Consider the following 56,942-nt stretch of genomic DNA (forward strand, 5'->3'; position numbering starts at 1 on the left):
CCGACGGTATGGGCGCTCAGATCGCGCCCACCCCCACCCGCTGGTTCACCCCCGAGTCCGCCCCCGGACCCCCGCTCCTCAATCGCCGGAGGGGCTTGACTGGGCGCCCGGAGGGGCTCAAGGAGCCCCGCCCGGAGGGGGTCAAGGAGCCCGGAGCTGGTCCGGGAGGTCTGCGGAGTGCACCACGATCAGGCCCGACACCGCTCGGGTCAGGGCCACGTACAGGCGGCGCAGGCCCGTTCGTTCGTCGGGCTCGCCGTCGACCAGCGCCGCCGGTTCGTCCAGCACCACGTAGTCGTACTCAAGGCCCTTCGCCAGGGACGCCGGGACCAGGGTCAGCCGGGACTCGGCGGTCGTCTCCTGGCCGGGGGAGAGGTAGGCGCGGCCCGCCGCCGACAGGGCGGCCGCCAGCGCGGGGATGCGGGCGTCGGCGGCGATCAGGCCGGTCGAGCCCTCCTGCTCCAGCGACTCCTCGCAGGCCGCGACCACCGCCGCGTCCAGCGCGCCGGTGGTCGCGGCCCCCACCTCCCGTACGGACAGCGAGCCGGGCGACTCACGCACCGACTCGACCGGGGTCAGGTCCGGCGAGATCACCGGCAGCAGCCGGGACGCGTACGCGATCACCTCGCGCGGCACGCGGAAGCCCGCCGTCAGCTCCTCCACCACCGCGTCCGACTTGCCCAGGTGGTGCAGCGCCTGGGCCCAGCTCTGCGTCGACCACGGCGTCGTGCCCTGCGCCAGATCGCCGAGGACCGTGGCCGAACCGGTCGAGCAGCGCCGGCCCACCGCCCGGTACTGCATGGGGGAGAGGTCCTGCGCCTCGTCGATCACGACATGGCCCAGCGAGTGGGTGCGCGCCACCAGGTCCATCGCCTCGTCGATCAGCACCGCGTCCGCCGCCGACCACTTCGCGGACTTCACACTGCGGGGCGGCTTGGTCCACAGGATCGTCTTCTGCTCGTCCTCGGTCAGCAGCCCGTCCGCCTGGGCGGCCAGGAACTCCGGGTCGGACAGCAGTCGCAGCACCAGCTTCGACGGCTCGACCGCGGGCCAGACCGCCTTCACCGCCGCCTTCACCGCAGGGGTGCGCGCCACCGCGTTCTGCACCCGGTCGTCCGGCGCCTCGCCCGCCTCCTCCATCCGTACGAGCACGGCATGGGCGATGCGCTGCGGAAGGGCCTCGTGCGCCGCGCCGTACCGCATGTCGCGGGCCAGCAGCTCGTCGACCATCTCCTCGATCTCGTACGCGGGCACCCGCCAGCGCCGGGAACCGCGCACCACCATCACCGGCTCCGTCGGCGGCGTCACGTGCGAACGGATCGCCCGCCGCAGCACCTCCGCCATCCGGGCATCGCCCTTCACGACGGCGGCCCGCGCCTCGTCCGTGCCCCGGACCTCGACGTGCGCCGTCACCAGGTCGTCGACGGTCGCCTGCTTCACCTCCAGCTCGCCGAGGGCCGGCAGCACCTGCTCGATGTAGTGCAGGAAGGACCGGTTCGGCCCGATGACCAGCGTCCCGGTGCGGGCCAGCCGGTCCCGGTGCGCGTACAGCAGATACGCGACCCGGTGCAGGCCGACCGCGGTCTTCCCGGTGCCGGGACCGCCCTGCACACAGACCGAGCCGCCCAGCTCGCTGCGGACGATCTCGTCCTGCTCCGGCTGGATCGTCGCGACGATGTCCCGCATCGGGCCGACACGCGGCCGCTCGATCTCCGCCTGGAGCAGCCTGCTGGTCCGCGCGGTCTCGGTCCGGTCGGTGAGGTGCTCGTCCTCGTACGCGGTCAGCTCGCCGCCGGTGTAGCCGAAGCGGCGCCGCCGGCCGACGTCGAGCGGGTCGTTGCGGGACGCCCGGTAGAACGGCTGGGAGACCGGCGCCCGCCAGTCGATCACCATCGGATCGCCGCCGGCGTCGTGGACGTGGCGGCGCCCGATGTAGAACTGCTCGCCCTCCGCGCCCTCGGCCTTCTCCGCGCCGACCACGTGGAGGTAGTCCAGCCGTCCGAAGAAGAGCGGGGTGTGGGCGAGGTCGGCGAGCGACTTGATGCGGTCGGTGATCTGAGCCTGCAGCACTGCGGCGTTCACCCAGTTCGCCGTGACATCGCGGATGTTCAGGGCCTGGGCGTCCTCCCGCATGGCGCGCAGCGCGGCGCGCGAGGCGGCGAGATGGGCGCGCTCATGAGCGAGGGGGTCGGTGGTGGTGTCGCTTTCGTGTACGTGCGCGGGCACGGTGTTGCCTCCGGCATTCAACGCAGGACGGCGGACCACACCCCGTCCCCGGCCGGTGGACCGGGGGCGATGCGGTCCGCTCGGGGATCGATCACTGGTACGCACGACGGCGTACGTACGATGTCGGCCGGTTTCCGTCCGGTCGGCGGCGCTCCCCCGGCTGCCGGCGCGAGCCCTTCCGGGCTGCCGGTACCACGGTGCGGGAGGCGGGCAGACCGGCGATTGTATCGACGGGCCGGGCCGGGCGCGAACGAATACCGGAGTACGACCGCGGGGTCCACCCCGTAGGGGACGGCATGAGACCACAGGGGTAGACGCGGCGCCGTCCCCTTCCCCCTGCGGGCCGACGCCGATACCGGCCGGGCGGAGCACCATGGAATACATGAGCACCGTCACCCTGAACCCGCGAAAGACCGGCCCCGCGCACGGCGCGACCGCGGCCACCGGTCACCACTACAGTCACCGCGCCGGTGACATCCTGCGCGCCGCCGGGATCTTCGTACGGACCGCGTTCGGCGTCGTCGTCCTCGGCGAGTACGCGGAGGAGGCGGGCGTCCGCCGCACGCGCTGACCGCCCGTTGCCTCAGTTGTCCGTCAGCAGCTCGTCGGCGTCCACGATCCGGTACGCGTACCCCTGCTCGGCCAGGAACCGCTGGCGGTGGGCCGCGAAGTCCTGGTCGATCGTGTCGCGGGCGACCACCGAGTAGAACCGCGCCTCGTGCCCGTCCGCCTTCGGCCGCAGCACCCGGCCCAGCCGCTGGGCCTCCTCCTGACGCGAACCGAACGTGCCGGACACCTGGATCGCGACGGTGGCCTCCGGCAGGTCGATGGAGAAGTTCGCCACCTTCGACACGACCAGAACGCTCAGCTCGCCCTGACGGAAGGCCTCGAAGAGCTTCTCCCGCTGGGCGTTGCTCGTCTCGCCCTTGATCACCGGGGCGTCCAGATGCTCACCCAGCTCGTCGAGCTGGTCGATGTACTGCCCGATGACCAGGGTCTGCTCGCCCTTGTGCTTGCGCACCAGCGCCTCGGTGACCTTCCGCTTGGTCGCGGTCGTGGCGCAGTACCGGTACTTCTCCTCGGCCTCGGCGGTCGCGTACGCGAGCCGCTCGCTGTCCGTCAGATTGACCCGTACCTCGACACAGTCGGCGGGCGCGATGTAGCCCTGCGCCTCGATCTCCTTCCACGGGGCGTCGAACCGCTTGGGCCCGATCAGCGAGAAGACGTCCGACTCGCGCCCGTCCTCCCTGACCAGCGTGGCCGTGAGCCCCAGCCGGCGCCGCGCCTGAAGATCGGCGGTGAACTTGAAGACCGGCGCGGGCAGCAGGTGCACCTCGTCGTAGATCACCAGACCCCAGTCGCGGGAGTCGAACAGCTCCAGGTGCGCGTAGACGCCCTTCCTGCGGGTCGTGAGCACCTGGTACGTGGCGATGGTGACCGGCCGGATCTCCTTGCGGGTACCGCTGTACTCGCCGATCTCCTCCTCGGTCAGCGAGGTCCGCTTCACCAGCTCGTGCTTCCACTGCCGGGCGGAGACGGTGTTGGTGACCAGGATCAGCGTGGTCGCCTTGGCCTGCGCCATGGCACCGGCGCCGACCAGCGTCTTGCCCGCGCCGCAGGGCAGCACCACGACTCCCGAGCCGCCGTGCCAGAACCCCTCGACGGCCTGCTGCTGGTAGGGCCGCAGCGCCCAGCCGCTCTCGTCCAGCTCGATCGGGTGCGCCTCGCCGTCCACGTAACCGGCGAGGTCCTCGGCGGGCCAGCCCAGCTTCAGCAGCGTCTGCTTGACCTGCCCGCGCTCGGAGGGGTGCACGGCCACCGTGTCGGGGTCGATCCTGGCGCCGACCAGCGGCTGGACCTTCTTCGACCGGAGGATCTCCTCCAGGACGGGCCGGTCGGTGGAGGTCAGCACCAGTCCGTGGACCGGGTGCTTGGAGAGCGTGAGGCGGCCGTACCGGCCCATCGTCTCGGCGATGTCGACGAGCAGCGCGTGCGGTACGGGGTAGCGCGAGTACTTCACGAGCGCGTCGACGACCTGCTCGGCGTCGTGTCCCGCGGCCCGCGCGTTCCACAGCCCGAGCGGGGTCAGGCGGTAGGTGTGGATGTGCTCGGGCGCGCGCTCCAGTTCCGCGAAGGGCGCGATCACACGGCGGCAGGCGTCGGCCTGCTCGTGGTCGACTTCCAGGAGCAGCGTCTTGTCGCTCTGGACGATGAGGGGTCCGGTCACGCGCTTCGGCCCTTTCTACTGCGGGGTGGCCGTGTACCGGCCAAACGTCCAGTGTGCCGCATGCGGTGCGGGTCCGGTGTGCGGCTGTTCGGTGCGGGGTTCCTTGGTGCGGGGTTCCGTCCTCAAGCGCCGGACGGGCTTGGGTGGCGTCGGGTGCCCCGCCGGGTGTGCCTGCCCGGTGGGTGGGGGGTGGTGCCCCTCCGGGGCGTCTCCTCAGAAATGGCGTGTTCACCCGGGTCCGCGGGGGACCCGGGTCGTACGCCACTTCCTGCGGGGACTCCCCTGCACGTCCCCACCCCTGCATCACACGCGTCTGCACACCGGTATTACGACTGCCGCAGACGCGGGACGGCCGGGTCCGGGGCCGTGCAGGGGAGTCCCCGCAGGACGACGAACAGATACCCGGGCGCCTGTCCGTTCCTGCCGCACGTTCGCCGTTTGAGGAGACGCCCCGGAGGGGCACCGGACCCCCACCCACCGGGCGGAGCGCCGCCTCGCGGGGCACCCGCACAAACCCAGCCCGTCCGGCGCTTGAGGACGGAACCCCGCACCAAGGAACCCGCGCCCCGGGACCCCGGACCGTCAGGGCCCCTCGTCCGCCAGTTCCGCCACTCCCGTGATGCGGTGCAGGGGGTACGTGCGGACCTCGTCCGCCGTGTGGTCGTACGCCGTGACGTAGCCGCCCTCGACGCGGACCGGGGCGATCACGCGCTGGCTGGCGGCGCCCTCCGCGTTCACGTAGCCGATCCAGATCGCGGAGCCCGTCATCGCCGCGGCCTGGACGGTGACCAGGGTCTCGGCCGAGGTCGTACGGGGCAGCGCGTCCCCGGGCGCCGAGGGGCCGGTGTCCTTGTGGACGACCGTGGCGGCCGTGTCACCGGCCCGGATCGCCCGGACCGCCGCGCCCAGCAGGGTGGGGTCGGGGAGCGGTGGGCCCTCGGGTACGGGGACGGGGGCCGAGCGGGGCGGGGTGCGGCGGGCGCCCGCGCGGGTGATCAGGACGTCGCCGTCGGCGGATTCCGCGGCGGGCGCGTAGCCCATCTCGCGCAGGCCGTCGAGCAGGGACGCCGGGTCGATCTGGGCGGCCAGGGCCGTGGGGGCGAGCCGGCGCAGCCGCAGGGTCGCCGAGCGCTTGTCGGCGAGGATCTCGTTGAGGACGGCCTCGTCGTCGCAGCGCACGTACGCGGACGCGGCGCCGATCCGCAGATGGCCGTGGCGGCGGGCGACGTCGTCGATGAGGTAGCTCAGCGGCTGCGGCACCGGCGTACGGCTGTGTGCGGCGAGGAAGGCGTGCAGGTCGGCGGCGGACTGTCCGGCGTCCAGGGCGCGCCGTACGGACCCGGGCGTGAACCGGTAGACCGTCGCGCCGCCCTTCGACTCGATGTCCGCGACCGCGGCGAGCATGTCCGCGAGCGGGCGTTCCAGCGGGCCGGGCGCGACGGCGGTCAGGTCGGCCTGGAGCAGGACGTGGTCCAGCGGCTCCGGGATGAGCGGGGCCAGCCGGGCGGCGGCCTCGGCGGGGCCGGTGGTCAGCAGGGCGCGGGACTGCGAGGCGAGGGCGCCGCGGCCGGTGATGCCGAGGAGCTCGGACTCGTTCAGCGTCCACAGGGCGATCCGGGACCGCAGGTCGGTGGTGTCCCCGGCGGACGCGGAGGCGCCGCGCAGCGGGCGCTCCCAGCGGAGCCGGGCGAGCAGGGTCTCCGGGTCCGGGGCGGTGCCCGGGGGCAGCGCGGCGAGCAGGGCCAGCACGCGGTGGCGGACCTCGGGGGCGGCGGAGCGGTCCAGGTCGGGGCCGAGGGCTGACAGGGCGCGGCCCTTGGCGTCCTGGCCGCCCACCAGTCCCGGGGTGCGGGTGGCGGCGAGCCAGGCGGCGGCGAGGCGCACCCAGCGGTCCTCGGCGGGGAGTTCGGTCCAGTCGTCGTACGCGGGGGTCGGCGCGTACCGCTCGTCGGTCTCGCCGTCGGAGGCCAGCAGCCCCGCCGCGTGGGCGAGTTCGATCCAGAACGCGGCGACGGGCTCCGACACGTCGAGGACCGCCGCGGTCTTCCTCAGTTCGCGGACGCTGAGGCCGCCGGCCCGCAGTATGGCGGGGCCGCCGCCGTTCCAGTTCTTCAGGAGCTCCTCGACGGTGGACACCGACAGGAACGCCTGGCCGGCCGCCGCACTGTCCACAGCCTGTGGATCGCGTTCGGCGGCCGCGGTCACGGCGGGCGGCCGCGGTTCGGGCACCCGGTGGGCACGCCCGGCCCGCAGGTGCAGCGCGGCCTCGCGCGGCAGCACGACGGTGCGGGTCGACACGGGCAGCAGCAGCCCGCGGTCGCGCAGCCACTTCACGGGCGGGGTGGGATTCGGGGTGACCTCGCCGTACGGCGGGCCCCAGACCAGCCGGTCGAGCACCGACAGCGCCTCCACGGGGGCGGTGTCGAGGAGTTCGCCCATCCGGGCCCGGTCGGTGAAGAGCGCGGCCAGCGCGGTCACCGCGGAGACCGGGTCGTAGGTGGCGGGCAGCCCGGCCGCGGTGAGGATCTCCTGGAGCCGGCCGGGCGACATGCCGGCGGTGGCCTCCGCGACGGTCGGGCCCAGGCCGGTGGGGGAGGGGTGCTGCGGCGACGGCGCGAGGAGTTCGCGGGCGGTCCGCACCAGGTGCAGCCGTTCGTCCTCGCCCCAGACGAGGGCCTGTTCGCGCAGGGTGGTGAGGGCCCCGGGCAGCGCGTCGACGATGGCGGCGCCCGCGTCGCCGTGATGTTCGCCGTCGTCCCGGCCGTCGCCGGTGAGCAGGGCGAGGAGGGTGTCGTAAGGAGCGGGATCGGGTGCGACCGCGAGTGCTTCGGCGGTCTGCAGGGCGAACCGGTCGAGGTGTTCCAGCGCGCGGACGACGGAGGCACGGGTGCCGGCCCGCGTCGCGAGCTGGGTGATGTCGTTCGGCACGGGGTTGAGGAGATCGGGCCGGGCGCGCAGCAGCCCGGCCAACGACTCGTCGTCCCGGGCGCGCAGAGCCTCGGCCAGCGTCCGCGGTGGTGTGGTCATCCCCATCCGTCCCACGGTAGTCGCTCCGGACGGGCCCGAGGGCGCTACCGTCGGTGCAGGGCGGTAGAGGGGAACCATCGCGTGGGGATCGAGAGCGATCAGCTGGTCTACGACTACTTGAGCCGGGTCGGGGACATGGCACAGCAGCAACAGCTGTCCTCGGGCGCCCGGATGAGGCTCGTTTCGGCGCTGCGGGGCGAGATCGACCGGCAGCGTGTGAAGCAGGCCGCGGACACGCCCGCGGCGGTGCGCCGCATCATCGGGAAGCTCGGCACCCCCGACGAACTGGTCGCGGCGGCGGCCTCGTCGGCCGACGGATCGGTGCCGCTGCCGCAGCCGCCGGAGCCGGATCCGGGCCCCGCGAAGCCGCCCGGGGTCCCCCGGCCGCGCAGGACGAAGCTCCGTAAGGGCAGCCGCGGGGAAGGCCGCAAGGACGGCCGGAAAGACAGTTCGGGCCAGGGCGCGTCGGAGGCGCCGGCCGCGGCTCCGTTCGACGGCGGGGCGTCCTCGCCGCACCGGGCGGGCACGGACGAGCTCGGGCCGTCCGGGAGCGAGACGGACTGGTGGCGCGTCGAACCGGGCCCGTTCGGCGAGTTCGGCGAGGGAACCGCGGTGGCCGGGTTCCGGGGCGGCGTGGAGATCCCCGCGGTGCTGCGGCCACCGGTGCCGGAGGAGGACGAGGAGTCCGGGGAGCCGGAGGAGGAGTGGGAGGACGGCGACGGCGAGGAGGAGTACGAGGAGACGGCGGCCCCCCGGCGGCGGTGGCGGCCCAGGCTGCGCCGCGCCCGGGACGGCGAGGGCGGGGCGCCCCGCGGCTTCTCGCACCCCGCGCTGCTGTTCGCCGCCGCCCTGCTGGTGGCCGGCGCGGTGATGGACTCCCCGCAGGCCCTGCTGGCCCTGGCGGGCGGCTGGGCCCTCGCGTACAGCTCCCGCAAGCTGTCCCGCGCGGAGGCGAAATGGGTGGTGATGGGGCTGCCCGGGATGGTCGCGGCGGGCGCCCTCGTCTGGCTGTGGGGCCGGATGGACGGCCGGTGGGGGACGCCCATCGGGGACGGCCGGATGGCCCCCGAGATCGGCCAGACCTGGCCGTGGGTGCTGCGCGGTGCGGCCGTGGCCTCCGCGCTCTACCTGGTGTGGCGGGCGCGGAAGCCGCGTGCGTGACGGCCGGGTCGTGTCGTGTCGGCCGGGCTGTCACGGCCGGGCCGGGCCCGGTCCGTAAGGCCTCGTCAGCCGGTCATCTTCGTCCGGAACTCGTCGAGGATCAGGTCCGCGGCGGTGTAGCCGATGCCCGCGATCCACAGCCGGTCGTCGACCTTGAAGACCTTGCCGTTCCTGGAGGCCTTCAGCCCCTTCCACAGCCCGCTCCTCATCGTGCGGGTCGTGCCGGCCTTGTCCGGGTCGCCGTACGTCGAGGTGAAGACGGCGTCCGCGTCCGCGAGGTCGATCTTCTCGGGCGACACGTCGTACGAGAAGCCGTCCTTGGCCTTGTCCGTGATGGCGGGGCGGCCCATGCCGAGGTCGGCGAGGATCGAGCCGATGTAGTTCTGCTTGCCGTAGATGCGGATGTCCGCGCCCTCGACGAAGCGTACGAAGTTGACGTCGGTGGCCGCCGCCTTCTTCCTGCCGCCGATCGCCTCGGTCACCTTCGCGACGTGGGCGTCGTACGCGGCGATGACCTTCTCGGCCTCGGCCTGCTTGCCGAGCGCCTCCGCGTGGACCTGGAAGTTCTCCTTCCAGGCCGATCCGGTGGACTCCGTCATCACGGTCGGGGCGATCGCGCTGAGCTGCTCGTAGCGGTCGCCGTCGCGGACCTTGCTGGTGAGGATCAGGTCCGGCTTCAGGGAGGCGACGGTCTCCATGCTGGGGTTGGCGATCTCACCGACCTCCTTGATGTTCTTCGTCTTCTCCGCCGGCAGATAGGCGGGGAAGCCGTCCTCGGTCGCCGAGTGCGTCCCGCCGACGGGCTGCACGCCGAGGGTGAGCGCGGAGTCCAGCTCGCCGGTGTCCAGGACCACGACGCGCTTCGGGTGCACGGGGACCTTCACGTCACCCATCGCCGTCCTGACGGTGTGGGTGCCGCCGGCCGGTGAGGCGCCGCCGCTCTTGCCGCCGGAGTCCGAGGAGCCGCAGGCGGAGAGTGCGAGCGCACCGGTCAGGGCGAGCGCGCCGAGGGTGAGGCCACGGCGGCGGACGGAGGTGGCCATGGATTGCCTTTCGTAGGTGGGGTGCGGAATCCGGGGTCAGGAAGCCCGTGCGGGCTGCCAGGGCGCCCCCGGCACGACGAGCGGCGAACCCGTCACCGGGTCGGGGACGATCACCGCCTCCAGGCCGAAGACCTCACGGACGAGTTCGGCGGTGACGACGTCCTCGGGGCGGCCCTCGGCGACGATCCGGCCCGCCTTCATGGCGACCAGGTGGTCGGCGTACCGGGCGGCCTGGTTGAGGTCGTGGAGCACTGTCACCACGGTCCGGCCGCGGCTGCCGTCGGCCGCCGGGGCGGCGAGCCGGCGCACCAGGTCGAGGACCTCCACCTGGTGGGCGATGTCGAGGTAGGTGGTCGGCTCGTCGAGGAGCAGCAGATCGGTCTCCTGGGCGAGTGCCATCGCGATCCACACCCGCTGGCGCTGCCCGCCGGAGAGCTCGTCCACCGACCGGGTGCCGAGCGCGGTGATGTCGGTGCGCTCCATGGCGTCCGTCACCGCCCGCTCGTCCTCCTGGGACCACTGCTGCCACCAGTGCTGGTGGGGCTGGCGGCCGCGGGCCACCAGGTCGGAGACGGTGATCGCCTCGGGGGCCACCGGGGTCTGCGGGAGCAGCCCGATCGACTGGGCGATCTTCTTCGTGGGGATCTTCGACAGCTCGGTGCCGTCCAGCAGCACCGCCCCGCCGCGCGGCTTGAGGAGGCGGCCCAGCGCGCGCAGGGTCGTCGACTTGCCGCAGGCGTTCGGCCCGACGATGACCGTCACCCGGCCGTCGGGGACGGCGAGGTCCAGCTCGTGGACGACGGTGCGGTCCTCGTACGCGAGGGTCAGCTCGCGCACCGTCAGCCGGCTGGTCACGGCGTCCTGCTGCCGGGTCTCGGTCATGCGTTGCCTCCTCGGCGGCCACCGTGACCGCGGATGATCAGCCAGATCAGGTACGGGGCGCCGACCGCCGCCGTCAGGACGCCCACCGGGAGTTCGGTGGGTGAGAAGAGCCTGCGGGCCAGCAGGTCCGCGAAGACGACGATCACCGCGCCGAGCAGCGCCGAACAGAGCAGCGGGATCTGCGCGGTCCGGGTCATCCGGCGGGCGATCTGCGGGGCCAGCAGGGCGACGAAGTCGACCGGTCCGGCCGTCCCCGTGGCCACCGACGCCAGGATCACGCCGAGTGCGACGAGCCCCAGCCGTACCCGGCCCAGCCGGACCCCGAGCGCGGTCGCCGTGTCGTCGTCCATGGTCACGGTGCGCTGGGCGCGGGCGGCCCACAGGACGGCGGGCAGCAGGACCAGCAGGGTCAGGCCGATGGGCGCGGCCTCGTCGTAGCCGCGGCCGTTGAGCGAGCCGGTCATCCAGATCTGCGCCTGCTGGGCGACGAGGTAGTCGCCCTTGGTCAGGAACAGGGTGGTGACCGAGCGCAGGGCGATGGCGAAGCCGATGCCGATCAGGACGAAGCGGGTGGCGTGCAGCCCGCCGCGCCAGGCGAAGAGGTAGACGAGCGCGGCGGCCGCGACCCCGCCGATCACCGACAGGTACGGCAGGACGGTGTACGAGGTGACGCCGAACGTCATCGCCCCGACCGTGAGCGCGCTCGCGCCCTGGCTGATGCCGATGATGTCCGGGCTGGCGAGCGGGTTGCGGGCCACGGTCTGGATCAGCGCGCCGGCGACGCCGAAGGCGAGGCCGACGAGCAGCCCGACGACCATGCGCGGCAGCCGCAGCGTGCCGACGACGAGTTCGTCGGCGGACGGCCGGCCCAGGACCACCTTCAGCACCTCGCCGGGCGCGACGAAGCTCTCGCCGACGCAGAGGTACGCGACGCAGACGACGGCCAGTACCGCGACGAGCACGGTGGCGGCGACCGCGGCCCGGCGGTGCAGCAGGAACCGGCCGCGTGCCCCGATCCGTATGACGCTGTACCCGGCGGGCCGCACAGCGGCCGTGGTGGCGCTCATGCGGGCACCGCCTTCCGGCGTACCAGCGTGACCAGGAACGGCACGCCGATCAGTGCCGTCATCACCCCGGCCGGGATCTCGCTCGGCGGGAAGACGATCCGGCCGATCACATCGGAGACGAGCAGCATCACGGGTCCGATCAGGGCGGCCATCGGGAGCACCCAGCGGTGGTCGCTGCCGACGATCGCGCGGGCGATGTGCGGGACGGCGAGGCCGATGAACGCGATCGGCCCGGCCGCCGCGACACCGACGCCGGTGAGCACGGTGGCGCCGATACCGCCGACGATCCGTACCGTCGCGATCTTCTGCCCGAGCCCCTTGGCCATGTCCTCGCCGAGCGCCAGCGCATCGAGCCCGCGGGCGACCGAGAGCACCAGCACCGTCCCCACCAGCAGGAACGGCCAGATCTGCTGGGCGACCTCGGCCTCGCGTCCGGCGATCGAGCCGACCTGCCAGAACCGGAACTCGTCCAGCGCGGACGCCTTCGTCGTCAGTACGGCCATGGTCACCGACACCAGCAGCGCGTTGATCGCGGCGCCGCCGAGGGCGAGTTTCACCGGGGTGGCGCCGCCGCGTCCGCTGGAGGCGATGGCGTACACCGCGACGGAGGCGATCGCCGCCCCCGCGAAGGCGAACCAGACGTAGCCGGTGAGCGTGTGGACGCCCGCGTAGGCGATGGCCAGCACCACCCCGACCGAGGCGCCCTGGCTGATGCCGAGGATGCCGGGGTCGGCGATGGGGTTACGGGTGATGCCCTGGAGCACCGTGCCGGCGAGGGCGAGGGCGGCGCCGACCATCAGCCCGATCAGCGTGCGGGGGACCCGCATGTTCCGGATGACCTCGGCGGCGTCGGAGTGACCGCCGTGCAGCAGGGCGTCCAGGACGGCCGACGGGGCGATGGAGCGTGCTCCCACGGCGAGGCTGAGCAGTACGGCCAGCAGCAGCGCCAGGACGGCCGCCGCCGTCATGAGAGCGCGTCTGGAGCGGCGTGGTGCGGCGGCTGACATCGGACCCAATCGAAAAGCGAAGCAAAGTAAGGCTTGGCTAAGTCTAAGCACCGCCCGGGTACGGCCTCACGGGGGTGTGCCGGGGTCCGTGAGCGCTCGGCGCACCGGCAGCCGTGGGCTTCGCACACAATGGCAGTCATGGCTTCGCACACACTGACGGTCGGCTTCGACCTGGACATGACGCTCATCGACTCCCGGCCCGGCATCAGGGCCGCCTACGTGGTGCTCGCCGCCGAGACGGGGGCCGCGATCGACATCGACCTGGTGGTGAGCCGGCTGGGCCCGCCGCTGGAGGACGAGCTGGCGAACTGGTTCCCGGCCGCGGAGGTGGCCGCGGTGGCCGGCCGCTACCGCGAGATCTATCCCACACACGCGATCGGCCCGTCGCTCGCCATGCCCGGCGCACGGGAGTCGGTCGAGGCGATCCGCGAGCTGGGCGGCCGGACGATGGTGGTCACCGCCAAGTACGAGCCGAGCGCGAAGCTGCACCTCGCGCACCTGGGGATCGAGCCCGACGTGCTCGTCGGCGGCCTGTGGGCCGAGGCGAAGGCGCAGGCGCTGCGGGAGCACGGAGCAGGGGTGTACGTGGGCGACCACACCGGTGACGTACGCGGCGCACGGGCCGCGGACGCGGTGTCGGTGGGCGTGACGACGGGCCCGTGCGACGAGGCCGAGCTGCGGGACGCGGGAGCGGACGTGGTGCTGTCGTCGCTGACGGAGTTCCCCGTCTGGCTGAACGGGTACGCGGCGTAGAACCCCGTGTCCTACTGCTTCGGCGCGGCTGCCAGGGCCGACCGGACGACGCCCGCCGCGGCGATCAGGAACCCCACGCCCATCAGCATGCACACCGCGTACGCGAGGGACGGGAACGGCTCGGTGCCGAGGAACAACGGGGCCATGGTGACCAGCGTCGCCACCGCGCCGACGAAGAAGACGATCGCGCCGAGCCGGACCAGCAGGTCGCCTGCGCCAGAAGGAGAAGTACTCACACGGTCAGAGTAGTTCTTTCAGGACACCAGTCCGGATGACCATGCTTGACGAGGGGTACTTCACCTGTGGAGGCTTCTGCCAGCAGGGGAGCACGACCACTGGACGGCCTGACCTGCTGAGGCTTTGTTCCGGCATACGGGTTGAGATGGGGTGCGTGCTTTGCCGACTGGCAAGGTCAAGTGGTTCAACAGCGAGAAGGGCTTCGGCTTCCTCTCCCGCGACGACGGCAGCGACGTCTTCGTGCACTCGTCCGTGCTCCCCACCGGAGTCGACGTACTCAAGCCCGGCCAGCGCGTGGAGTTCGGCGTGGTCGCCGGACAACGTGGTGACCAGGCGCTGTCCGTGGAGGTCCTCGACCCGACCCCGTCCGTCGCGGCCGCCCAGCGCCGCAAGCCGGACGAGCTGGCGTCGATCGTGCAGGATCTGACGACCGTGCTGGAGAACATCACCCCGCTGCTGGAGCGCGGCCGCTACCCCGACAAGGCGGCGGGCGCCAAGATCGCCGGCCTGCTGCGCGCGGTCGCGGACCAGCTCGACGTGTAGCCCGACGTGCGGGACGTCCCCGCCCGGGTGTCCCGCACGGGCGGGACACCCGGTCAGGGCAGGATCTCGATGTACCCGTCGGTTCCGTGCACGCGGATCCGCTGCCCGTCCCGGATCAGCCGGGTGGCCCGCTCCACGCCCACGACGGCCGGCAGCCCGTACTCACGGGCGATCACCGCGCCATGGGTCATCAGGCCGCCCACCTCCGTCACCAGACCCGCGATCCCGACGAACAGCGGCGACCAGCTGGGGTCCGTGAAGGTCGTGACCAGGATGTCGCCCGCTTCGAGGTCCGCCTCCGCCATGTCGAGGATGACGCGGGCCCGGCCCTCGACGGTCCCGGCGGAGACCGGCAGCCCGACCAGGGCGCCGGCCGGCACGTCGTCGCGCCGGTACGCCCCGGTGAGGGCCTCACCGTCCGACGTCAGCACCCGGGGCGGTGTCAGCGCGTGGTACGAGCGGAACGCGTCCTTGCGCCGCCTGACGAGCCGGTCATCCACCCGGTTCGAGCGCACGGCGTCGTGGAACTCCTGGAACGTGAGGTAGAAGACGTCCTCCTCCTCAGGAAGCACTCCGGCCCGCACGAGGCGCCCGGCCTCCGCCAGCAGAGCCCGTTTGTAGACGGAGTAGCGGCTGACGATGCCGTACTTCGGGTACTCCCGGTAGCCGATGAAGGCTCTGACCCGGTCGGTCATCCGCTTGGTCTCGTCGGCCTTCCGGTCCCCGTCCGGCAGGGCCCGCAAGCGGGACAGCACGTCCTGTTCCTTCTCCCGCGCCTTTTGCCGCCCCTGCTCGAAGCGCCGCTCGGCCGCGCCCGGCCCGAAGATCCTGACGTTGTCGAGGATCACGGGCACGAGCGTGCCGGGACGCTCGCGCCAACGCGGCCTCGTGATGTCGATCTCCCCGACGCAGCGCATGCCGTACCGGTCGAGGTAGGACTCGATGGCGTCGCGCGCCCCGGTCCCGCCCGCGAGCTTCGCCAGCTCGTCGAGGAAGTCCTCGTCCCCGGTGTGCTCGACGCCCCGGAGGAACGCCACCACCTCCGGATGCGGGCGGATCACGTCCGCGACGTCGAGCAGCGCCAGCCCCATCTCCGACGTGATGTTGCCGGGGGCGGACAGCGTGAGCGTGTCAGCCGCGTTCTTCTCGCCCAGCCACTCCAGCAGCTTGTCGTTGAGCCACCACGTGGCCTCCATCCCCGCCATGATCGCCCGGAAGTTCAGCGGATCACCGAGGACCCGCTTGTGCTCCTCGAAGGCCTCCAGCAGGAAGTCGAACAGCGCCGGTCCGGTCTTCGTCCGGATGTCGCGCTCCAGGGCGGCGACGGACACCCGGCTGCGCTCGATCAGCTCGTCGACGATGGCCGGATCGGGCTCGGCCGGGGCGGACGCACCGCCGGCCGGCCGGCCGCCGGGAGCCGCGTCCGGGAGCGACGGGACGAAACCGTCGCGGTCCAGGACGGTTTCCAGCGCGTCCCTGACCAGCGGATCGCCTCGCCCCATGACGTCCAGGAGGGCGGCGCGGCCCGCGGGCGAGGCCAGGCGCCCGGTGACGTCGACGAACAGCCTCCCGCCGGCCTCGTGCATCGGCACCATGGCCGTCAGCTGCCACATGGACAGCCCCAGGGGCCGCATGGGGTCGGTCATCATCTGCTGGTGACCGACGGACACGTAGACGTGATTGTCCTGGTCACTGGTCCCGGGGACGGTCTCGGGGACGGGGAACAGGGTGGTGATCGGCCGGCTCTGAACGATCTGGAAGCCGTCGTCGTCCAGGCACCATTCGATGTCCTGCGGGCTGCCGAAGTGCGCTTCGATCCGCCGCCCGAGCTCCACGAGCCGTACGGCCTGCGCATCCGTCAGCGCCGGCTGCTCCTGCCGGCGCGGGTCGACCGCCACCTCCCGCGTACCGCCGGCCGGCCGGGCGTACAGGGCACGCTGTTTGACGGCGATCACCTTGGCGACGACCTCGCCGTCTCGCACCGTGAAGACGTCCGGGTTCACCAGGCCGGAGACCAAGGCCTCGCCGAGGCCGAAGCCGGCGTCCACGGTGGCGGCCTTCCGGTCGCCCGTGACGGGGTCGGCCGTGAACAGGACGCCGGCGGCCCGCGGGAAGACCATCCGCTGCACGACCACGGCCATGTGGACCGTGCGGTGGTCGATGCCGTTGCGCCGGCGGTAGGTCACGGCCCGCTCGGTGAACAGCGAGGCCCAGCAGCGGCTGATGTGCCGGAGGACCGCCGCCGGCCCCACGACGTTCAGGTACGTGTCCTGCTGGCCGGCGAAGGAGGCCGTCGGCAGGTCCTCCGCCGTCGCGCTGGACCGGACGGCGCAGGCGGCCCGGTCGCCCAGCCCGCCGAGCGCGTGGGTGACCGCCGCCGCGAGGTCGCCCGGGACGGCGACCTCTTCGACGGTCCGGCGGATCCGCGCGCTGAGCGTGCGGACCGCCTCCCGGTCGTCCGGGTCCAGGCGGGACAGCTGATCGAGCTGATCCTCGACCGACGGAGCTTCCGCCATGATCCGCCGGAAGGCGTGCGTCGTCACACAGAAGCCACCCGGCACCCGGATGTCCCCGATCCGCGACAGCTCGCCCAGGTGCGCGCCCTTGCCGCCGACGGCCCCGGTCCGCGTCGCGTCGATCTCTTGAAGATCCCGCACGTACTGCTCGGTCATCGCGATACCTCACCTCTTCCCGTTTCCACAGGTTGTGGCACAGGCCGACGATTCTGCGCCGTTATGGGGGTCTTGCGGCAAGCCCCCCGGGGCGCTATAACTTGAAAAAGGCAAGGAGAGTGTTCTCTCCTTGCCTTCGTCGTTTCCCGGCCGGTGGAAACGCGGGCCGCCCGGCGGGCGCTCAGACGAACGAGAGCGCGTCCGGCCCGAGTGCCGGTACCAGTCCCTCGGCCGCGGCACGGGTCAGCAGGCCGCGGATCGCCGCGTAGCCGTCCTCGCCGAGGTCGGCGGTGAACTCGTTCACGTACAGGCCGATGTGCTGGTCGGCGACGGACGGGTCCATCTCCTGCGCGTGCTCCAGCACGTACGGGCGCGAGGCCCGCGGGTCGTCCCATGCCATCCGTACCGACGCGCGCACCGACTCGGCGAGCCGCTTCAGGGTGTCCGCGCCCAGCGAGCGCTTCGCGATGATCGCGCCGAGCGGGATCGGGAGGCCGGTCGTGTCCTCCCAGTGGCGGCCCATGTCGGCCAGGTTGTGCAGACCGTAGTTCTGGTACGTGAAGCGCGCCTCGTGGATGACGAGTCCGGCGTCGACCTTGCCGTCCCGCACCGCCGGCATGATCTCGTCGAACGGCATGACGACGATCTCGCCGACACCGCCCGGCAGCACTTCGGCGGCCCAGAGCCGGAACAGCAGATAGGCGGTGGAGCGCTCGCTCGGTACGGCGACGGTCCCGCCCGTCAGATCGGTGCCCGGCTCCCGGGTGAGGACCAGCGGCCCGCAGCCCCGGCCCAGCGCCCCGCCGCAGGGCAGCAGCGCGTACTCGTCGAGGACCCAGGGCAGCACCGCGTACGAGACCTTGAGGACGTCCAGCTCACCGCGCTCGGCCATGCCGTTGGTGATGTCGATGTCCGCGAAGGTGACGTCGAGGGCCGGCGCGTCGGGGACCCTGCCGTGCGCCCAGGCGTCGAAGACGAACGTGTCGTTCGGGCACGGCGAGAAGGCGATGCGCAGCGGGTCAGGAGTGGTCTCGGTCATGGTGGGTCGTCCAGCCTTCCAGTACGGGTACGAGCTTCCCGAACGCGTCGGTGAGCGCGGCCAGCGCGTCGCCGATGCGCCAGGCGTCACGGTCGCGGGGGCCGACGGTGTTCGAGACGGCCCTGATCTCCAGGGCGGGCACGCCGGCCAGGCCGGCCGCCTCCGCGACCCCGAACCCCTCCATGGCCTCGGCGACGGCACCGGGGTGCGCGGCGAGGAGGGCGGCGGCCCGCTCGGCGCCGCCGGTCACGGTGGAGACGGTGAGGATGTCGCCGGTCACCGCACCGGTCGCGGCGGCCACCGCGCCGACCAGGGAGCGGGGCGGGTCGTGCCGGTCGCGGCCGAAGCCGAGTCCGGTGACGGGGACGAAGCCCGCGGGGGTCTCGGCGCCCAGGTCCGCGGCGGCGATGCGCTCGGCCACGACCAGGGAGCCGACCGGGGCGACCCCGGCGAAGCCGCCGCCGATGCCCGCCGAGATCACCAGGTCGTAGCGGTCCGAGACCAGGGCGAACGCGGCGGAGGCCGCCGCCGCGGCCGGTCCCGCGCCGCCGGCGAGGACGTCGAAGGAGCCGGTGCGGTGGATCTCCGCGCCCGGCACCCGGCGTACCGACACCTCGGAGCCGTCCCCGAACGCACGCGTGACCGCGTCCCGTTCCACCGGGACAGCGGTCACGACGAGCACACGCACGGGGGGAGCCTCCGAGGACGGCAGGAGGGGGTCAGCCGGTCTTCTTGAGCTCGAAGTGCCAGATGCCCAGCAGCTCCTTGCCCTTGGTCTCCACGATGCTGATCTGCGTCTCGTTCGTGGTCTCGCCGGTCTGGCTGGAGAAGAAGGCGCTGCCCGGGATGGACCGGTAGGTCTTCTTGTACGGCTCCTGCTCGGCCTGCTGACCGTTGATGAAGAGGGTCCAGCCGTGGTCCGCGACCTCGGGGTCGACGCCGAAGCGGACCTTGTCGTCCATCGCGACCTTGACGGTCTTCTCCGCCTTCTTGTTGAGGCAGCTCTTGTACTCGGATTCCTTGAGGGCCTTGCCGTCGTTGTAGCAGGACGCCTCGGTGTTCACCGAGTTGTCGCCGACCGTCACGGTGGCGAGCGGCGTCGGCTTGTCGCAGGCGGAGAGGACAAGGAGTCCCGCGGACACGGCACCAAGAGCGACGCCGATTCGACGGCCCTTACCGGAGAAGAACGCAACGGTCATGGGCCGAAGGCTATCGGTCGCTCCGGCTCATGCCACGCGGGGGTGCGGCGAGCCGCGCCGCGCGGCGCCCAGCAGCCCCCGTACGGAGGCCGCCGCACCGAGCGCGAGGACGCCCGCGGCGACCGCCATGCCCAGTACGCCGTTGAGGGGGAGCGAGATCCCGATCGCGCCGCCGACCACCCACGCCATCTGGAGCAGTGTCTCGGAGCGGGCGAACGCGGAGGTGCGCACCTCCTCCGGCACGTCGCGCTGGATCATCGCGTCGAGCGACAGCTTCGACAGGGCCTGGGTGAAGCCCGCCGTGGCCGCGAGCGCGGCGACCAGGACCGTGCTGAAGAACGCCGAGGCCAGCACGGCGACGCCGAGCGCCAGACCCAGCACCGAGGCGATGATGATCTCCGGGCCGCGGGCTCTGAGCCAGGAGCCGACCGCCGTGCCCAGCGCGTTGCCCGTGCCGGCCGCCACGCCGACGATGCCGAGCGAGATCGCGGCGCTCCGGCCGGAGAGCGGCTGCTCGCGCAGCAGGAACGCCAGGAAGAAGATCAGGAACCCGGAGAGCGCGCGGTGCGCGGCGTTGGCCTGGAGCCCGTGCAGGACGGACGGGCCGACCGAACGCAGCCCCGGCCGCTTCTCGCCGTTCCTCTCCCTGGACCTGCCCGGCTTCTTCCCGTTCCCGGGCGTGGCGGTCCCACCGGGCTTGGCGGTCTTGCGGAGCGGGTCGGGCCGGACGGCGTCCTCGTCGGGCGGGTGCACGAGGTGCGCCTTGCGCTCGCCCTTCGCCGAGTCCACCTTGGGCGGCATGGTGAAGGCGAGGACCGCGCCGCCGACGAAGATCGCGCACGCGCCGTAGAGCGGCCACGGCGGACCGATCGTCTGGAGCCCCGCCCCGATCGGAGCAGCCGCACCCGTGGCGAGAAGACCGGCGAGGGTGACCCGTGAGTTCGCCTTCACCAGGGAGAAACGGAGTGGCAGCAGCCGTGGTACGACGGCGCTGCGCACGACTCCGTACGCCTTCGAGCAGACCAGCACGCCCAGGGCCGCCGGGTACAGCTCAAGGCCGCCGGTGGCGACCACGCCCGACATGGTGAGCGCCAGCACCGCACGGGCCAGCATGGAGCCCGCCATCGCGGCGCGGCGGCCGTGCGGCAGATGGTCCAGGAGCGGGCCGATGACCGGGGCGAGGACGATGAACGGCGCCATGGTGACGGCGAGGTACAGCGCGACCCGGCCGCGTGCCTGGTCCGTCGGTACGGAGAAGAACACCGTGGACGCCAGCGCGATCGTGATCATCACGTCGCCCGCGCCGTTCACCGCGTGCAGCTCGATCAGCTTGCCGAGACCGGACTCGCCCGCGCCGTGGGCGTGCGTCGCCTTCCGGATACCCCGGGCGGTCCCGGTGAACGGGCTGCGCAGGGCATGACCCACCGTCCGGCCCGTCCTGCGGAGCGGGCCGGATCCTTCGTGCGACCTGGCAGAAGCCACTTGGTCATAGTGCCCCAGGACCGGTGGTCACGAACCGGGACAGGCGCGGGGCGTGGTGCGTACCGCCCTGTCGGGTCAGTGACCTGCCAGGTCGCAGGGGGTGCGGACCGCTGGATCCCGATGGCCGGAGCGCGCTCTTTACAGGGGACACGGCACCGGATACGGCTCGTTTGGGACGGGCAGGTGGGCGGGAAGCGGCGGAGAGGGTAGCGTGCGTAGCGCGCCACCGGCGGTTGTTCTTGGCCGCGCGCCTCTCGGCGATCCCGCAGAATGGGTTGCAGAAGGTGCGCCCGAGGCAGGCACAACGGGTGTGGACGTCGACGCGGCCCCCAGGTCCGCTCCGCCCGCAGCCGAATGGCTGAAATCGATGGATGTGCTGGCGCGCTCGTGAGACTGGCGTAGGAGAGAAGCGAGACCTGTGAGTGCTGCGACGACGAGAAGCCGTACGGCCCGTACCCCTGTTCCCGACCGTTTGTGCGCCGAGGCCGTAGGCCTCGCCCGCGCGGCGGCCGAGGAGGCAGCCGCGCCAGGGGTCGTGGGTGAGCATGTGGACGTGGTCCCCGAGGGGGACCGGGTCGTCACGCACTACTTCGAGTGCAAGGACCCCGCCTACCGGGGCTGGCGCTGGGCGGTGACGGTCGCCAGGGCCTCCCGGGCGAAGAACGTCACGCTGGACGAAACGGTGCTGCTGCCGGGCGGCGACGCCCTGCTCGCGCCGGAGTGGGTGCCGTGGAGCGAGCGGTTGCGGCCGGGCGACATGGGGCCGGGCGACCTGCTGCCCACCGAGGCGGACGATCTGCGCCTGGAGCCCGGATACACCGGCGACGACGAGCCGCCGCCCAACTCCCCGGTCTCCGGTGAGCTGGCCGACCTCGTCGAGTCGGAGGACGCGGAGCTGACGACGCGCCCGGAGCCTCCGCGCCGCGGTTCGATCGCGGCGGTCGCGGACGAGCTCGGGATGCGGCGTGCGCGGGTGCTGTCGCGGTACGGGCTGTACGCCGCGGCCGACCGCTGGGACGAGGGGTTCGGCGCGAAGACGCCGATGGCCCAGGCGGCTCCGGCCACCTGCGTGACCTGTGCGTTCCTGGTGCCGCTGGCTGGTTCGCTGAAGCAGGCCTTCGGGGTGTGCGCGAACGAGTTCGGTCCGGCGGACGGGCACGTGGTGTCCCTGTCGTACGGCTGCGGTGGGCATTCGGAGGCCGCGGTGATGCCGAAGCCGCCGAAGCCGGCGCCGCACGCGCTGGACACGATGCAGGTGGACGAGTACCCGCTGCGTCCGGCGCGGGATTCCGGCTCGGTGCCGGTGGAGCCGGATGAGCCGTCGGAGGATCTCGGCCACTCTTAGGCGGTGGCCGGGCGGGGTTCCGGGGCGCGAGCGGGGTGCGGGTTGCTCCGGTGTGCCGGTTCCGTCCTCAAGCGCCGGACGGGCTTGATTTTGCTGGTCGGGCCGGGTTCGGTGCGGGCTGCTCCGGCGCACCGTCCTGTCCTCAATCGCCGGACGGCCTTGATTCTCGCCGTCGTCCCGATCTGGCACCCCGGCCCGGCAAACCCAGCCCGTCCGGCGTTTGAGGACGGCGCGGGCGCGGGCGCGGACCCGGTACCTTCGGGGCGCACACTTGGCGGCACGGGTACGCGTCACCGGAAGAGGGAGTCACAGCGTGAGCATGAATGCGACCGAGGGGGCCGACCCGTTCGGCACCGCACGGCTGCGGCGCCGCGTGCTCGACGCCTGGGGCGCCGGCCCCGCCCGCTTCCGTGAGGACGCCAACGCCGAGGAGGACCTCGCGCTCGGCGGCTACCGCGACCGCCTCGTCGTCGAGCTGGCCCAGAACGCCGCCGACGCCGCCGCCCGCGCCCAGGCGCCCGGCCGGCTCCGGCTCACCCTGCACCCGGCGACCGCCGACGCCCCCGCCGTCCTGGCCGCCGCGAACACCGGCGCGCCGCTGGACGCCACCGGGGTGGAGTCGCTGTCGACCCTGCGCGCCTCCGCCAAGCGCGAGGGGCACGAGGCCGCCGTCGGCAGGTTCGGTGTCGGGTTCGCCGCCGTGCTCGCGGTGAGCGACGAACCCGCCGTCATCGGCCGGCACGGCGGGGTCCGCTGGTCCCTCGCCGAGGCCCGCGACCTCGCCCGGGAAGCCGCGGTCGGCAGCCCCGGACTGGGTGACGAGCTGCGCCGCCGCGACGGCCACGTACCCCTGCTGCGGCTCCCGCTGCCCGCCGAGGGCACCGCCCCGGACGGCTACGACACCGTCGTCGTCCTGCCACTGCGTGACGGCACCGCCGAGGACCTGGTCGGCCGGCTGCTCGGCGCCGTCGACGACGCGCTGCTGCTCACCCTCAGCGGACTCGACGAGGTCGTCATCGAGACCCCGGACACCGTACGGACGCTGAGCCGGTCGCAGCACGGCCCGTACACCCACGTCGTCGACTCCGCGCACGGTACGAACCGCTGGCGCACCGTCGCCCGGCACGGCCCCGTCGAGCCCGCGCTGCTCGCCGACCGCCCGCTGGAGGAACGGCTGCGCTCGCACTGGTCGGTGACCTGGGCCGTCCCGGTGGACGCGGAGGGCGCCCCGGTGCACCCCCGTACCGTCCCGGTCGTGCACGCGCCGACGCCGACCGACGAACCGATCGGCGTGCCGGCGCTGCTCATCGCGTCGCTGCCGCTGGACACCACCCGCCGCCACCCCGCGCCGGGCCCGCTCACCGACTTCCTGGTGGGGCGCGCCGCCGACGCGTACGCCGAACTGCTCGCCGGCTGGGACCCGGTCTCCGTCGCCACCATCGCTCTCGTGCCCGGACCGCTCGGCAAGGGCGTGCTGGACGGCGCGCTGCGTGCCGCGATCCTGGAGCGGCTGCCGCGCGTCGCGTTCCTGGAGCCGGCCGCCCCGCGCGACCCCGCCGCCGAGCCCGACCGGTGGGACAGCTGGGACGACGGCGCCGATGACGGCCGCAAGGCCACCACCGCCCTGCGGCCCATCGAGGCCGAGGTGCTGGAGGGGGTCGGCGCGGAGACGGTCGCCGTGCTGGCCGAGGTGCTGCCCTGCCTGCTGCCGGCGGGCCTGGAGCGCCGGGTCGAGCTCCGTACGCTCGGCGTCGCCCGGGTGCCGCTGACCGAGGCGATCGACCGGCTCGCCGGACTGGAGCGCGACCCGGGCTGGTGGCGGCGGCTGTACGACAGCCTGGCCGGCATCGATCCGGACCGGCTCTCCGGGCTGCCGGTGCCGCTCGCCGGGACGACGTCCCAGGGTTCGGACCCGCAGGCCCCGGCCGTCCCCCGCACCACCATCGGCCCCCGGCAGATCCTGCTCCCGCTCCCGGACGGGCTGACCGGCCCGGTCCTGGACCGGCTCGCCCGGCTCGGGCTGAAGGTCGCCCACCCGGACGCCGCGCACCCGCTCCTGGAGAAGCTGGGCGCCCTGCCCGCCACCCCGCGCGCCGTGCTGACGACTCCGCAGGTGCGGGCCGCCGTCGCCGGTTCGCTGGACGCGGGCGAGATCTGGGACGAGGACGCGCTCGACGGCGACGAGCTGGTGGAGACCGTCCTCACCCTGGTCCGGGACGCCGACCTGGCGCCCGGCGACGAGCCCTGGCTCGGTGCGCTCGCCCTGCCCGACGAGGACGGCGAGCCCGCTCCGGCCGGTGAACTCGTGCTGCCCGGCAGCCCGTTCGCCGCGATCATGCGCGAGGGCGAACTCGCCCTGTGCGACGAGGAGCTGGCCGCCCGCTGGGGCGAGCAGCCGCTCACCGCCTGCGGGGTGCTGGCCACGTTCGCCCTGGTGCGGGCCACCGATGTGGTCCTGGACCCGGACGAACTGGAGCCGCGCGACGGCGACTTCGCCGAGTCCGACGACGCCGGGCTGCTCGACGCCGTCGACGTGTGGTGCGAGGGCATCCTCGACCAGCTCCCGGACACACCGGTGCCGCCGGTCGCCACCGAACTCGTCGCCGTCCGCGACCTCGACCTGGTCGACGACGACGCCTGGCCCCAGGCGCTCGCCCTCCTCGCCCAGCCGCCGCTGCGCGACGCGCTGACCCAGCCGGTACGGGTACTGCTCCCGGACGGCACGACGCGGTCCGTGCGCCCGTACACCGCCTGGTGGCTGCGCGACCACCCGGTGCTGGACGGCCGCCGCCCGGCGGGCCTGCGCGCCGACGGGGGCGATCCCCGGCTGGCGGGCCTGTACGACTCCGCCGACGCGACCGGCTTCAACGACGCCCAGGTGCTGCGCGCCCTCGGGGTCCGGACCTCGGTCGCCGCCCTGCTGGACGAGCCCGGCGGTGCGGCCGAACTCCTCGGCCGGCTCGCGGACGAGGACCGCCCGGTCGGTCCCGTACAACTGCACTCCCTGTACACGGCCCTGGCTGATCTGGACCCGGAGCAGGTCACGCTGCCGGACGAGCTGCGGGCAGTCGTCGACGGCGAGGTGCGGGTCGTGGACGCGGCGGACGCGGTGATCGCGGACGCCCCCGACCTGCTGCCGCTGACCGGGGGGCTGCCGCTCCTGCCGGTCGCCCCGGCGAACGCGGCGGAGCTGGCCGAGCTGTTCCAGGTGCGGCGGCTCGGCGAGAGCGTCGAGGCGGAGGTGACGAGCGAGGGCGAGGAGCACCGGGTGCCGGAACCGGTGCGCATCCTGCTCGGCGCGGGCACCCCGGACACGTATGTCGAGCACGGCGAACTGCGCGCGGGCGGCGTCGAACTGGACTGGCGCCGCACCCCGGACGGCACCGTGCACGCCGCGACCCTGGAGGGCGTGGCGGCGGGTCTGGCCTGGGCGGCGGGCCAGTGGCCGCGCCGCTTCGAGGTCGCGGCCCTGCTGGAGGACCCGTCACGCACCGAGGAACTGGCCCGGGACCGCTGGTTCGACTGAGCACGGGCCGCCTCCGGTCCCGTCCGGTCCGGCGGCGGCGGCGCGGCGGGACGGTCGGGCGCGGCCAGGGGCCCCGATTGCCCGGCACACTGCCGCCCCGGCCGTTCGAGCATCCACGGAAATCCGTAAAAAATCCTCAAGTCCCACACAACCCTTCACGGTTGGCGATCGTCTTGCCTGTGAAGTCACCAGGCTTCACTGACGATCTTGGGTCCGCGCTCCACCAGATGCGGCGGACCCCCTTCTCCACCTTGGGGAACGAAACATGCGTACTCGTGCCACCGTTGCCACCGTGACCGGCGCCCTGGCCCTTTCCGCCCTCGTCCTTCCGTCGGCCGCCCAGGCCGACGACGCGCACGGTTCGGCCGGCTCGGCCGCCGCCGTCGCGCGCGCGGCGCAGTCCGCCGCCGGGCAGTCCGCCGCGAAGACCGGCGCGCGCTCGGCCGCGCCCGCGGCCGCGTCCCTCCCCGGCGAGATGGACCTCACCTTCTCCAAGCTCACCGTCAACGGCGGCAAGCCGATCGTCGTGGGGACCACGTACACGAAGCGGGTGGCGACCACCTTCACCGTGACGCACGCCGCCGACGTGAACATCTTCGCCGCGGACTTCCTGCTCGACGTCTCCCTCTACCGCGGCTCGTACGACTCCCCGTCGAACGAGCTGTACAGCGACGACTTCCCTGTCTGCAAGAAGGTGTCCACCAAGGTCGCCACCTGCAAGGGCAACATCACCGTCACGCCGGACTACGACCTGATCGGCAACGCCGACGCCACGAAGTGGAAGGCGATGGGCTTCGCCGTCGACTACCGGGGCGAGGACCCGGAGAACCCCGACTTCAACAAGATGGGCTTCGCACTGCAGGACAAGCTGGGCAACGCCAGTGTCCAGCGCGCGTCGAAGCAGTCCGTCAAGACCTCCGCGAAGTCGGTGAAGAAGGGCAAGACCCTGACGTTCACCGGATGGCTGTCGCGGGCCAACTTCGACGACCTGAAGTACCACGGCTACACCGTCCAGCCGGTGAAGCTCCAGTTCCGCAAGAAGGGCAGCAGCACCTACACCACGGTGAAGACCGTCAAGACGAACAACAAGGGTGACCTGAAGACCACGGCCAAGGTCTCGGCCAACGGCTACTGGCGCTACAGCTTCGCCGGTACGTCCACCACCCCGGCCGCCACCGCGACGGGTTCCTACGTCAGCGTGAAGTAGCCCGCACGCCCGGCTCCTGCCCGCTGGGGCCGCCGCTTCCCCGCTACACCGGGAAGCGGCGGCTCACCAGGCGCCAGGCGTACTCCAGGGCGGCGGAGGCGATCACGGCGACGCCCACCGCCGCCCACGGCATCTGCGCACCCACCAGCTTCAGCGCGAAGAAGTTCTGGAGCCACGGCACCACGAGCACCACCAGGAACGCCAGGCCCATCGACGCCACCAGGCAGATCCGCCACCAGGTGTAGGGGCGGGCGATGATCGCCAGGACCCACATCGAGACCAGGAACAGCGTGAGTGTGGCCGCGCTGGTCTCCGCGTCCAGCGAGCCGGGGCCTGTGTAGTGGTGCCGGGCGAGCAGGTACGTCGCGAAGGTGGCGACGGCCGCGATGGTGCCGGACGGGATCGCGTACCGCATGACGCGGCGCACGAAGTGGGGGTGCGCGCGCTCCTTGTTGGGGGCCAGGGCGAGGAAGAACGCCGGGATGCCGATCGTCAGCGTCGACAGCAGGGTCAGGTGCCGCGGCAGGAACGGGTACTCGACCTGGAAGCAGACCACCAGGACGGCCAGCAGCACCGAGTAGACGGTCTTCGTCAGGAACAGGGTGGCGACCCGGGTGATGTTGCCGATGACCCGGCGGCCCTCGGCGACGACGGACGGCAGCGTCGCGAAGCTGTTGTTGAGCAGCACGATCTGGGCGACGGCCCTGGTCGCCTCGGAGCCGGAGCCCATCGAGACGCCGATGTCGGCGTCCTTGAGGGCCAGCACGTCATTGACCCCGTCGCCCGTCATCGCGACGGTGTGGCCGCGGGACTGGAGGGCGGCGACCATCTCCCGCTTCTGCTGCGGGGTGACGCGGCCGAAGACCGCGTTCTCCTCCATGGCGGTGGCCATCTCGTCCGGATCGGTGGGCAGCCGGCGCGCGTCCAGGGTGTGTTCGGCGCCCGGCAGCCCGAGCTTCGCGGCGACGGCGCCGACCGAGACGGCGTTGTCGCCGGAGATCACCTTCGTGGCGACCCGCTGGTCGGCGAAGTAGGCGAGCGTCTCCCGGGCGTCGGGCCGCAGCCGCTGCTCCAGGACGATCAGCGCGCACGGCCGGGCCCCGGTCGCGGTCCCCGGGTCGTCGAGCGCGCCTTCTGCGCGGGCCAGCAGCAGGACCCGCAGGCCCTGCTGGTTGAGCTCCTCGATCTCGGTGAGAGCCGGGTCGTCCTCGGGCAGCAGCACGTCGGGGGCGCCGAGCAGCCAGCCGGAGGTGCGCCCGCCGTCCTCGTCGAAGGCGGCGCCGCTGTACTTGCGGGCCGAGGAGAAGGGCAGCGCCTGTGTGACGCCCCAGGCCTCGCCGTCCGGGACCGGGTAGGCGTCGATGATCGCCTGGAGGCTGGCGTTGGGCCGCGGGTCGGAGGCGCCGAAGGCGGCCAGCACGCGGCGCAGGTACGGCTCGTCCGTACCGTTCAGCGCGCGGACCTCGGTGACGTCCATGCCGCCCTCGGTGAGGGTGCCGGTCTTGTCCAGGCAGACGATGTCGACCCGGGCCAGGCCCTCGATGGCGGGGAGCTCCTGGACCAGGCACTGCTTGCGGCCCAGCCGTACGACGCCGATCGCGAAGGCGACCGAGGTGAGCAGGACCAGGCCCTCCGGGATCATCGGGACGATGCCGCCGACGGTCCGGGCGATGGAGTCCTTGAAGTTGTGGTTTTTCACCACCAGCTGGCTCAGGACCAGACCGATCGCGGTCGGGATCATCATCCAGGTGACGTACTTGAGGATGGTGGAGATGCCGGTGCGCAGCTCGGACTGGACGAGCGTGAAGCGGGAGGCCTCCTCGGCGAGCTGCGCGGCGTAGGCCTCGCGGCCGACCTTGGTCGCGGCGAAGGCCCCGCCGCCCGCGACGACGAAGCTGCCGGACATGACGGGGTCGCCGGCGCGCTTCAGCACCGGGTCGGCCTCGCCGGTGAGCAGTGATTCGTCGATCTCCAGGCTGTCGGTCTCGGTGACGGTGCCGTCGACCACGACCTTGTCGCCGGGGCCGAGCTCGACGAGGTCGCCCAGGACGATCTCGGAGGTGGAGATCTCGGCCGCGACCCCGTCCCGCCGCACGGTGGGTTTCGCCTCGCCGATGACCGCGAGGCTGTCCAGGGTCTTCTTGGCCCGCCACTCCTGCACGATGCCGATGCCGGTGTTGGCGATGATCACGAAGCCGAAGAGGCTGTCCTGGATCGGCGCGACGAACAGCATGATCACCCAGAGCACGCCGATGATCAGGTTGAACCGGGTGAAGACGTTGGCGCGGACGATCTCGCGCACGGACCGGGAGGAGCGGACCGGGACGTCGTTGATCTCGCCGCGGGCGATCCGCTCGGCGACCTCGGCCGCGCTCAGCCCGCGCCCGCCGCCGGGAGCCGGCAGTTCGACCGGGTGCACCGGGTCGAGTTCGGTACCGGCGTCGATCATCACCGGCCGGTCGGTGCCGGAAGGTACGGAGGATCTGTTCGGCTCATCCCCGGAGGGGCCGAGTGCCCGCTGAGTCATGGTTGAGACGGTACGGGGGTAACGTCCGGTTCACCCGCCGGGTGGTCCGAAGATCAGACCGGGGGAGGACGGGAATCGTCCCGTGGTGGTACGGCGCGCGGAGCCGCCTGTGACCTGCGGCAGTGGCGCCGGGCCGCGGAGTGTGATCGCGAGCCCGGGGGTCAGGCGGTCCCGCCGGGGGTGCCCTCGGAGTCGGAACCGGAACCGGAGCCGGAGTCGGACTCCGGGGCGGCGGCAGCCGCGGCGGCCCGCTTGAGTGCGGCGTCGCGTCCTCGTACGTACCAGATGCCGATCAGGCCGAGGCCCGCACCGGCCAGGCAGGTCCACAGCCACCACAGGTGCCCGTGGTCGTCGAACCAGCCGTAGAACGGGAGCTGGACGACGAAGAGGACGAACCAGAGGATCGTGCCGCCGGTGATGGTCGCGACGACGGGCCCCTCCAGGGGCTCGGGTGCCTCGTGCTTCGGTGTCCACTTCGCCATGCGGTCAGTGTATGCGGCGCGTGCATAAAGGCCGCCGGGCCGGTCGGCCCATGGGTCTACGCGCGGAGATAGCGATCTTCGCCTTATGTATTCATACTGAATCTGCTTACGGCTGTCTCAAATTATTCGTGTGAAAGTCCAAAGCTGACTAGTTTTAGTCCTCCTTTTAGTCCCCTCTACGTATGACTGAGGTCCTCCATGCCCCCCTCGGCCACCGCTCCGGTCGACTCCGAACAGCCCCCGGCTCCCCAGCCCTCCGGCGGCCTGGACCGTTACTTCAAGATCTCCGAGCGGGGGTCGTCGGTCGCGCGTGAGATCCGCGGCGGATTCGCCACCTTCTTCGCGATGGCGTACATCATCGTGCTGAACCCGATCATCCTGGGCAGCGCGAAGGACATGTACGGGCACCAGCTCGACAGCGGCCAGCTGGTCACCGCGACGGTGCTGGTCGCGGCCTTCTCCACGCTCCTCATGGGCGTCATCGGCAACGTGCCGATCGCGCTGGCCGCGGGCCTCGGCGTCAACACCGTCGTCGCCCTCCAGCTCGCTCCCCGGATGAGCTGGCCCGACGCGATGGGCATGGTCGTCCTCGCGGGCATCGTGGTCATGCTGCTGGTCGCCACCGGGCTGCGGGAACGCGTGATGAACGCCGTGCCGACCTCGCTCCGCAAGGGCATCGCGATCGGTATCGGCCTCTTTATCCTGCTGATCGGCCTGGTCGACTCGGGCTTCGTCTCCCGTATCCCGGACGTCGCACACACCACCGTCCCGCTCCAGCTCGGCAACGACGGTCACCTCAACGGCTGGCCGGTCCTGGTCTTCGTGCTCGGCGCGCTGCTCACCCTCGCGCTGATCGTCCGCAAGGTGCCGGGCGCGATCCTGATCTCCATCGTCGCGATGACGGTGCTCGCGCTGATCATCGACGCGGTCGCGGACCTGCCGGGCGAGGCCTGGGGGCTGACGGTCCCGCAGTGGCCGGGCAATCCGGTCGCCTCCCCGGACTTCGGTCTGATCGGCGAGGTCAGCCTGTTCGGCGGCTTCGGCAAGGTCGGTGTGCTGACCGGCATCCTGTTCGTCTTCACCGTGCTGCTGTCCTGCTTCTTCGACGCGATGGGCACCATCCTCGGCGTCGGCGACGAGGCCAAGCTGATGGACAAGGACGGCAACTTCCCCGGCATCAACAAGGTGCTCTTCATCGACGGCGTCGCGGTCGCGGCGGGCGGTGCGGGCTCCGCCTCGGCGGGCACCTGCTTCGTGGAGTCCACGGCGGGTGTCGGTGAGGGGGCCCGCACCGGCTTCGCGAGCGTCGTGACGGGTCTGCTGTTCTCGGCGGCACTGTTCCTGACACCGCTGGCGACGATGGTCCCCTCGCAGGCGGCCACTCCGGCCCTGCTGGCGGTGGGCTTCCTGATCATCGCGGGCTCGGTGCGGGACATCGACTGGAGCGACTACACGCTCTCGATGCCGGCCTTCCTCGCCATGGTGATGATGCCGTTCACGTACTCGATCACCAACGGCATCGGCATCGGCTTCATCGCGTTCTGCGTACTGCGGCTGGCCGCCGGGCGCGGTCGCTCGGTGCCGGTGGCCATGTACGCGGTGTCGGCGGTCTTCGTCTTCTACTACGCGATGCCGGCGCTCGGCCTCACGTGATTCCTCGCGGGCGCACGGCCGAAGGGGTCAGGTGACCTCCTCGGCCGTGACCCCTTCCGCCCCGTAGAACTTCTCTGTCTCGTCGACGGCTGTCTGGAAGCGCTCGTCGAAGTCGTCGCGAATGAGCGTCCGGACCACATAGTCCTGGACGCTCATTCCGCGTCTGGCGGCGTGCTGCTTGAGCCGGTCGAGCAGCTCACCGTCTATCCGCAGGCTGAGCACTGTCGATCCCATGCCATGCAGGGTTACGTCCTCCGGGCCCGACACGCGTGACTTTCCGGAACTGACTCACTCGTTTGGGTGATCGATTGGTGATTCGGCTCTCGCGCGTGTACCACCGAGTGGTCTTTAGGGTAGGTAATGAGTTACGCTAACAAACATGCCTGACCTGATCCACGACGGCGACAGTGCCGCTGCCGTGAGCTCCCTTCGTTCCGCCGTCATGCTCCTCGGCCGGCGCCTCAAGCACCAGCGCGTCGACGAGTCGCTGAGCCCCACCGAGATGTCGGTTCTCGGCACCCTCGCGCGTTGCGGTTCGGCCACCCCGGGTGAGCTGGCCCGCAAGGAGCATGTGCAGCCGCCGTCGATGACCCGCATCGTCGCGCTGCTGGAAGCGAAGGGACTCGTCAGACTGGAACCGCACCCCGATGACCGTCGTCAGAAGATGGTCAGCCAGACCGAGCAGGCCGAGGCCATGCTCGCCGAGAGCCGCTCCAAGCGGAACGCCTGGCTGACCACCCTCGCCGAGGGCCTGGACGAGGATGAGTGGGAGACGCTGCGCAACGCGGCCCCCGTGCTGGAGAAGCTCGCCCACCTGTAGCGGAGCGGGCCGCGCCGGACCACAGCCGGCGTGCCGCCCCACCGCCGCATCCTCGTCAGTCCGCGCAATGTCCACGCCCGAGGAGGCGAACCCTTTTGAGTACGGGATCCGGAGCAGACTCCGCCCCCGCACCGACTTCCACCCACGAGAGCAAGCCCGGCGGGACCTTCTCGTCGCTGAAGATCCGTAACTACCGTCTGTTCGCCACGGGCGCCGTGATCTCCAACACCGGTACCTGGATGTCCCGCATCACGCAGGACTGGCTCGTCCTGAGCCTCACCGGGTCCGCCGCCGCCGTCGGCATCACCACGGCACTCCAGTTCCTCCCCATGCTGCTCTTCGGCCTGTACGGCGGCGTCATCGCCGACCGCCTGCCCAAGCGCAAGCTCCTCCTCTTCAGCCAGGCCGCGCTCGGCCTGTGCGGTGTGGCCCTCGCCGTGCTCACCCTCTCCGGCGTGGTCCAGGTGTGGCACGTCTACCTGATCGCCTTCCTGCTCGGCATGGTCACGGTCGTGGACAACCCGGCCCGCCAGTCGTTCGTCTCCGAGATGGTCGGCCCCGCCCAGCTGCGGAACGCGGTCAGCCTGAACTCCGCGAACTTCCAGTCCGCCCGGCTCATCGGCCCCGCCGTCGCGGGTGTGCTGATCACCACGGTCGGCAGCGGCTGGGCCTTCATGTTCAACGGCCTGTCGTTCCTCGCGCCGCTCGTCGGCCTGATGATGATGCGCACCAGCGAGCTGCAGAAGGCCGTCGTCGTACGGCGCGCGAAGGGGCAGCTCCGCGAGGGGCTGCGCTACGTCTCCGGCCGTCCGGAGCTGATCTGGCCGATCGTCCTCGTCGGCTTCGTCGGCACGTTCGGATTCAACTTCCCGATCTGGCTGACGGCCTTCGCGGACGAGGTCTTCGACGGCGGCGCCGGGATGTACTCGTTCTTCAACATCCTGATGGCGGCCGGTTCCCTCGCGGGCGCCCTGCTCGCCGCTCGCCGCCGCTCCTCGCGGCTGCGGATGCTGGTGGCCGCGGGCACGGTGTTCGGCCTGCTGTTGATCGTCGCCTCCCTGTCGCCGTCCGTCTGGCTGTTCTCGATCCTGCTCGTGCCGATCGGCATGATCGGTCTGACGACCAACATCAGCGCGAACACCAGCGTCCAGATGGCGGCCGACCCGGCCATGCGCGGCCGGGTGATGAGCCTGTACATGATGGTCTTCGCCGGTGGTACGCCGGTGGGCGCCCCGATCGTCGGCTGGATCAGCGATGTGTACGGCGTCCGGACCGGTATGGCGGTCGGCGGCGCGTTCTCGCTGGTGGCCGCGCTCGGCGTCGGCTTCATGCTGGCCCGCGTCGGCGGCCTGCGCCTCAAGGTCGACCTGCGCCCCGGCCGCCCGCACGTGCGCTTCGTCCCGCGCGAGCAGCTGGCCACGGCGGCCTGAGCGGCTACCGGGTGACCTCCGGGAGGCGCCGGCACCCGCACACGATCACGGCCCCGACCGGGTATCCGGTACGAGGCCGTGTCGTGTGCGTGCGGGATCAGTCGCGGGGGAAGCCGTCGGTCTCCAGGGTGAGCGACCTCGGCCACACACTCGTGCAGTACAACGATACGCACGGCGACCAGGACACGTCCGCGGCTGGCGGACCCGCCGCGGGCCACGGGAACGGCCTCGGGGCAACGGTGGTCCGGGCCTGGCCGCCGGGACGGTGGGCCGGGCGGTTACGCTCGTGGGGTGGACCCCAAGACAAGAAACCGCATTATGGCGGCCGTGCTCGTGCTGATGTTCGTCGTCGTCGCAGCGGCGGCCGCCCTCGGCTGATCGCTCTGCCGGGGACGGCCGCACGCGGGCCCGTTCCTACCAGGCGAAGTTCTCCGGCGACGGACCCGGACCGGGGAAGATCTCGTCCAGGGCCGTCAGCACCTCGTCCGACAGCTCCAGCTCCACCGCGCGCAGCGCGGAGTCGAGCTGCTCCCGCGTACGCGGACCCGAGATCGGGCCGGTGACGGCGGGCCGGGTCAGCAGCCAGGCCAGACCGGCCTCGCCGGGCTCCAGTCCGTGCTTCTGCAGCAGGTCCTCGTACGCCTGGACCTGCGCCCTCACCTTCGGGTCGGCGAGCGCCTCGGCGGAGCGGCCCGAGGTGGACCGGGCGCCGCCGCCCTCGCGCTCCTTGCGGAGCGCGCCGCCGAGCAGCCCGCCGTGCAGCGGCGACCACGGGATGACTCCGAGGCCGTACTCCTGGGCGGCCGGGATGACCTCCATCTCGGCTCCGCGCTGCATCAGGTTGTAGATGCACTGCTCGCTGACCAGCCCGTAGCTGCCGCGCTGCCGGGCGACCTCATTGGCCTGGGCGATCTTGTAACCCGCGAAGTTGGACGAGCCCGCGTAGAGGATCTTGCCCTGCTGGATCAGTACGTCGATGGCCTGCCAGATCTCCTCGACCGGGGTGGACCGGTCGACGTGGTGGAACTGGTAGAGGTCGATGTGGTCCGTCTGCAGCCGCTTCAGGCTGGCGTCCACGGCCCGGCGGATGTTGAGCGCGGACAGCTTGTCGTGGTTGGGCCAGGGCTCGCCGTCGGCGGCCATGTTGCCGTAGACCTTGGTGGCGAGGACGACCTTGTCGCGGCGGTCGCCGCCCTGGGCGAACCAGGTGCCGAGGATCTCCTCGGTGCGGCCCTTGTTCTCGCCCCAGCCGTAGACGTTCGCGGTGTCGAAGAAATTGACACCCGCGTCCAGGGCGGCGTCCATGAGCGCGTGGCTGTCGCCCTCGTTGGTCTCTGGGCCGAAGTTCATCGTCCCCAGAACGAGGCGGCTGACTTTGAGTCCGGTGCGTCCGAGCTGCGTGTACTTCATGGGGTCAAGCCAACGCCTTGGAGTCCGCTCGAAGCAAGGGGAGACTTCCGCGGCGCGGCGCTCTCACCCGGTCCGCGGTGCCGGCGATGACCCGGTCGGCGTCGATCACCCCCGCCGCCGGCGCGGGCTCCCGACGGGCCCGCTACCTGTCCGCGAACCGGTCCAGCGCCGCGAGCACCGCGCGGCTCGTCGCCGCCCCGCCGAGATGGCCCGCGTCGTCGATCACGGTCAGTTCCGCGTCCGGCCACGCCTTCGCCAGCTCCCACGCGGTGATCAGCGGGCCGCCCAGGTCGAACCGCCCGTGCACCAGCACGCCCGGGATTCCCGCCAGCCGCCCGGCGTCCCGGATCAGCTGTCCCTCCTCCAGCCAGGCGCCGTGCGAGAAGTAGTGCGCGCAGATCCGCACCAGTGCCCGCTGCGCGCGTGCGGGCCGGCCGCTGTACGGCGGCGGTCCGGTGTACGCCTCCTGGGAGAGGACCGCGTCCTCCCACGCGCACCAGTCGGCCGTCGCCCGCGCCCGTACCTCCGGGTCGGGGCTCTCGGTCCGCCGGGCGTACGCGGCGAGCACGTCCCCGGTCGCGTCGCTCGCGGCCTCCGGGACCCCGGCCAGGAAGAGGTCCCGCGCCTCGGGGAAGATCTGGCCGGCGGCCCGGTACAGCCAGTCGATCTCGGAGCGGCGGGTCGTGGTGACGGCCGGGATCACGATCTCGCTGACCCGCTCCGGGTACCGCTCGGCGTACGCGAGGATCAGCGTCGAGCCCCAGGAACCCCCGTACAGCAGCCACTTGTCGATGCCCAGCCGGACGCGCAGCCGCTCCATGTCGGCGATCAGCCGGTCCGTCGTGTTGAACCGCAGATCGGCGGCCGGGTCGCTCGCGTGCGGGGTGGAGCGGCCACAGCCCCGCTGGTCGAAGAGGATGACCCGGTAGCGGTCCGGGTCGAAGTACTGCCGGGGCCGTTCCGTGCACCCCGAGCCCGGTCCGCCGTGCACGACGAGGGCGGGTTTGCCGGCCGGGTCGCCGCACGCCTCCCAGTACACGAGGTTGCCCTCACCGACATCGAGCATCCCGTGCTCGTACGGTTCGATCGGCGGGTACTTCTCGTCCGGGTGGCGTTCCACGGCGGTGTCTCCTCGGCTCGCGGCGTACATGAAAGGGGAACGGCCCTGGGTGGTAGCCGTGACGGCGGCTCAGCCCTTCACGGCCACGTGGTACGCGGACGCCCACAGCACCACCGCGGAGCCCAGACCCACCACGGCCCGTACGCTCTCGCTCGACCGGCCGGCCGCGATGAGCACGAACCCGACGACCGCGACGACGCTCAGCAGGACCGCCGTCCCCTTGTACTGCCACTGGTCGTAGTAGCGCGCGAGCGGGAAGAAGTGCAGGCCCACGACCAGCGCGATGGCGGCCGGGATGAACTCGGGGCGGCCCGAGGCGTTGGACGCCGAGATCACCGCGAAGACGGCGGCCACCTCGACGACGTTCACCATGCCGACCGCGCGCGCCCAGTTCGCCGGCAGGCTCACCATGCGGGGCGAGGGGGCGGCGCCCTTGCGGTAGGCGAGCACGATCGCCGCCGCGGTGAGTGGCACGGCGGTGATCTCAAGGGCGAGGGCCGTGCCCGATGACGCCAGTCCGGACGCACCGGCGAAGGCCCAGACCACGGCGAACACCGACAGGACGAGCGTGCCCCTGCGCCGGAGGTTCCGGGTCAGCACGGCGCACTCGGCATCCTCGGCCGAAGGCGTGGGGGGCGTCGATGGCGTGGTGGAGGTCATGGGCGGAGAGTACAACGATCATCCTGTCGGTCCGGCGGTATTACGGCAGGCCGCCCGGCTCGGGCCGATGACCTGCGTACGCCCGTACCGGGCCTCCCGTACCTCTCAGGTAAATCACCCTGGCCCATGGCGAATTCACGTTCTCGGTTCCGTCCCGGGAGCGCGAAGGCAGCGGTTCGGAAGGCCGTGAGCTGCGACGGGGTTCGGTCCCGGCGGGCCCGATCCGCCGTTCCGCCCGGCGGCGTAGCGTGGGTGCCGTGAACGCGACTCCCGAGGTACTGGCCGTACTCGACGACCTGCTCGCCGCCGCAGCCCCCGACGCCCGCGGGGCACTCTGGCAACTGGACCGGCAGGGAAGGGAGTTGGACGCCAACCTGGTACGCCTCCCGCCGGGCGCGGAGGTCGGCGAGCACCAGGAGGACGTGCTCGACGTCCTCCTGGTGGTCCTCGCGGGCGGCGGCCGCCTCACCCCGGCGGGTGGCGGCACGCCGCTGGAGCTGACCCCGACGACGGTCACCTGGCTGCCCCGCACCTCGCGGCGCGCCCTGGCCGCGGGTCCGGACGGCCTCGTCTACCTCACGGTCCACCGCCGCCGTCCGGGCCTGGCCATCAAGCCGACGGTGTTCGCGCGGGAGGGCGGCGAGGCGCCGTGCGCGCTGGACCGGGTGTGCCCGGAGTGCGGCCGCATGTCGCAGGAGTCGGCGCCGAAGTACTGCGGCGAGTGCGGGGAGCGGTTCCCGGAGCGCTGAGCGTCCGGGCCGGCCGGCGGCCGGGGCGCCCGCGGCCGCTGAGCGGCCGTCAGCCGAGCGGGACGTCGGCGGTCCGTGACTCGACGGCGTCCAGCGCGGCGAGTGCGGCGTCGTCGAGGCCGATCGTTCCGGTGGCGACGTTCGCCTCCAGGTGACCGGCGTCCGCGGTGCCCGGGATGAGCAGCGTGTTCGGCGTGTGGTGGAGCAGCCAGGCGAGGCCGACCTGCGCGGGGGTGCGGTCGAGGGACTTCGCGGCGGCGATCACGGCCGGTTCGTCGGTCACCTTCGGCAGCCGGGGGAAGGCGCCGCCGAGCGGGAAGAACGGCACCCAGGCGATCTGCTCCTGGGCGCAGAGCCGCAGCATCTCCTCGTCGCCGCGCGTCACCAGGCTGTAGAGATTCTGGACGCAGACGATCCCGGCGGGCAGGGCCCGGCGCAGCACGTCCAGGGTGACGCCGCTCAGGCCGATCGCGCCGATCTTGCCCTCGTCCCGCAGCGCGGTCATCACGGCGAGCTGGTCGTCGAGGTCGACCACCTGGTCGCCCTCGGCGACCAGGCCCGGCCCGGTGTCCAGGCGGCGCAGGTTCACCACGGGGATCCGGTCGAGGCCGAGGGATTCGAGGTTGGCCTCGACGCCGGCCCGCAGCTGCTCGGGCCGCTGGGCGGGGCGGAGCGGAATGGCGGCGCCGGGGTCGGGGTCGGCGCCGACCTTGCTGACGATCACGACGCCGTCCTCGGGGCGGAACGCGTCGCGGATGAGCCCGTTGACGAAGCCGTCGCCGTAGAACTGGGCGGTGTCGACGTGGTCGATGCCGAGCTCGACCACGCGGCGCAGGAGTGCGATGGCCGCGTCGCGGTCGCCGCGCAGGCGCTCCAGTTGCATCGCGCCGAAGCCGATGCGGGAGACCGTGAGGTCCCCGAGCATCCCGGCGCCTCCGGCGCGCGGGATGCCGGTGGCCGTGAGCTGGGGGGAGGGGGAGCCGGTCATAGCCAAGGGATTTCCGTCCTCATGAGAAGATGGAGAAGCGGAGGAGCCTCCGCGTAATCGACTGTAGCACTCTTATCGGAGGGTCCTCCGTTTTGAAGTCCGCCGACCCGACATCCCGCGACCCGGCGCCCGACCGGACACTCCCCGACTTGGAGTCCGGTGCGACGTCTCCGGGAGCCGTCCCCGGGAAGAAGCCACGCGCCCCCCGCGTCGACGCGCTGCGCAACCGGGACAAGCTCGTCCAGGTCGCCGGGGCCGCTTTCGCGGCGGCTGACGGCACCGTCTCGCTCGAAGGCATCGCCCGCGAGGCCGGCGTCGGCATCGGCACGCTGTACCGCCACTTCCCGACCCGTGAGGCCCTGGTGGAGGCGGTGTACGCCGCCGAACTCGACGACGTCGCCGCCAGTGCTCCCGCCCTGCTCCAGGTCCTTCCGCCGGATGAGGCGCTCCGGGCCTGGATCGAGCGGTACGCCGGGTTCGTCGCGACGAAGCGCGGTATGGCGGACACGCTCCGTGCGGGCTGGGCCTCGGGGCGCATCGCCACCCCCGCCACCCGGGAACGCATCACCACAGCCATCGCCACGATCCTTGCCGCCGGGGCCGAAGACGGGTCGCTTCGCGCCGACGTCGAGCCGGGGGACATCACCGTGATGCTGCTGGGGATCTTCCTCTCCGGCGGCGCCGCCACCGGCGGCACCACCTCCGAGCAGACCGGACGGCTGATCGATCTCGTCATGGACGCACTGCGGCCGACAACGGCGGGCTGACCCGGCCGGTGCCCGCGCGCGGCGCTGCGCCCCCTTTCGCTCTCCTGGGCCCAGGGTGTCGTCTGCCATGGGAATGTCAGTCGATTTGCCATGGGCGGTGTCAGCGTTGGTCAGCCAGGCAAAATGATCAGTCGTCGAGTTCGTGGCGGACGCGTCGGGACGGGCTGAACGTGTAGAGGTCGAGGACGTCGGGCGCCTCGGCGAGTCCGGGGCCGCCGGCCTTGACCCAGGTGGCGATGTCGGCAGCGGCGTCGGGGTCGTTGACCTGCCCGAGCCAGACCGGGCGTCCGCCGGCCTTGCGGCCTTGGGCGGAGGGCTGGATGACGATGACGTTGGCGCGCTCGCACGCGTCCAGGCAGTCGGTGCGCCGGACCAACGCGACTCCGGCCAGCTGGGTGCGCAGGTCGGCGAGCTGGGCTTCGTGGTGCAGTCGCGGGACCTTGTCCGGGGTGCCGCAGCAGCAGCCGCGGCAGACGGTGACGGTGGGCCGGGCCGCCCCCGAAGCGGGGGCGGCCTTCCTGGTACGGCGACTCACCGCATGTCCTTCGCGGCGCGGGACCAGGCGGCATCGCGCAGCAGACGCAGCCCGTTGAGGCCGACGATGACGGTCGAGCCCTCGTGGCCGAGCACGCCGAGCGGCAGCGGCAGGTGGCCCACCAGGTCCCAGATGACCAGGCCGGCGATGAACACCGCGGCGATGACCAGGTTCTGCACCACCAGGCGCCGGGCCGCCCGGGAGAGGGCGATCACGGTGGGGACGGTGGCGAGTTCGTCGCGGACGATGACGGCGTCGGCGGTCTCCAGGGCGAGGTCGGAGCCGGCGCGGCCCATGGCGATGCCGGTGTGGGCGGCGGCGAGTGCGGGGGCGTCGTTGACGCCGTCTCCGATGGCCAGGACCTTGCGCCCCTGGGCCTCCAGGCGCCGTACGGCTTCGACCTTGTCCTCGGGCAGGAGACCGGCGCGGACCGCGTCGCCGGTGATGCCGACCTCGGCGGCCAGGCGGGTGGCGGCGCGTGAGTTGTCGCCCGTCACCACCATCGGGGTGCTGCCGGTCAGTGTGGTCAGGGCGGCGACGGTCGCGGTGGCGTCGGGACGCAGTCGGTCGGCGATGCCCAGCACCCCGACCGGGACGCTGTCGCGCAGGACCAGGACGGCCGTGCGGCCGCCGTCCTCCAGACCGGCTGCGATCTCGGCGGCGCGGGCAGAGCCGGTGCCGTCGTTTCCGTCGAGGAGGCGGGCAGGTGCGCCGACCGTGACCGTGTGGCCGTCGATGGCGGCGGTGACACCGACGCCGGGCGTGGAGGTGAAGTCCTGCATGTCGGCGCTGGTCAGGCCGCGGGTGCGGGCAGCGTCCACGACAGCACGGGCCAGGGGGTGTTCGCTGGGGTGCTCGGCGGCCGCTGCGAGCGCGAGCAGGGCGTCCTCGTCCAGGCCGGAGCCGTCCAGGGGGCGGATGTCGGTGACGCGGGGGGTGCCTTCGGTGAGGGTGCCGGTCTTGTCGAGTGCGACCGCGTCGACCTGCCCGAGCCGCTCCATGACCACGGCGGACTTCACCAGGACGCCGTGACGTCCGGCGTTGGCGATGGCCGAGAGCAGCGGGGGCATCGTCGCCAGGACCACCGCGCACGGCGAGGCCACGATCATGAAGGTCATCGCCCGCAGCAGCGAGCCGGTCAGGTCTCCGCCGAACGCGAGGGGGACCAGGAAGACCGCGAGGGTCGCGAAGACCATGCCGAGGCTGTAGCGCTGCTCGACCTTCTCGATGAACAACTGGGTGGGCGCCTTGGTCTCGGATGCCTCCTCGACCATGGCCACGATCCGGGCGATCACCGAGTCCGAGGCGTCCCGCTCGACCTTGACCCGCAGCACGCCGGTGCCGTTGAGGGTGCCGGCGAAGACCTCGTCCCCGGTCTCCTTCGCGACCGGCAGCGGTTCGCCGGTAATGGTGGCCTGGTCCACCTCGCTGGCCCCGGTGAGGACGCGGCCGTCCGCGCCGACCCGCTCGCCGGGGCGGACCAGGACGGTGTCCCCGGCCACCAGGTCCTCAGTGGGGACCGTCGACTCGCTCCCGTCGTCGGCCAGCCGGGTGGCCGTGGTGGGTGCGAGGTCGAGCAGACCGCGCACCGCGTCCTGGGTACGGGCGGTCGCCAGGGCCTCCAGGGCGCCGGAGGTGGCAAAGATGACGATCAGCAGCGCGCCGTCCATCACCTGCCCGATCGAGGCCGCGCCGATCGCGGCCACGATCATCAACAGGTCCACATCCAGGGTCTTCTCCCGCAGCGCCGTCAGCCCCGCCCAGGCCGGTTCCCACCCGCCGGTGACGTAGGCGGCGGCATAAAGAGGGCCCCACGACCAGGCGGGTGCGCCGGTCAGCTGGAGCGGGAGCGCGATCAGGAACAGCACTAGCGCCGCGGCGGCCCAACGAGCCTCCGCCAGGGCCAGTACCCGCGTACGCCGCCTCGGCGCCGTACGCGAGGCGGCCGGTGCTGCCCGGTCGGGCCGCTGGAGCAGGTCAGAAGGCATGACAAAACAACCCTTCAGGGCGGAAGCGAGGCGACACATCCACCGTACAGGAACATCTGAACAGGTCTTCATGTGTGACCGGTAGGATGGGGCCATGGGTCACGGAGCCGACGACAAGAACCACGCCACCCCCCGCGAGCGCCTGGACGCGGCGGGCGCCACTGACGTCGCCGCCACCCTCCAGGCCCTGGCCACCCCTTCGCGGCTGTACATCCTGGCCCGCCTCCAGGAAGGCCCCTGCGCGGTCGGCGACCTCGCCGAGGCCGTGGGCATGGAAGCCTCCGCCTGCTCCCACCAGCTCCGCCTGCTGCGCAATCTCGGGCTCGTCACCGGAGAGCGCCGGGGCCGCTCCATCGTCTACGCCCTCTACGACAACCACGTCGCCGAACTCCTGGAACAGGCCCTCTTCCACGTCGAGCACCTGCGGCTCGGCCTGCGCGACGCGTCCACCGGGACGAGCAAGGCCCTGGTCCAGTAGCAGGCCGGTATCACCCGCTGCCCGACGACTACCGCTGACCGCTTTCCAGCTGAGCCGAGTCCCTCGGCCGGGATCTCGACCGCGTCAGCGACGCCATCGAACGCGCCTGCTCGTCGCCCTCCAGCGGATAGGTTTCCCGGAGGACAAAGCGGAGGATGGAGCGGAGGAGGCACGCATGAAGATCTGCAAGAACCCCACCCGCTACTCGGGCTTCTTCGACCGGATCCGCAACACCTCCGGGCTGCGCTGCAGCGCCGCGTGCTCCTCGCTGGCAGCGCAGCGGGATGACCGCAACCGCATGAAGGACGCGTCCTGCGCACAGGCGTCATGACGGAAGAGACGGCAAGGACGACGCAGACGGAACAGGGCGAGCAGACGGAACAGCGCGCGCCGACGGAGCCGACGGAGCCGACCGAACACGGCCGACGGCCGGAACAGCCCAAGAGGGCGGCGCGGGCCGGTTCGCCCTGGACGCGGGGCCGGGTGCTCGCGGCGTCGGCCGCCCTCGTCGCCGTACTCCTGGCGTTCCCCGGAGTGATCCCCAACCGGGCCTTCCACGCGGGGAGTCTGCTGGAGTCCTTCCTCCCCTGGCTGGGCCTGGCGGTCGTCCCGCTGCTCGCTCTCGCCCTGCTGCGCCGCTCGGCCACGGCCCTGTGGGCGCTGCTGCTTCCGGTGGCGGCCTGGACGTACGCCTTCGGCGCCCTGCTCCTGCCCGGTACGGGTCCCGGTGCGCATGACCTGGTCGTGGTGCAGCACAACGTGAGCGACGAGAACACCGACCCGGCGGCCACGGCCCGCACCCTGGCGGACGCCGGACCCGATCTCATCGCCCTGGAGGAACTGCTCCCGGCGGCACGTCCGGTGTACGAGAGGACCCTCGCCCCGGACTACCCGTTCCACGCGGTCCGGGGCACCGTCGCCCTCTGGTCGAAGCACCCGCTCTCGGGAACCCGCCCGGTGGACATCAAGCCTCGTGGGATCACGGAGTCCTGGCAGCGTGGACTGCGGACCGTGGTCCGCACCCCGCACGGCGACGTCGCGGCGTACGTCGCGCACCTTCCCTCGGTACGGATCGGAGCGGGCGGCCTGACATCCGCCCGGCGCGACGAGAGCGCCGAGCTGCTGGGCCGGGCCGTCGCCGCGGAGAAGGCCGGCACGGTGATCCTGCTGGGCGACCTGAACGGCACGGTCGACGACCGTGGGCTGACCCCGCTGACCTCTCAACTGAACGTGTCGGAACGCGGATTCGCCTTCAGCTTCCCGGCGTCCTTCCCGCTGGCCCGGATCGACCAGGTGATGGCCCGGGGTGCGCAAGTCGGCCCCCTGCGCACCCTGCCCGCGACCGGCAGCGACCATGTGCCCGTCGCCGCACGGATCTCGCTCGCCCCGTCCCCTCAGGATCGCGGGCATGGCACTGCGACCGGTTCAGGTGAACATCAAGGCCCTTGACGACTCGGCGGTCGGCCGGTTCTGGGCGGAGGCACTCGGCTGGGGTGTCTCCGCGAGGGCCCCGGAATCGCGTTTCTGCTGCCCTGTGCGACCGGTGCCGGGCCCGACCTCATGCCCTGCGACGACGTCCTGGAGATGCTTCGGGCGCGGCAGCGGGGGCCGGACGAACGCATCGACACGCTGCTGCGCTCGCGCCGGACGCTGCGGGAGTTCATCGAAGCCACGGAGCGGCAGGCGTCGTCGTACGCCCCGTAAATGGCCCACCGGGCCGTGGGAGATCCCACGACCCGGTGGTGAGGTGTAGCCGTTCCCTCGCGGTTGCGGCTGTCAGTCCCGATCTTCCGGCTCCAGGTACCACTCCTCGTTCGCCACGTACTCGCCCCACGAGCCGTCCGGCTGGAGCTTCCAGACGCCCTTGATGTACCCCGAATCGATCCCGCCGGGGAAGGAGATCTCATTCTCGCTTGCCCAACGGCTCTTGTCCCCGAAGGTTTTGTTGACGTCGATGCCACCCGGCGGATCGATGTCGTAGCGGTACTGCGCCGATTCGTAGAGCAGATCCGGTTCGCTGTTCGTCGTTGTCGAGACGAACGCGGATTCCGTGTTGGACATGACGTAGTTGTACAGATTGGTGTTTTTGGGATTTTTCGGCTCGAAGCCTTCGAGGAAGATCTCCTCGGGGGAACGGTCGTCGAAGCGGTACAGGGGCTCGTCCGAGTCGCGCCACACCACTTCGTCCGGGAGGCCCGACGTATCCACCTCGGTGGCCGCCACCTCCGGATGAGGGTTGCGCTTCCCGCGGTTGCATTTGTCCGGCGCTGACCCGGGCTCGGGCTTGCTCTGCGGCTGATGGTTCGGCTCGGTGGTGATCTCGTCCGTCGCGTCATCGAACGCGTCGACACCGGGGATGGTGGATCCGGGCAGCCCCTCCATTATGGCCAGGGGGACGGCGCCGCCGATTGCGAGCGTGGTGCCGCTGTAGGTAACCGGCTTGCCGGCCCCGGCCGAGGCGAGTGTGTAGCGTCCGCTGCCGGTTGCGCCGGGGGTCAGGCTGCCGTAGAAGGCGACGTTGTTGTCCCGGCAGTCGTCCTTGTCCTCGTCGGACTTGTCGTTGTCGTCTTTGTTCTCGTCGGACTTGTCGTTGTCCTCGCCGCTGCTGGAGCCGCCCGAGGTCGAGGGGCAGCCGCTCAGGCCCCATTGAGACCCAGCGCCCGTGGGGTTGCACGGGGGCTTGCCGCCGCTTGAGCTGCCGCCGCTGGAGCTACCGCCGGAGCTGCTGCCGCCGCTGGAGCTGCCGCCGCTGCTGGAGTCGCCTCCGCTTGAGCTGTCGCCGCTGCTGGAGCCGCCGCCGCTGGAGCTGCCGCCGCTGCTGGAGCCGCCTGATGTCGAGGGGCAGCCGCTCAGGCCCCATTGAGACCCGGCGCCCGTGGGGTTGCAGGGGGGCTTGCCGCCGCTTGAGCTGCCGCCGCTGGAGCTGCTGCCGCCGCTTGAGCTGCCGCCTCCGGAGCTGTTACCTCCGCCGGAGCTGCCGCCGCTGCTGGAGCTACCTCCGCTTGAGCCGCCGCCTCCGGAGCTGTTACCTCCGCCGGAGCTGCCGCCGCTGCTGGAACTACCTCCGCTTGAGCCGCCACCGCCGCTGGAGCCGCCTGATGTCGAGGGGCAGCCGCTCAGGCCCCATTGAGACCCGGCGCCCGTGGGGTTGCACGGGGGCTTGCCCCCGCTTGAGCTACCGCCGCTGCTGGAGCTGCCGCCGGAGCTGCTGCCACCGCTGCTTGAGCTGCCACCGCTTGAGCTGCCACCGCCGCTGGAGCCGCCGCCTCCGGAGCTGCTATCTCCGCCGCTGCTGGAGCCGTCTGATGTCGAGGGGCAGCCGCTCAGGCCCCATTGAGACCCGGCGCCCGTGGGGTTGCAGGGGGGCTTGCCGCCGCTGGAGCTGCCGCCGCTGGAACTACCGCCGGAGCTGCTGCCGCCGCTGGAGCTGTTACCACCGCTGGAACTACCGCCGCTTGAGCTACCGCCGCTTGAGCTACCGCCGGAGTCGCTGTCGCCGTTGCTGGAACCGCCCGAGACCCAAGGGCAACCGACGCTCCACCAGACAATCGTGGGGATACACGGGGGATTGTCACCGCTCGACCCACCGCTGGAGCTACCTCCGCTTGAGCTGCTGCCGCCACCGGAGTCACCGCCACCGTCACTGCCTCCGCTTGAGCTGCCGCCGGAGTCACCGCCACCACTGTTCCCGCCACCGGAGTTGCCACCGCCGTTGCTGCCACCGCCGGAGTCACTCCCGCCGGAATTCCCACCACCGCTGTCACCGCCGCCGTTCGAACCGCCGCCGGCGTCCCCACCGTCCGCGACCGTGGTGGATTCGCAGTCGCTGCCCATGATGTTGCAGACCGCCGCCTGAAGTCCGCCCGAGATCTGCGGTCCTACGCCGCTGAACAGCAGCGCGCCGATGATGAGGGCGACCAGGCTGATCAGGCCGACGTACTCGACCGTCGACTGGCCACGGTTACGCCGCCAGGTGATCAGGTGCGGAACGGACGGCGTCCCCTCCCGGCGGAACCGCTCCAGCGTCCAGCGCGGCCTCACGGCCCGCTGCTCCGGGGGCAGTTGGAACCACTTCCGGCTGCCGCCCGCGCTGGTCAGCGCCAACAGGACACCCGGCAGCAGCATTTGGGTGAAGCCGCGCTCCGAGCCCGCGTAGAGGTTGATGACGCCGCCTATCAGCAGCCACGCCTGGAGCCCGATCAGCGCGAGCCGGACGACCCTCCCGCCGGTCCACAGACGCCGCGCCAGGATCGCCGATGCGATCCCCGGCACCATCGCGTACAGCGCCAGCAGACTGATCGTCGGCGTGATGCGGGTACCCAGCTCCAGCAGTGAGTTCAGCACACCGACGCCGCCCAGCAGCGTCAGGCCGAACACCAGATACAGGAGAACCCGTGTCGCGACAAGCGAACGCGGCAACTCCCACCTCTGTGTCGGTACGCCGACCTGGAACGCCAGGTCCTTTGAGTCCAACAACGGAAAACCCTTCTACCAGGCTGCGGTAAAGCCCGGGTCCCCCGATCCGGCTGTGGCGCGTGAAGCCGCCACGCTACGTACACGCAAGGCCCAATTCGAAGGGTCCACGGGCCCACCACCAGGCCCAAGTTGGGCCGGCCGTCGCGTCTCACCTGGTCCTTTCTGTACCAAGCGGGCGTCGGCCGGGACGGGATGGCCGATATCTCTCTGTCCGGAGCTCTCTCCCACGTATGGATTACTTTGGAGTTCCCCGATGAGCTATTAGCCTCGGGCTTTCAGTACGACGTGAACTCGCTTTCATGCAACGGTAGTTGCAGGGGGAAGTGTCAACTGCTCTGGTCCGGCTGACCAGCCGGACCAGTACGGGGTTCCCGTGTTCCACTGCCAACAGTTACGTCCGGACAGGGCGCCCTCTCTAAACCGACTCCCACGGTGACCTACGCTGGAAACCACGGGTTCCCTTGAGCCTCTTTCAATGCAGCTCGCGTCGTGTCGCACTTCTCAATGCAAGGAGTTCCCACCGCCGACCGCTTCGCCATTGACGCGGTGTTCCTCATGTCGGCTCGTAAGGACAAGGATTCGCTTTCGCTCGCCCGCTCGGACTTCCCCTTCGCTTGTGGCGAGATGATGGCCCATCGTGCCCTTGAGCTTGACCACCTCGGCTCAGCACCCCCGCGTCACCGCAGACGCACCCGAGGCTGGGGACCGGCCATCGGTCACAGGCCGGAGTAGTCGACTCCTTTCCCTGCAACTACCACTGCATGACGGCGACTTCACGTCGCACCGAAAGCCCGGGGCTAGACAGCACGCGGCCCCGCCTGTCCGTGACGGGGGAGACAAGGACAGGCGGGGCCGACTGTGGTCTACCTAGCGGAGCGCGGCGGCGACCCGTGAACGCAGAACCTTGTCAGCGATCGTGTCCACGCTGCGCCACGCGTACCCGCTCACCTCCTCCTCTTGAAGCCTCACGGCCTGGTCGCCGCTCGCTCGGAAGAGGTAACGGAAGTCCGCGTGCCAGTGGGCACCCTCGCCCTTGCTCTCGTTGGCGGGGATGGGGTGCACGTCGATGTGCACCGGGGTCGCCTGCATGGGGGAGATGCTGAGCGTGATTCCTGTTTCCTCGATCAGCTCGCGCAACGCCGCGCCCATGAGGTTCACGTCCTCCGGTTCCAGGTGTCCGCCGGGGGTCAGCCACTTGTCGAGCGCCACGTGATGGATGAACAGCGCTTCCCCCTGGTTGTTGACGAGCACTGCCCCGGCAGTCACGTGCCCACGGAGCTCCTTCCGGCTCGTCACGTCGGCGCCATGGTCCAGCAGCTCACCGAGCGGGGCAAGCGCGTGCTTGTCCTCGGGGTGCGCGTCGGCGTACTCGGCGACGGTCGTACGGATGTGGTCTGCCGTGATGGGCATTCGATCACCTGTTGTAGTAGTGGAGCCAGGCAGCCGCGATTGCTTCCCGGCCGGTGGTGGACACCTCATGCATAGCGCTGTCCAGGTCCCCCCGGGCGAGTTTGGCGGCGCCCGCCAAGAGTTCGCCCTGAACGAGCGCGATGAACGGTCCAACGCTCGCGCCGTGGATGAAGTTGACCGCCTCACCCCCGTTCAGCAGATAGAAGTAGTGCCCCCGCGTGCTGTAGCAGGTGACGTGCTCGCCGGCGCTGTCGCGGGCGTAGCCCGAGGGAAGCCCACTCAACTCCAGCTCGTCTTCCGAGCTGGTCACGGTAGCGACGTAGGCGCCGTTCTTTAGCTGCGGGAAGTCCTCGCCACGCAGAGACAGTTGACCCGTCGCGCACAGCACGAGACCCGCCGTCGCTAGGGCCTGGTCGCGGTCTCGGGCCACCTCGAACCCCTGCGACATGGCTTGTGCCCGCCGCACGGGGTTCACGTCGTAGACGATGACGCGAACACCCTTGACGTGCAGCAGGCGGGCAATTGAGCTTCCCAGCTTGCCGAAGCCGATCACCAGCGCGGGACGCCCGTGCAGGATGTCGTTCCGCTGCCGCAGCAGGGCTTCCGTGGAGAACACGACGGACTGTCCGACCAGGAAGTCTTCCGGTTCCTTGAGCGGCGAGCGAGCCACGCTGATCACGGGACATGGCAGCTTGTCCCGTTCGGCGTAGCGGCGGTGGCCGTTCTCGGTGTCTTCGACCACGCCGAGGATCGTTCCCGAAAACCGCTCACAAATCGCGTCCAGCGCGGGGGCGAAGTAGCCGCCCACATCGAGTAGGACGAGCTGTTCACCGGCCGCTCTGTTCTCGAAGTAGCTCACGGCCGTGTCGGGGTCGCCGAACAGTTCTCGGGACAGCTCGTCGCACGGGTGCGCCCTTTCGATCTCGCGGCGGGCGCTCGCGTGGATGGACTTGGGCTTGGGCAGCACCGCGCGGAGCTGCGTCACCTTGCCCACGGCCTCGACGAACGAGGGGCGCTCGGGCAAAAGATGGGTGATCAGCAGCGAGGACGGACGCTCACTCGGGGCGAACGTTGTGGTGATCTTGCCGAAGAACGCGTCAAGTCTCGCTCGCTCAGTGGTTTCCATTGGCGCTCCCTCTTCTGTCTGTAGTAGTTGCGGGCCCCGCCCGCACGGCATCAGCGGCAGTGCCGAAGGGGCGGTGAACCATGTCCGCCCCCCTCGGGGGCCTGCGCAGTCAGCACGGGAGCTGTGCGGGGGCACCGCGTGGGGGACGGGGTTCAGGGGCGGCCGGTAGCTGCCGGCATGGGTGTCGCCGTGGCCGGCGCGGCGACGATGAGAAGGAACACAAACCATCCGAACTGGCGTATGCGCTTCACGAGGTCCCCCGGAGCGGTACGTAGTTGGGACAGTCGCCGTGACGAGCGGTCGTGGGGTGCGTCGGACCCGGAAGGTAGACCACGCCGGTAGCGCTGACCGCCCCGCCGTACTGGTCCCACCAGCCGGCCGGAGATTTCGCATACGGCCCTTGGGGGTCGTCCACGAGGCTGACTAGTTCGGGGGGAGGGAGAGGCCGCGTACGGGGCTCATGCAGGCGTACTGCGGGCCCGGTCACCCGTGAGCGTCCGCGAGGTGACGAGTCATCCTGACGTTGTAGTCGCTCTGCTTGCTCCCGTCGCCGTTCGCCTGCGCCCGGTCGCGCTCCATGGCGACGCTGTCGCAGTGCGCGCACCCGGGTACGGGCTTGGGGTCACCCCCCAACCTCAACGGGAGGTCTACGGGGTTCTCCTGCGTGGTTCGCGTCCTGGTCGCCATGGTCACCATCCCGCTTGTTCCGTCACGTCCGTTGCTGCGTGCTGGTCAAGACAAGCGTGGTGAAGGGCCGCACACCACAGCAGAAAGGCCGCAAGCCTGCCGCACCCTGGCCGCACTGGCTACGCTGACCAGGGAAGACGTGTTCCCGAGAGGAGACCGGCCACGATGACCAGCAGGCGGCGGAGGTTGACGGAGCGCCGGAAAGCATGTGGGTTCAACCAGGAGGAGTTCGCGGAAGCGGTCGGCGCTGATCGCTCAACGGTCCAGCGCTGGGAGAGCGGAAAGAACGACCCCCAACCTTGGCAGCGTCCGAAGATCGCAAAGGCGCTGTCGATCACATCAAGTGAACTTGACGCGCTGCTGATTCCCGACGCTTACGCCCCGCCGCAGTCTCGTACCGGTTGGCTCACTGTCGCACCCCCGGATAGTGACGATGAGTTTGACGCGCTCGAACTGGCCCGGCGGGTGTCAGCCAGCGACGTGGGAAAGGAGACGCTGAATCGTCTCGAAGTCACGTTCGATGAACTGGCTATGAAATACCCCGTGTCTCCCCCGCAAGACTTGCTCGAAAGAGTGCGGAAGCATTCCGCGTATGTAGCTCGCCTCATGGATGCGCGCATGACGCTTGCGGAACAGCGCCGCCTCTATGTCGTTGGAGGTTGGTTCCAACTTTTGGGAGCCACGCTGCATATCGACCTGAACCAAGAGCACGCCGCAACGGCTCGGTTGCAGACGGCGGCCACCCTCGCGCAGCACGCAGAGCACCGCGAAATTGAGGCGTGGTGTTACGAGACCGACGCTTGGCGAGTGCTTACAGATGGCGACTATGCCCGTGCTCTGGAACTCTCGCTGATCGCACAGGAATTGGCGCCAGCCGGAACCTCTGCTGCAATCCAGGCGACAGCGCAAGAGGGGCGGGCGAGAGCGCGGCTCGGAGAGGGGCCAGGAATGTACGCGGCGATAGATCGAGTTCAACGAATGTCATCCGCAATGTCCCCGCGCAAGGGCACTGAACATCACTATCAATACGATCCCGGTAAGGCCCTGGCCTATACGGCAACGACCCTTGCATGGATCGGAGATCCCGCAGCGGAGGACTACGCCCGCCAGGTAATCACCAGACTGGCACCCGCTGGCGACGTGGAGAAATGGCCGCGTCGAGTGGCTTCAGCGAATATTGACTTGGCGCTGGCGTTACTTGGCGGTGACCGACTGGATGAGGCGTGCAATGCGGCACAGCTGGCCATACTTTCCGGCCGTATCGTTCCGTCGAATCACTGGCGCGCGCTTGAAGTCGTCAGGGTCGTAGAGCGGCGACAGCTTCCGGAAGCGTCTGACCTGCGAGAGGCGTACCAGGGATTGAAGGCGCTCCCGAAAGGCGACTGAGCGGCATCTTGCGGATTGCTGCCATGGCGCCGGTAACGCGGTCCTTGATGCTCTGCGACTCGACCTGAGCGGCGAAAGCCAGCCTGAGCATCATGAGTTTGCTCATGGGGTCCATGAGGTTGCGGAAGTCGAACACGAGCCGACCCCGCCGATGCCCTCGGCGAACACCAACATCTTTCGGTGCTGCTTGGCCCACTTCGCAAGCTCGTGCATGTGCGCCATGGACCGGATAGCGCGGTCAAAGCGCCACCACACCAGGGCATCAAAGTCATCGGGGCGCGCGAGTCACCCGCCGAGCCGCGGACGGTGGAACGGGCCGAACGCGGACGCGCTCACGTCAAGGTCTACGGCCTCGCGGAGCTGGTCACCCTCGCCAAAGTCGATGTTGAGTGCGGCGGCTGTGTCGTCGGCCTCGCGCTGCTGCTCGGGGCTGGTGGTCTCGTTGGTGAGCACGGAGACGGACACATCGCACACCCCGAAGGGTCTCGGTGTAGACCGTGCCCGCGAGGGGGTTCCGGGGTGTGCTGGTCATGCCCCCCGTAGGGGGACCGAGAGGGTTGCAGCCTCGCTGTCCAGCCTGGCCAGGGTCGATGCCACCGTGTCCGCACTCCATAACTCTTGGTTCTGAGTGTCGGGAGACCTGGAGGGCCACGAGTTCTGCGTCCTCGGCCGGGTCTGAGGCGGAGTCCTGACGACACCCGGTACCCCGGCACGGCGCGCTGTCGGACCGCTGTTCAGTGCGCCGTGCCGGGGCTCAGTGGTCGCGCAGTTCCAGGCGCGAGGGGTGTCACGGGCGCCGGGACACCGGCCCCCGCCCCGTCACACGCGGCCCGTACGCTCTTCCGGGCGGACGGCACCGTCAGCCCCCGCCGCCTGGGACCGCTGCTGCAAGAAGTTGTGGCGCGAGTCACAGGAACGGGCGCGAGGCCGCGGAGAGATACCGGGTGTGAGGGAACCACCAGAATCAAAGGCCCCGGAGAATCCCCGGGGCACCGAAGGCGCTGAAGGCACCACAGACACTGAGGCCCCGGAGGCCGCGGAGAACGAGATGCGCCGGCGCCTGCACGCAGGGGACCGCGAGGCCTTCGCCGAGTTGTACGAGAGCTGCGCCCGGGCCGTCTACCGTCACGCGCTGCGGCTGACAGGTGACTGGTCGACCGCCGAGGACGTCATGGCGGACACCTTCCTGGCCGCCTGGCAGGGCAGAGAGCGGCTGGAGGAGGGCCGGGGCTCCGCGCTGCCCTGGCTCCTCGGCATCGCCACACACAAGTGCGAGAACACCCGGCGGGGGCTGCGCCGGCGGCTGGCCTTCCTGGCCCGTCAGCCACCGCCCGCCAACGTCGCGGACTTCTCGGCGGAGGCGGCGTCCCGACTGGACGACCGGAGCCGTCTGCGCGCCGTCCCGGCGGCCCTCGGTCAACTGCGGCGCCAGGAAAAGGAAGTGCTCTCCCTGTGCGTGTGGTCCGGACTGGACTACGAGCAGACCGCCGAGGCACTCGGCATCCCGGTGGGCACGGTGCGCTCCCGCCTCTCCCGCGCCCGCAAGAGACTCGCGCGGATCGCGGAACAGACGGAACGCGCGGAACGCCCGCGCAAGAACCTGGAACCCGCGAGAGTCCGCGGAGAGGTAAGGAATACAGCCGCAATCACGGCCCAGCCCGTGCGGGAGGAAACCCCATGAACCGCGAAGACGCCGCCTCTCCTGAGAACAGGAACGACGACGAAGCCCGGCACCTGGCCCGGCTGCTTCCTCCTCCGGTGACCGAGGACCTGTCGCCCGAGCGATTCCGTCACCAGAAGGAACTCCTGATGAACCACATCGACGCCGACTCCCGTCGTGACAGTCCGGCTCAGCCCACCACCCGCCCCACCAGCCGGCTCCTGCGCCCCGCCCTTCTCGTCCCCGTGTCGGCGATGGCCCTGGCCGGAATCCTCGCGGGCGGTCTCGCCCTCGGTACGGACAACGAGGACCGGACGACAACGGCGATGGCCACCCAGGGCACGGACAGCCTTCTCCACCGCCTCTCGACCGTCGCCCTCACGAGTGAGGCGCCCGTCGTGCGGGACGACCAGTTCCTCTACACCCGCTCCAAGGTCCGGGAGACCGATATCAGCAGCGGCAAGGCCGTACTGAGCCCGCTGACCGAGACGGAGGGCTGGGCGCCGCAGGACCCGCGGCCCCTCAAAAAGATCGGACTGACCCGGGTCAATGGCGAGGATTCGGTCGGTAACGCCGAGCTCGGGGACGACAACGGCACCCCCGCCGGACTGTCCCGCCCCACCTACCACTGGCTCGCCTCGCTGCCCACCGACCCGGACGAACTCCTGGCCTACCTCCGTACTCACGTCCGGAAGGATGCCGAGCTGGAGACCGACCAGACCGTCTTCGAGCAGATCGGCGTCCTGCTCGGCGGGGTGTTGCCGCCGAAGACGGCCGCGACCCTCTACCGTGCGGCGGCGAACATCCCGGGCGTCAAGGAGGCACCGGACACCAAGGACGCCATAGGCCGCACGGGCCTCGGCATCACCCGCGAGGACACCAAGCACGGCGACCGCACCGAATGGGTTTTCGACAAGGACGACTACTCCTTCCTCGGCTCCCGCCAATACCAGACGAAGGACGTCCCGTACGCGAAGGCCGGGACCCTCCTCTACAGCACCGCCGAGATCGAGCACGCCATCGTCGACAAGGCCGGACAGGTCCCGGGCGAGGCCCCCGGGTCCACCGGGAAGCAGCAGGCCAGCTGATCACTACGCGCGTCTCGGGAGATGCGTGGGGGGAGGGGCCGGCGGCGGAGGTGGCCAGGCAAGAGCGCCGGCTCACCCACGACGAACTGGACGTCCAGCGTGCCCATGTCTGCAAGCTGGTCAATCACGTTCAACCGGTCCTGCACAGTCATGGTTCCGTGTGTGGCCCGTGGGCCCGCTGTCTGCGTAGCAGTGATCACAGAACTCATTGCGTAGCCCCGTGACTTCCAGCCGTGCGATAAGCGAACTGGCTTCGCATTCGCTGTCTCCCAACCGCCAGGTTGGCGCTTCGCTGGGGGCTCACCTCCCGAGGGATGGGGATGCTTCTTATGCGACCGTGCGCCCCCATGCCCCTTTGCCGGGGTCAGGTCACGCTCATCTTTCGGTGGCTGGGGTCACATTGAGACGAGATTGCGGGCCTCGGTCCGCCCCACTCATCCGGGGCGTAACCACATCGCCGTGAAGATCGTTTTGCAGGGCATGAATCGAATGCATCGCACCGCAGCCGCAGTGCTGCTCGCTCTTGCCGGCTTCGCGTATTCGGCCCCGGCGCAGGCGGCTGCCGAAGTTCCCGCTTGCACTCGGGAAGGTTTCTTTCCCAATCCGGACGATCAGTCCAAGTTCTACCGATGCGTGGACTTCGGAGGTAAAGGCACGGAATTTACGCGCTTCGATTTCGAGTGCGGGCCCGGAACGCTCTATCACCCCGATCTTGTGACGTGCGTCCACCCGTGGCAGATGCCCCCGCAGTAGTCCGCGCCTGGTGCCCGCCCCCGGACTCGAACCGGGGATCTCTGCGGATTCCTTCCGGGTCTCCCCGAGGGGCGCGCGTCACTGGCCGCGGGACGAGGGGACGACTCCATCGGGGGTCATGCAGGGCGGTCGCCGGACCACCACGGGGCCAGGAGCTCGTCGGCGGTGCCGAGGGTCCCTCTGGGCCGCACGCTCGTCGCCGACGGCCGCGTGCACCCGGCCGGTCTGCGAGGAGACCAGCGCCCTTGCAGCGAACACCCAGATCTTCAGCTTCGGTGGGACGCCGTCCTGGATACGGCGGGTGACCTCGGCGCGCTGGGCGACGATCGGCGGAGCCCGCACGGCACTTGGCCGCGCGGGGCGTCTTGCTGTCTGTGGGTTCACATGCCCCGCAGCGATTCGCGCCACTCCACTGGACCCATTCGTGGTCGCAGTTGCCCAGAATCCAGGGCTGCTGGTGGGCTTACATGACGCTTCAAATGGCAGAGCCGGAAGCGGACTTGTTGGCCATGCTGCTGGCCATGTTGCTCGGCCAGGACGTTTTCGACCGACTCCTCCCTCTTCACAGCCACCCTTGCCGTGGCCGCAGTGCTCGCCGCCGCCGTTGGTGCGCGCGTCCGGTCGCGGGTACGGGCGACGGCAGCGGGCTACGGGTCAGCGGCCCCTCCGTCCGTTTTGCCTAGTTCTCGTATAGCTGCCGCCAAGTGGCGAGTAACGCTGATTGACTACACGGGGCCGCGGTCGCGCTGCTGGAGGGCTGCGAAGTCGGCGTGTGCCGCTTCGACGGCCTCGGGGTACGCCTGGGTCTTCTCGTGCTCGGCCAGCGCCCGGTTCTCGGAGAAGATCTTGTCGCGCGGGATGCCGTGTCCGGCGAGTGCGTCGAGCTGTGACTGGAGTTCCTGGGCGAGGCTGGAGCACCTCGCGTACCCGATGCGGATGTCCGCGCTCGGGGCGACGGGGGCGGGCGCCGGGGTGCCGCGGTCGGCGGGTGTCGGCACGCGCAGGAGCCTCCCGAGCCGGGGCACCTTGGTGAAGCGGCCGGTGTGATAGGTCCCGGCGACCGCGCCGGAGTGTGAGCGGCAGGGTGAGCCTGGCGCTGCGTGACAGCGTGGGCAGGGGTGGTGCTCGACGTCGGTGGGCCGGCCCATGCGCGCACTGTTGTCCAGCCCGCACGCCACGGCCCGGCCCACCGTCTCTTCAGTCCAGGTCGGACATGTCGAGCACGAAGCGGTAGCGGACGTCGTTTCGCCGGAGGCGGTCGAGTGCCGTGTCCACCTGTGACGACGGGAGTACTTCGATGTCGGCGGCGATGCTGTTGTCGGCACAAAATTGGAGCATCTCGGCTGTCGCCAGGCGGCCTCCGCTGCCCGCGGAACTGAGCTTCTTGCGGCCGATGAGCAGGTCCATGGCCTCGACGGTGACGGGGCCCAGGTGCCCGAGGAGGCTGAGGGTGCCGTCCATCGCCACCAGCTTCAGATACGGGGCGAGGTCGTGAGGGGCGGAGATGGTGTCGATGACGACGTCGAAGCTGTCGCGTGCCGTGGTCATCTGCTGGTTGTCGGTGGAGTCGATGAGGTCGTGAGCGCCGAGCTTGCGGGCGTCGTCGCGCTTGTCCTGGGTGCGGCTGATGACGGTCGTGGTGGCGCCGAGTGCCACGGCCATCTTGACCGCGAGGTGGCCCAGACCGCCGAGCCCGGCCACGGCGACGCGACTGCCGGGGCGCACACCGAGGGAGCGCAGGGGTTCCCAGACGGTGACGCCGGCGCACATCAGTGGGGCGGCTGCGGCTGGGTCGAGGCCGGAGGGAAGCGGGTAGGCGAAGGTGTCGCGCACGACGTACTCGCGGGAGTAGCCGCCCAGGGTGGTCGACCCGTCCTGCCGGTCGGTGCCGCCGTAGGTCAGAGTCGGGAAGGAGTGGCAGAAGTTCTCCTGCCCGGCTTCGCACATGGCGCACATGCCGCAGGAGTCGACGATGTTGCCCACCGCGACGTGGTCGCCGACCGAGAAGGTGGTTACCTCCCGTCCGATGCCGGCCACCACGCCGGTGAATTCGTGACCGGGCACCAGGGGCGCTTTCGTGTGCTGGTCGTAGGCGTGCAGGGCGTG

At 71.2% G+C, this 56,942-nt stretch carries 49 protein-coding genes (1 of these 49 running past the window's edge); 20 read left to right on the forward strand and 29 right to left on the reverse strand.

Annotation, left to right across the window (positions count from 1 at the left end; translation table 11 throughout):
* Window positions 1–141: 141 nt before the first annotated feature.
* Window positions 142–2,226: an ATP-binding domain-containing protein gene (locus AB0I52_RS20880; protein WP_363074628.1), complete on the reverse strand. Its 2,085-nt coding sequence runs from the start codon at window positions 2,224–2,226 to the stop codon at window positions 142–144.
* A gap of 382 nt (window positions 2,227–2,608) precedes the next feature.
* Between AB0I52_RS20880 and AB0I52_RS20885 the strand changes: the two genes are divergently transcribed.
* Entirely contained in the window at window positions 2,609–2,797 is a 189-nt protein-coding gene (locus AB0I52_RS20885) for a hypothetical protein (protein WP_363074630.1), read from the forward strand.
* Window positions 2,798–2,809: 12 nt separating this feature from the next.
* On the opposite strand, the gene AB0I52_RS20890 is transcribed toward AB0I52_RS20885, so the two are convergent.
* On the reverse strand, window positions 2,810–4,453 hold the full coding sequence (locus tag AB0I52_RS20890) for a DNA repair helicase XPB (RefSeq protein WP_363074632.1): 1,644 nt from the start codon (window positions 4,451–4,453) through the stop codon (window positions 2,810–2,812).
* A 582-nt stretch (window positions 4,454–5,035) separates the two neighbouring features.
* Window positions 5,036–7,486, reverse strand: a complete 2,451-nt coding sequence (locus AB0I52_RS20895) for a helicase C-terminal domain-containing protein (protein WP_363074634.1) — start codon at window positions 7,484–7,486, stop codon at window positions 5,036–5,038.
* A 75-nt stretch (window positions 7,487–7,561) separates the two neighbouring features.
* On the opposite strand from AB0I52_RS20895, the gene AB0I52_RS20900 reads away from it, so the two are divergent.
* Window positions 7,562–8,641 carry a hypothetical protein gene (locus AB0I52_RS20900; protein ID WP_363074636.1) on the forward strand — a complete coding sequence of 360 codons (1,080 nt, stop codon included), beginning with the start codon at window positions 7,562–7,564 and terminating at the stop codon, window positions 8,639–8,641.
* 65 nt (window positions 8,642–8,706) lie between these two features.
* Here the strand turns inward: AB0I52_RS20900 and AB0I52_RS20905 are convergent, their stop codons facing one another.
* The 4 genes from AB0I52_RS20905 to AB0I52_RS20920 are packed head-to-tail and all read right to left on the reverse strand — an operon-like array spanning window position 8,707 to window position 12,640.
* Complete coding sequence (locus tag AB0I52_RS20905) at window positions 8,707–9,684, reverse strand: iron-siderophore ABC transporter substrate-binding protein (RefSeq protein WP_363074638.1); 978 nt, start codon at window positions 9,682–9,684, stop codon at window positions 8,707–8,709.
* 36 nt (window positions 9,685–9,720) lie between these two features.
* The gene (locus AB0I52_RS20910) at window positions 9,721–10,566 is read right to left on the reverse strand and encodes an ABC transporter ATP-binding protein (protein WP_363074640.1); all 846 of its coding nucleotides are present in this window, start codon (window positions 10,564–10,566) and stop codon (window positions 9,721–9,723) included.
* A complete protein-coding gene (locus AB0I52_RS20915) occupies window positions 10,563–11,633 on the reverse strand; it encodes an iron chelate uptake ABC transporter family permease subunit (RefSeq protein ID WP_363074642.1) in 1,071 nt (356 codons plus the stop codon). Before AB0I52_RS20915 ends, AB0I52_RS20910 begins: the two co-directional genes overlap by 4 nt.
* Entirely contained in the window at window positions 11,630–12,640 is a 1,011-nt protein-coding gene (locus tag AB0I52_RS20920; protein ID WP_363074644.1) for an iron ABC transporter permease, read from the reverse strand. The genes AB0I52_RS20915 and AB0I52_RS20920 overlap by 4 nt, the downstream gene beginning before the upstream one ends.
* A gap of 138 nt (window positions 12,641–12,778) precedes the next feature.
* Here AB0I52_RS20920 and AB0I52_RS20925 point away from each other — a divergent pair, with 138 nt between their 5' ends.
* Window positions 12,779–13,393 (forward strand): HAD family hydrolase, encoded by a 615-nt coding sequence (locus tag AB0I52_RS20925; RefSeq protein WP_363074646.1) that lies wholly within the window; start codon window positions 12,779–12,781, stop codon window positions 13,391–13,393.
* 11 nt (window positions 13,394–13,404) lie between these two features.
* Here AB0I52_RS20925 and AB0I52_RS20930 read toward each other — a convergent pair whose 3' ends face one another.
* On the reverse strand, window positions 13,405–13,629 hold the full coding sequence (locus tag AB0I52_RS20930; protein WP_363074648.1) for a hypothetical protein: 225 nt from the start codon (window positions 13,627–13,629) through the stop codon (window positions 13,405–13,407).
* A gap of 160 nt (window positions 13,630–13,789) precedes the next feature.
* Here AB0I52_RS20930 and AB0I52_RS20935 point away from each other — a divergent pair, with 160 nt between their 5' ends.
* A complete protein-coding gene (locus tag AB0I52_RS20935) occupies window positions 13,790–14,173 on the forward strand; it encodes a cold-shock protein (protein WP_363074650.1) in 384 nt (127 codons plus the stop codon).
* Window positions 14,174–14,226: 53 nt separating this feature from the next.
* Here the strand turns inward: AB0I52_RS20935 and rph are convergent, their stop codons facing one another.
* The 5 genes from rph to AB0I52_RS20960 form a co-directional block, all read right to left on the reverse strand.
* A complete protein-coding gene (gene rph, locus AB0I52_RS20940; protein WP_363074652.1) occupies window positions 14,227–16,845 on the reverse strand; it encodes a rifamycin-inactivating phosphotransferase in 2,619 nt (872 codons plus the stop codon).
* A 181-nt stretch (window positions 16,846–17,026) separates the two neighbouring features.
* Entirely contained in the window at window positions 17,027–17,884 is an 858-nt protein-coding gene (locus AB0I52_RS20945) for a 1,4-dihydroxy-6-naphthoate synthase (protein ID WP_363074654.1), read from the reverse strand.
* On the reverse strand, window positions 17,865–18,572 hold the full coding sequence (locus AB0I52_RS20950) for a futalosine hydrolase (protein WP_363074656.1): 708 nt from the start codon (window positions 18,570–18,572) through the stop codon (window positions 17,865–17,867). The genes AB0I52_RS20945 and AB0I52_RS20950 overlap by 20 nt, the downstream gene beginning before the upstream one ends.
* Window positions 18,573–18,603: 31 nt before the next feature.
* Window positions 18,604–19,083, reverse strand: a complete 480-nt coding sequence (locus AB0I52_RS20955; RefSeq protein WP_363074658.1) for a DUF2771 domain-containing protein — start codon at window positions 19,081–19,083, stop codon at window positions 18,604–18,606.
* A 27-nt stretch (window positions 19,084–19,110) separates the two neighbouring features.
* Entirely contained in the window at window positions 19,111–20,565 is a 1,455-nt protein-coding gene (locus AB0I52_RS20960) for an MFS transporter (protein WP_363074660.1), read from the reverse strand.
* A 418-nt stretch (window positions 20,566–20,983) separates the two neighbouring features.
* On the opposite strand from AB0I52_RS20960, the gene AB0I52_RS20965 reads away from it, so the two are divergent.
* The 3 genes from AB0I52_RS20965 to AB0I52_RS20975 all read left to right on the forward strand — a co-directional run bounded on the left by AB0I52_RS20965 (window position 20,984) and on the right by AB0I52_RS20975 (window position 26,643).
* The gene (locus tag AB0I52_RS20965; protein WP_362956036.1) at window positions 20,984–21,910 is read left to right on the forward strand and encodes a DUF3027 domain-containing protein; all 927 of its coding nucleotides are present in this window, start codon (window positions 20,984–20,986) and stop codon (window positions 21,908–21,910) included.
* Window positions 21,911–22,229: 319 nt separating this feature from the next.
* Window positions 22,230–25,436 (forward strand): molecular chaperone Hsp90, encoded by a 3,207-nt coding sequence (locus AB0I52_RS20970; RefSeq protein ID WP_363074799.1) that lies wholly within the window; start codon window positions 22,230–22,232, stop codon window positions 25,434–25,436.
* A 265-nt stretch (window positions 25,437–25,701) separates the two neighbouring features.
* On the forward strand, window positions 25,702–26,643 hold the full coding sequence (locus tag AB0I52_RS20975; RefSeq protein WP_363074662.1) for a hypothetical protein: 942 nt from the start codon (window positions 25,702–25,704) through the stop codon (window positions 26,641–26,643).
* Between the two features lie 43 nt (window positions 26,644–26,686).
* Here the strand turns inward: AB0I52_RS20975 and AB0I52_RS20980 are convergent, their stop codons facing one another.
* Window positions 26,687–29,170 (reverse strand): HAD-IC family P-type ATPase, encoded by a 2,484-nt coding sequence (locus tag AB0I52_RS20980; RefSeq protein ID WP_363074664.1) that lies wholly within the window; start codon window positions 29,168–29,170, stop codon window positions 26,687–26,689.
* A gap of 161 nt (window positions 29,171–29,331) precedes the next feature.
* Entirely contained in the window at window positions 29,332–29,652 is a 321-nt protein-coding gene (locus AB0I52_RS20985; RefSeq protein WP_363074666.1) for a DUF2530 domain-containing protein, read from the reverse strand.
* A 198-nt stretch (window positions 29,653–29,850) separates the two neighbouring features.
* On the opposite strand from AB0I52_RS20985, the gene AB0I52_RS20990 reads away from it, so the two are divergent.
* Entirely contained in the window at window positions 29,851–31,305 is a 1,455-nt protein-coding gene (locus AB0I52_RS20990) for an NCS2 family permease (protein WP_363074668.1), read from the forward strand.
* A gap of 27 nt (window positions 31,306–31,332) precedes the next feature.
* On the opposite strand, the gene AB0I52_RS20995 is transcribed toward AB0I52_RS20990, so the two are convergent.
* Window positions 31,333–31,539 carry a ribbon-helix-helix protein, CopG family gene (locus AB0I52_RS20995; protein ID WP_363074670.1) on the reverse strand — a complete coding sequence of 69 codons (207 nt, stop codon included), beginning with the start codon at window positions 31,537–31,539 and terminating at the stop codon, window positions 31,333–31,335.
* A 145-nt stretch (window positions 31,540–31,684) separates the two neighbouring features.
* On the opposite strand from AB0I52_RS20995, the gene AB0I52_RS21000 reads away from it, so the two are divergent.
* Window positions 31,685–32,125, forward strand: coding sequence for a MarR family transcriptional regulator (locus AB0I52_RS21000; protein ID WP_123460825.1), 441 nt, complete (start codon window positions 31,685–31,687; stop codon window positions 32,123–32,125).
* A gap of 95 nt (window positions 32,126–32,220) precedes the next feature.
* Window positions 32,221–33,555, forward strand: coding sequence for an MFS transporter (locus AB0I52_RS21005; protein WP_363074672.1), 1,335 nt, complete (start codon window positions 32,221–32,223; stop codon window positions 33,553–33,555).
* A gap of 414 nt (window positions 33,556–33,969) precedes the next feature.
* Here the strand turns inward: AB0I52_RS21005 and AB0I52_RS21010 are convergent, their stop codons facing one another.
* The 3 genes from AB0I52_RS21010 to AB0I52_RS21020 form a co-directional block, all read right to left on the reverse strand.
* Entirely contained in the window at window positions 33,970–34,965 is a 996-nt protein-coding gene (locus AB0I52_RS21010; protein WP_363074674.1) for an aldo/keto reductase, read from the reverse strand.
* A 142-nt stretch (window positions 34,966–35,107) separates the two neighbouring features.
* The gene (pip, locus tag AB0I52_RS21015) at window positions 35,108–36,085 is read right to left on the reverse strand and encodes a prolyl aminopeptidase (RefSeq protein ID WP_363074676.1); all 978 of its coding nucleotides are present in this window, start codon (window positions 36,083–36,085) and stop codon (window positions 35,108–35,110) included.
* 69 nt (window positions 36,086–36,154) lie between these two features.
* Window positions 36,155–36,745, reverse strand: coding sequence for a hypothetical protein (locus AB0I52_RS21020; protein ID WP_363074678.1), 591 nt, complete (start codon window positions 36,743–36,745; stop codon window positions 36,155–36,157).
* Window positions 36,746–37,002: 257 nt separating this feature from the next.
* Here AB0I52_RS21020 and AB0I52_RS21025 point away from each other — a divergent pair, with 257 nt between their 5' ends.
* Window positions 37,003–37,494: a hypothetical protein gene (locus tag AB0I52_RS21025; RefSeq protein WP_363074680.1), complete on the forward strand. Its 492-nt coding sequence runs from the start codon at window positions 37,003–37,005 to the stop codon at window positions 37,492–37,494.
* 49 nt (window positions 37,495–37,543) lie between these two features.
* Here AB0I52_RS21025 and AB0I52_RS21030 read toward each other — a convergent pair whose 3' ends face one another.
* A complete protein-coding gene (locus AB0I52_RS21030) occupies window positions 37,544–38,482 on the reverse strand; it encodes an aldo/keto reductase (protein WP_363074682.1) in 939 nt (312 codons plus the stop codon).
* 149 nt (window positions 38,483–38,631) lie between these two features.
* Here AB0I52_RS21030 and AB0I52_RS21035 point away from each other — a divergent pair, with 149 nt between their 5' ends.
* On the forward strand, window positions 38,632–39,249 hold the full coding sequence (locus AB0I52_RS21035; protein WP_363074684.1) for a TetR/AcrR family transcriptional regulator: 618 nt from the start codon (window positions 38,632–38,634) through the stop codon (window positions 39,247–39,249).
* A gap of 127 nt (window positions 39,250–39,376) precedes the next feature.
* Here the strand turns inward: AB0I52_RS21035 and AB0I52_RS21040 are convergent, their stop codons facing one another.
* Together AB0I52_RS21040 and AB0I52_RS21045 are read right to left on the reverse strand one after the other, a co-directional pair.
* On the reverse strand, window positions 39,377–39,784 hold the full coding sequence (locus AB0I52_RS21040) for a (2Fe-2S) ferredoxin domain-containing protein (RefSeq protein WP_363074686.1): 408 nt from the start codon (window positions 39,782–39,784) through the stop codon (window positions 39,377–39,379).
* Window positions 39,781–41,772 carry a heavy metal translocating P-type ATPase gene (locus tag AB0I52_RS21045; protein ID WP_363074688.1) on the reverse strand — a complete coding sequence of 664 codons (1,992 nt, stop codon included), beginning with the start codon at window positions 41,770–41,772 and terminating at the stop codon, window positions 39,781–39,783. Before AB0I52_RS21045 ends, AB0I52_RS21040 begins: the two co-directional genes overlap by 4 nt.
* A 94-nt stretch (window positions 41,773–41,866) precedes the next feature.
* Here AB0I52_RS21045 and AB0I52_RS21050 point away from each other — a divergent pair, with 94 nt between their 5' ends.
* The 4 genes from AB0I52_RS21050 to AB0I52_RS21065 all read left to right on the forward strand — a co-directional run bounded on the left by AB0I52_RS21050 (window position 41,867) and on the right by AB0I52_RS21065 (window position 43,954).
* Window positions 41,867–42,250 (forward strand): metalloregulator ArsR/SmtB family transcription factor, encoded by a 384-nt coding sequence (locus AB0I52_RS21050; protein ID WP_363074690.1) that lies wholly within the window; start codon window positions 41,867–41,869, stop codon window positions 42,248–42,250.
* A 175-nt stretch (window positions 42,251–42,425) separates the two neighbouring features.
* Window positions 42,426–42,581: a hypothetical protein gene (locus tag AB0I52_RS21055; RefSeq protein ID WP_363074692.1), complete on the forward strand. Its 156-nt coding sequence runs from the start codon at window positions 42,426–42,428 to the stop codon at window positions 42,579–42,581.
* A complete protein-coding gene (locus AB0I52_RS21060; RefSeq protein ID WP_363074694.1) occupies window positions 42,578–43,699 on the forward strand; it encodes an endonuclease/exonuclease/phosphatase family protein in 1,122 nt (373 codons plus the stop codon). Before AB0I52_RS21055 ends, AB0I52_RS21060 begins: the two co-directional genes overlap by 4 nt.
* A gap of 111 nt (window positions 43,700–43,810) precedes the next feature.
* Window positions 43,811–43,954 (forward strand): hypothetical protein, encoded by a 144-nt coding sequence (locus AB0I52_RS21065; RefSeq protein WP_363074696.1) that lies wholly within the window; start codon window positions 43,811–43,813, stop codon window positions 43,952–43,954.
* 72 nt (window positions 43,955–44,026) lie between these two features.
* On the opposite strand, the gene AB0I52_RS21070 is transcribed toward AB0I52_RS21065, so the two are convergent.
* From AB0I52_RS21070 to AB0I52_RS21080, 3 genes are all read right to left on the reverse strand, one after another.
* Window positions 44,027–46,627 (reverse strand): hypothetical protein, encoded by a 2,601-nt coding sequence (locus AB0I52_RS21070; protein WP_363074698.1) that lies wholly within the window; start codon window positions 46,625–46,627, stop codon window positions 44,027–44,029.
* A gap of 966 nt (window positions 46,628–47,593) precedes the next feature.
* Window positions 47,594–48,136 (reverse strand): NUDIX domain-containing protein, encoded by a 543-nt coding sequence (locus AB0I52_RS21075; RefSeq protein WP_363074700.1) that lies wholly within the window; start codon window positions 48,134–48,136, stop codon window positions 47,594–47,596.
* A gap of 4 nt (window positions 48,137–48,140) precedes the next feature.
* The gene (locus AB0I52_RS21080) at window positions 48,141–49,262 is read right to left on the reverse strand and encodes an adenosylhomocysteinase (protein ID WP_363074702.1); all 1,122 of its coding nucleotides are present in this window, start codon (window positions 49,260–49,262) and stop codon (window positions 48,141–48,143) included.
* Between the two features lie 852 nt (window positions 49,263–50,114).
* Here AB0I52_RS21080 and AB0I52_RS21085 point away from each other — a divergent pair.
* Window positions 50,115–51,335, forward strand: a complete 1,221-nt coding sequence (locus tag AB0I52_RS21085; protein WP_363074704.1) for a helix-turn-helix domain-containing protein — start codon at window positions 50,115–50,117, stop codon at window positions 51,333–51,335.
* Between the two features lie 285 nt (window positions 51,336–51,620).
* Here the strand turns inward: AB0I52_RS21085 and AB0I52_RS21090 are convergent, their stop codons facing one another.
* Window positions 51,621–51,800, reverse strand: coding sequence for a hypothetical protein (locus AB0I52_RS21090; RefSeq protein WP_363074706.1), 180 nt, complete (start codon window positions 51,798–51,800; stop codon window positions 51,621–51,623).
* 583 nt (window positions 51,801–52,383) lie between these two features.
* On the opposite strand from AB0I52_RS21090, the gene AB0I52_RS21095 reads away from it, so the two are divergent.
* From AB0I52_RS21095 to AB0I52_RS21105, 3 genes are all read left to right on the forward strand, one after another.
* Entirely contained in the window at window positions 52,384–53,016 is a 633-nt protein-coding gene (locus AB0I52_RS21095) for an RNA polymerase sigma factor (protein WP_363074708.1), read from the forward strand.
* Complete coding sequence (locus AB0I52_RS21100; protein ID WP_363074710.1) at window positions 53,013–54,083, forward strand: CU044_5270 family protein; 1,071 nt, start codon at window positions 53,013–53,015, stop codon at window positions 54,081–54,083. Before AB0I52_RS21095 ends, AB0I52_RS21100 begins: the two co-directional genes overlap by 4 nt.
* A gap of 459 nt (window positions 54,084–54,542) precedes the next feature.
* Window positions 54,543–54,836, forward strand: a complete 294-nt coding sequence (locus AB0I52_RS21105; RefSeq protein WP_363074712.1) for a chitin binding peritrophin-A domain-containing protein — start codon at window positions 54,543–54,545, stop codon at window positions 54,834–54,836.
* A 78-nt stretch (window positions 54,837–54,914) separates the two neighbouring features.
* Here the strand turns inward: AB0I52_RS21105 and AB0I52_RS21110 are convergent, their stop codons facing one another.
* From AB0I52_RS21110 to AB0I52_RS21120, 3 genes are all read right to left on the reverse strand, one after another.
* Window positions 54,915–55,178 (reverse strand): hypothetical protein, encoded by a 264-nt coding sequence (locus AB0I52_RS21110; RefSeq protein WP_363074714.1) that lies wholly within the window; start codon window positions 55,176–55,178, stop codon window positions 54,915–54,917.
* A gap of 383 nt (window positions 55,179–55,561) precedes the next feature.
* The gene (locus tag AB0I52_RS21115; protein ID WP_363074716.1) at window positions 55,562–55,834 is read right to left on the reverse strand and encodes a hypothetical protein; all 273 of its coding nucleotides are present in this window, start codon (window positions 55,832–55,834) and stop codon (window positions 55,562–55,564) included.
* A 199-nt stretch (window positions 55,835–56,033) separates the two neighbouring features.
* Window positions 56,034–56,942, reverse strand: partial view of an NAD(P)-dependent alcohol dehydrogenase gene (locus AB0I52_RS21120; protein WP_363074718.1) — the 3' portion only. 132 nt of this gene lie beyond the right edge of the window; the window shows 909 of its 1,041 coding nt (coding positions 133–1,041); its start codon lies beyond the right edge, outside the window; the stop codon is at window positions 56,034–56,036.

Source organism: Streptomyces sp. NPDC050423 (assembly GCF_040655445.1).
GTDB lineage: Bacteria > Actinomycetota > Actinomycetes > Streptomycetales > Streptomycetaceae > Streptomyces.

Bases quoted from the DNA above. Each gene is read 5' to 3' on its own strand.
- AB0I52_RS21080 (WP_363074702.1), bottom strand. From the start codon at position 49,262: ATGGAAACCACTGAGCGAGCGAGACTTGACGCGTTCTTCGGCAAGATC.
- AB0I52_RS21065 (WP_363074696.1), top strand. From the start codon at position 43,811: ATGCCCTGCGACGACGTCCTGGAGATGCTTCGGGCGCGGCAGCGGGGG.
- AB0I52_RS21095 (WP_363074708.1), top strand. From the start codon at position 52,384: ATGCGCCGGCGCCTGCACGCAGGGGACCGCGAGGCCTTCGCCGAGTTG.
- AB0I52_RS21100 (WP_363074710.1), top strand. From the start codon at position 53,013: ATGAACCGCGAAGACGCCGCCTCTCCTGAGAACAGGAACGACGACGAA.
- AB0I52_RS21075 (WP_363074700.1), bottom strand. From the start codon at position 48,136: ATGCCCATCACGGCAGACCACATCCGTACGACCGTCGCCGAGTACGCC.
- AB0I52_RS21010 (WP_363074674.1), bottom strand. From the start codon at position 34,965: ATGAAGTACACGCAGCTCGGACGCACCGGACTCAAAGTCAGCCGCCTC.
- AB0I52_RS20895 (WP_363074634.1), bottom strand. From the start codon at position 7,486: ATGGGGATGACCACACCACCGCGGACGCTGGCCGAGGCTCTGCGCGCC.
- AB0I52_RS20975 (WP_363074662.1), top strand. From the start codon at position 25,702: ATGCGTACTCGTGCCACCGTTGCCACCGTGACCGGCGCCCTGGCCCTT.
- AB0I52_RS21045 (WP_363074688.1), bottom strand. From the start codon at position 41,772: ATGCCTTCTGACCTGCTCCAGCGGCCCGACCGGGCAGCACCGGCCGCC.
- AB0I52_RS20955 (WP_363074658.1), bottom strand. From the start codon at position 19,083: ATGACCGTTGCGTTCTTCTCCGGTAAGGGCCGTCGAATCGGCGTCGCT.
- AB0I52_RS21085 (WP_363074704.1), top strand. From the start codon at position 50,115: ATGACCAGCAGGCGGCGGAGGTTGACGGAGCGCCGGAAAGCATGTGGG.
- AB0I52_RS20910 (WP_363074640.1), bottom strand. From the start codon at position 10,566: ATGACCGAGACCCGGCAGCAGGACGCCGTGACCAGCCGGCTGACGGTG.
- AB0I52_RS21020 (WP_363074678.1), bottom strand. From the start codon at position 36,745: ATGACCTCCACCACGCCATCGACGCCCCCCACGCCTTCGGCCGAGGAT.
- AB0I52_RS21030 (WP_363074682.1), bottom strand. From the start codon at position 38,482: ATGACCGGCTCCCCCTCCCCCCAGCTCACGGCCACCGGCATCCCGCGC.
- AB0I52_RS20995 (WP_363074670.1), bottom strand. From the start codon at position 31,539: ATGGGATCGACAGTGCTCAGCCTGCGGATAGACGGTGAGCTGCTCGAC.
- AB0I52_RS20985 (WP_363074666.1), bottom strand. From the start codon at position 29,652: ATGGCGAAGTGGACACCGAAGCACGAGGCACCCGAGCCCCTGGAGGGG.
- AB0I52_RS21050 (WP_363074690.1), top strand. From the start codon at position 41,867: ATGGGTCACGGAGCCGACGACAAGAACCACGCCACCCCCCGCGAGCGC.
- AB0I52_RS20885 (WP_363074630.1), top strand. From the start codon at position 2,609: ATGAGCACCGTCACCCTGAACCCGCGAAAGACCGGCCCCGCGCACGGC.
- AB0I52_RS20915 (WP_363074642.1), bottom strand. From the start codon at position 11,633: ATGAGCGCCACCACGGCCGCTGTGCGGCCCGCCGGGTACAGCGTCATA.
- AB0I52_RS20990 (WP_363074668.1), top strand. From the start codon at position 29,851: ATGCCCCCCTCGGCCACCGCTCCGGTCGACTCCGAACAGCCCCCGGCT.
- AB0I52_RS20970 (WP_363074799.1), top strand. From the start codon at position 22,230: ATGAATGCGACCGAGGGGGCCGACCCGTTCGGCACCGCACGGCTGCGG.
- AB0I52_RS20980 (WP_363074664.1), bottom strand. From the start codon at position 29,170: ATGACTCAGCGGGCACTCGGCCCCTCCGGGGATGAGCCGAACAGATCC.
- AB0I52_RS20945 (WP_363074654.1), bottom strand. From the start codon at position 17,884: ATGACCGAGACCACTCCTGACCCGCTGCGCATCGCCTTCTCGCCGTGC.
- AB0I52_RS20925 (WP_363074646.1), top strand. From the start codon at position 12,779: ATGGCTTCGCACACACTGACGGTCGGCTTCGACCTGGACATGACGCTC.
- AB0I52_RS21060 (WP_363074694.1), top strand. From the start codon at position 42,578: ATGACGGAAGAGACGGCAAGGACGACGCAGACGGAACAGGGCGAGCAG.
- AB0I52_RS20920 (WP_363074644.1), bottom strand. From the start codon at position 12,640: ATGTCAGCCGCCGCACCACGCCGCTCCAGACGCGCTCTCATGACGGCG.
- AB0I52_RS21055 (WP_363074692.1), top strand. From the start codon at position 42,426: ATGAAGATCTGCAAGAACCCCACCCGCTACTCGGGCTTCTTCGACCGG.
- AB0I52_RS21000 (WP_123460825.1), top strand. From the start codon at position 31,685: ATGCCTGACCTGATCCACGACGGCGACAGTGCCGCTGCCGTGAGCTCC.
- rph (WP_363074652.1), bottom strand. From the start codon at position 16,845: ATGACCGAGCAGTACGTGCGGGATCTTCAAGAGATCGACGCGACGCGG.
- AB0I52_RS20905 (WP_363074638.1), bottom strand. From the start codon at position 9,684: ATGGCCACCTCCGTCCGCCGCCGTGGCCTCACCCTCGGCGCGCTCGCC.